This is a genomic window from Streptomyces sp. GD-15H (assembly GCF_045291515.1).
Taxonomy (GTDB): domain Bacteria; phylum Actinomycetota; class Actinomycetes; order Streptomycetales; family Streptomycetaceae; genus Streptomyces.
In genome coordinates, this window is record NZ_CP149447.1 from 7,085,001 (window position 1) to 7,142,310 (window position 57,310).

The 57,310-nt window shown below is 70.6% G+C and carries 47 protein-coding genes, 2 rRNA genes, 9 pseudogenes and 1 riboswitch (2 of these 59 only partly in view); of the genes and pseudogenes, 34 read left to right on the plus strand and 24 right to left on the minus strand.

All coding sequences use genetic code 11. The annotated features are described in order from the left end of the window. From WJ438_RS33480 to WJ438_RS33535, 12 genes and pseudogenes are all read left to right on the plus strand, one after another. A 23S ribosomal RNA gene (locus tag WJ438_RS33480) occupies positions 1-2,212 on the plus strand; it begins 910 nt to the left of the window's first position. A gap of 89 nt (positions 2,213-2,301) precedes the next feature. Continuing rightward, positions 2,302-2,418 (plus strand): 5S ribosomal RNA (rrf, locus tag WJ438_RS33485). Between the two features lie 109 nt (positions 2,419-2,527). Continuing rightward, positions 2,528-3,136: a CDP-alcohol phosphatidyltransferase family protein gene (locus WJ438_RS33490; protein WP_406728525.1), complete on the plus strand. Its 609-nt coding sequence runs from the start codon at positions 2,528-2,530 to the stop codon at positions 3,134-3,136. Between the two features lie 115 nt (positions 3,137-3,251). Then, positions 3,252-5,747, plus strand: a complete 2,496-nt coding sequence (locus WJ438_RS33495; protein ID WP_406728526.1) for a sugar phosphate nucleotidyltransferase — start codon at positions 3,252-3,254, stop codon at positions 5,745-5,747. Between the two features lie 123 nt (positions 5,748-5,870). Next, positions 5,871-6,785: a DUF881 domain-containing protein gene (locus WJ438_RS33500; RefSeq protein WP_406728527.1), complete on the plus strand. Its 915-nt coding sequence runs from the start codon at positions 5,871-5,873 to the stop codon at positions 6,783-6,785. After that, a complete protein-coding gene (locus WJ438_RS33505; RefSeq protein WP_131564207.1) occupies positions 6,782-7,114 on the plus strand; it encodes a small basic family protein in 333 nt (110 codons plus the stop codon). The genes WJ438_RS33500 and WJ438_RS33505 overlap by 4 nt, the downstream gene beginning before the upstream one ends. Positions 7,115-7,119: 5 nt before the next feature. Further along, positions 7,120-8,007: a DUF881 domain-containing protein gene (locus tag WJ438_RS33510; protein WP_406728528.1), complete on the plus strand. Its 888-nt coding sequence runs from the start codon at positions 7,120-7,122 to the stop codon at positions 8,005-8,007. Positions 8,008-8,068: 61 nt separating this feature from the next. Then, on the plus strand, positions 8,069-9,016 hold the full coding sequence (locus WJ438_RS33515) for an FHA domain-containing protein (protein ID WP_406728529.1): 948 nt from the start codon (positions 8,069-8,071) through the stop codon (positions 9,014-9,016). Positions 9,017-9,062: 46 nt separating this feature from the next. Beyond that, positions 9,063-9,805: pseudogene (locus WJ438_RS33520) on the plus strand (MerR family transcriptional regulator). An 85-nt stretch (positions 9,806-9,890) separates the two neighbouring features. After that, entirely contained in the window at positions 9,891-10,364 is a 474-nt protein-coding gene (locus WJ438_RS33525) for a bifunctional nuclease family protein (RefSeq protein ID WP_003988851.1), read from the plus strand. Positions 10,365-10,582: 218 nt separating this feature from the next. Then, on the plus strand, positions 10,583-11,269 hold the full coding sequence (locus tag WJ438_RS33530; protein ID WP_406728530.1) for a MerR family transcriptional regulator: 687 nt from the start codon (positions 10,583-10,585) through the stop codon (positions 11,267-11,269). A gap of 98 nt (positions 11,270-11,367) precedes the next feature. Beyond that, a complete protein-coding gene (locus WJ438_RS33535) occupies positions 11,368-12,804 on the plus strand; it encodes a DNA polymerase IV (RefSeq protein WP_406728531.1) in 1,437 nt (478 codons plus the stop codon). Positions 12,805-12,917: 113 nt separating this feature from the next. Here WJ438_RS33535 and WJ438_RS33540 read toward each other — a convergent pair whose 3' ends face one another. After that, a complete protein-coding gene (locus tag WJ438_RS33540; RefSeq protein WP_406728532.1) occupies positions 12,918-13,295 on the minus strand; it encodes a PRC-barrel domain-containing protein in 378 nt (125 codons plus the stop codon). Between the two features lie 118 nt (positions 13,296-13,413). Then, positions 13,414-13,510: riboswitch (glycine riboswitch) on the plus strand. Between the two features lie 172 nt (positions 13,511-13,682). Here WJ438_RS33540 and gcvP point away from each other — a divergent pair. After that, positions 13,683-16,567 (plus strand): annotated as a pseudogene (gcvP, locus tag WJ438_RS33545) (aminomethyl-transferring glycine dehydrogenase). Between the two features lie 118 nt (positions 16,568-16,685). Here the strand turns inward: gcvP and WJ438_RS33550 are convergent. The 5 genes and pseudogenes from WJ438_RS33550 to WJ438_RS33570 form a co-directional block, all read right to left on the minus strand. Further along, positions 16,686-17,081 (minus strand): molybdopterin-binding protein, encoded by a 396-nt coding sequence (locus tag WJ438_RS33550; protein WP_406728533.1) that lies wholly within the window; start codon positions 17,079-17,081, stop codon positions 16,686-16,688. A 438-nt stretch (positions 17,082-17,519) separates the two neighbouring features. Next, the gene (locus tag WJ438_RS33555) at positions 17,520-18,071 is read right to left on the minus strand and encodes a hypothetical protein (protein ID WP_406728534.1); all 552 of its coding nucleotides are present in this window, start codon (positions 18,069-18,071) and stop codon (positions 17,520-17,522) included. 179 nt (positions 18,072-18,250) lie between these two features. Beyond that, positions 18,251-18,382 (minus strand): annotated as a pseudogene (locus WJ438_RS33560) (LacI family DNA-binding transcriptional regulator); the annotation flags it as partial. Between the two features lie 123 nt (positions 18,383-18,505). Then, complete coding sequence (locus WJ438_RS33565; protein ID WP_109383024.1) at positions 18,506-18,709, minus strand: DUF5999 family protein; 204 nt, start codon at positions 18,707-18,709, stop codon at positions 18,506-18,508. A gap of 382 nt (positions 18,710-19,091) precedes the next feature. Continuing rightward, a complete protein-coding gene (locus tag WJ438_RS33570; protein WP_406728535.1) occupies positions 19,092-19,676 on the minus strand; it encodes a hypothetical protein in 585 nt (194 codons plus the stop codon). Between the two features lie 556 nt (positions 19,677-20,232). Between WJ438_RS33570 and WJ438_RS33575 the strand changes: the two genes are divergently transcribed. Beyond that, entirely contained in the window at positions 20,233-21,750 is a 1,518-nt protein-coding gene (locus WJ438_RS33575; protein WP_406728536.1) for a glutamate-cysteine ligase family protein, read from the plus strand. Between the two features lie 88 nt (positions 21,751-21,838). Then, positions 21,839-22,639, plus strand: coding sequence for a CPBP family intramembrane glutamic endopeptidase (locus WJ438_RS33580; RefSeq protein ID WP_406729886.1), 801 nt, complete (start codon positions 21,839-21,841; stop codon positions 22,637-22,639). A gap of 69 nt (positions 22,640-22,708) precedes the next feature. Here the strand turns inward: WJ438_RS33580 and WJ438_RS33585 are convergent, their stop codons facing one another. After that, entirely contained in the window at positions 22,709-23,524 is an 816-nt protein-coding gene (locus WJ438_RS33585; RefSeq protein WP_406728537.1) for a PhzF family phenazine biosynthesis protein, read from the minus strand. Positions 23,525-23,698: 174 nt separating this feature from the next. On the opposite strand from WJ438_RS33585, the gene WJ438_RS33590 reads away from it, so the two are divergent. The 4 genes from WJ438_RS33590 (at position 23,699) to WJ438_RS33605 (ending at position 27,290) form a co-directional block, all read left to right on the plus strand. Continuing rightward, positions 23,699-24,322: a PadR family transcriptional regulator gene (locus tag WJ438_RS33590; RefSeq protein WP_406728538.1), complete on the plus strand. Its 624-nt coding sequence runs from the start codon at positions 23,699-23,701 to the stop codon at positions 24,320-24,322. A 145-nt stretch (positions 24,323-24,467) separates the two neighbouring features. Further along, a complete protein-coding gene (locus WJ438_RS33595; protein ID WP_406728539.1) occupies positions 24,468-25,007 on the plus strand; it encodes a Clp protease N-terminal domain-containing protein in 540 nt (179 codons plus the stop codon). A gap of 74 nt (positions 25,008-25,081) precedes the next feature. Beyond that, the gene (locus WJ438_RS33600) at positions 25,082-26,095 is read left to right on the plus strand and encodes an EamA family transporter (RefSeq protein ID WP_406728540.1); all 1,014 of its coding nucleotides are present in this window, start codon (positions 25,082-25,084) and stop codon (positions 26,093-26,095) included. Between the two features lie 241 nt (positions 26,096-26,336). Continuing rightward, positions 26,337-27,290, plus strand: a complete 954-nt coding sequence (locus WJ438_RS33605) for a DMT family transporter (protein WP_406728541.1) — start codon at positions 26,337-26,339, stop codon at positions 27,288-27,290. 53 nt (positions 27,291-27,343) lie between these two features. Here the strand turns inward: WJ438_RS33605 and WJ438_RS33610 are convergent, their stop codons facing one another. After that, complete coding sequence (locus tag WJ438_RS33610; RefSeq protein ID WP_406729887.1) at positions 27,344-28,027, minus strand: pyridoxamine 5'-phosphate oxidase family protein; 684 nt, start codon at positions 28,025-28,027, stop codon at positions 27,344-27,346. A gap of 35 nt (positions 28,028-28,062) precedes the next feature. Here WJ438_RS33610 and WJ438_RS33615 point away from each other — a divergent pair. Beyond that, positions 28,063-29,399 (plus strand): annotated as a pseudogene (locus WJ438_RS33615) (aminotransferase class I/II-fold pyridoxal phosphate-dependent enzyme). Between the two features lie 36 nt (positions 29,400-29,435). On the opposite strand, the gene WJ438_RS33620 reads toward WJ438_RS33615, so the two are convergent. The 4 genes from WJ438_RS33620 to WJ438_RS33635 form a co-directional block, all read right to left on the minus strand. Then, the gene (locus tag WJ438_RS33620) at positions 29,436-29,903 is read right to left on the minus strand and encodes a pyridoxamine 5'-phosphate oxidase family protein (RefSeq protein WP_406728542.1); all 468 of its coding nucleotides are present in this window, start codon (positions 29,901-29,903) and stop codon (positions 29,436-29,438) included. A 27-nt stretch (positions 29,904-29,930) separates the two neighbouring features. Continuing rightward, complete coding sequence (locus WJ438_RS33625) at positions 29,931-30,428, minus strand: Rieske (2Fe-2S) protein (protein ID WP_406728543.1); 498 nt, start codon at positions 30,426-30,428, stop codon at positions 29,931-29,933. Between the two features lie 1,328 nt (positions 30,429-31,756). After that, a complete protein-coding gene (locus tag WJ438_RS33630) occupies positions 31,757-32,227 on the minus strand; it encodes an Hsp20/alpha crystallin family protein (protein ID WP_406728544.1) in 471 nt (156 codons plus the stop codon). A gap of 592 nt (positions 32,228-32,819) precedes the next feature. Continuing rightward, on the minus strand, positions 32,820-33,641 hold the full coding sequence (locus WJ438_RS33635) for a universal stress protein (RefSeq protein ID WP_406728545.1): 822 nt from the start codon (positions 33,639-33,641) through the stop codon (positions 32,820-32,822). Between the two features lie 188 nt (positions 33,642-33,829). On the opposite strand from WJ438_RS33635, the pseudogene WJ438_RS33640 reads away from it, so the two are divergent. From WJ438_RS33640 to WJ438_RS33660, 5 genes and pseudogenes are all read left to right on the plus strand, one after another. Continuing rightward, positions 33,830-34,698, plus strand: a pseudogene (locus WJ438_RS33640) (universal stress protein). 103 nt (positions 34,699-34,801) lie between these two features. Next, entirely contained in the window at positions 34,802-36,277 is a 1,476-nt protein-coding gene (locus WJ438_RS33645; RefSeq protein ID WP_406729888.1) for an AAA family ATPase, read from the plus strand. Positions 36,278-36,614: 337 nt separating this feature from the next. Then, complete coding sequence (locus WJ438_RS33650; protein ID WP_406728546.1) at positions 36,615-37,493, plus strand: universal stress protein; 879 nt, start codon at positions 36,615-36,617, stop codon at positions 37,491-37,493. Positions 37,494-37,727: 234 nt separating this feature from the next. Further along, the gene (locus tag WJ438_RS33655; protein WP_406728547.1) at positions 37,728-38,006 is read left to right on the plus strand and encodes an SHOCT domain-containing protein; all 279 of its coding nucleotides are present in this window, start codon (positions 37,728-37,730) and stop codon (positions 38,004-38,006) included. Between the two features lie 158 nt (positions 38,007-38,164). Continuing rightward, a pseudogene (locus WJ438_RS33660) lies at positions 38,165-38,299 on the plus strand (hypothetical protein); the annotation flags it as partial. 171 nt (positions 38,300-38,470) lie between these two features. Here WJ438_RS33660 and WJ438_RS33665 read toward each other — a convergent pair. Further along, positions 38,471-38,725, minus strand: coding sequence for a DUF1049 domain-containing protein (locus WJ438_RS33665; RefSeq protein ID WP_406728548.1), 255 nt, complete (start codon positions 38,723-38,725; stop codon positions 38,471-38,473). A 129-nt stretch (positions 38,726-38,854) separates the two neighbouring features. Here WJ438_RS33665 and WJ438_RS33670 point away from each other — a divergent pair. Continuing rightward, a pseudogene (locus tag WJ438_RS33670) lies at positions 38,855-39,708 on the plus strand (MBL fold metallo-hydrolase); the annotation flags it as partial. A gap of 217 nt (positions 39,709-39,925) precedes the next feature. Here WJ438_RS33670 and WJ438_RS33675 read toward each other — a convergent pair. The 5 genes and pseudogenes from WJ438_RS33675 to WJ438_RS33695 form a co-directional block, all read right to left on the minus strand. After that, positions 39,926-40,801, minus strand: a complete 876-nt coding sequence (locus WJ438_RS33675; RefSeq protein WP_406728549.1) for a universal stress protein — start codon at positions 40,799-40,801, stop codon at positions 39,926-39,928. A 16-nt stretch (positions 40,802-40,817) separates the two neighbouring features. Beyond that, a pseudogene (locus tag WJ438_RS33680) lies at positions 40,818-41,231 on the minus strand (universal stress protein); the annotation flags it as partial. 148 nt (positions 41,232-41,379) lie between these two features. Next, entirely contained in the window at positions 41,380-41,508 is a 129-nt protein-coding gene (locus WJ438_RS33685; protein WP_406728550.1) for a hypothetical protein, read from the minus strand. A gap of 32 nt (positions 41,509-41,540) precedes the next feature. Continuing rightward, the gene (locus tag WJ438_RS33690) at positions 41,541-42,053 is read right to left on the minus strand and encodes a flavodoxin domain-containing protein (RefSeq protein ID WP_406728551.1); all 513 of its coding nucleotides are present in this window, start codon (positions 42,051-42,053) and stop codon (positions 41,541-41,543) included. Between the two features lie 42 nt (positions 42,054-42,095). Next, positions 42,096-42,773: a DUF4389 domain-containing protein gene (locus WJ438_RS33695; protein WP_406728552.1), complete on the minus strand. Its 678-nt coding sequence runs from the start codon at positions 42,771-42,773 to the stop codon at positions 42,096-42,098. Between the two features lie 335 nt (positions 42,774-43,108). On the opposite strand from WJ438_RS33695, the gene WJ438_RS33700 reads away from it, so the two are divergent. Further along, the gene (locus tag WJ438_RS33700) at positions 43,109-43,897 is read left to right on the plus strand and encodes a universal stress protein (RefSeq protein ID WP_406728553.1); all 789 of its coding nucleotides are present in this window, start codon (positions 43,109-43,111) and stop codon (positions 43,895-43,897) included. Positions 43,898-44,385: 488 nt separating this feature from the next. After that, positions 44,386-44,829, plus strand: coding sequence for a universal stress protein (locus tag WJ438_RS33705; protein ID WP_406728554.1), 444 nt, complete (start codon positions 44,386-44,388; stop codon positions 44,827-44,829). A 406-nt stretch (positions 44,830-45,235) separates the two neighbouring features. Here WJ438_RS33705 and WJ438_RS33710 read toward each other — a convergent pair whose 3' ends face one another. The 3 genes and pseudogenes from WJ438_RS33710 to WJ438_RS33720 form a co-directional block, all read right to left on the minus strand. After that, entirely contained in the window at positions 45,236-45,862 is a 627-nt protein-coding gene (locus WJ438_RS33710; protein WP_406728555.1) for a CBS domain-containing protein, read from the minus strand. A 64-nt stretch (positions 45,863-45,926) separates the two neighbouring features. Further along, a complete protein-coding gene (locus tag WJ438_RS33715) occupies positions 45,927-46,385 on the minus strand; it encodes a Crp/Fnr family transcriptional regulator (protein WP_406728556.1) in 459 nt (152 codons plus the stop codon). Positions 46,386-47,385: 1,000 nt separating this feature from the next. After that, positions 47,386-47,718, minus strand: a pseudogene (locus tag WJ438_RS33720) (IS6 family transposase); the annotation flags it as partial. Here WJ438_RS33720 and WJ438_RS33725 point away from each other — a divergent pair. Beyond that, positions 47,696-47,836 carry a hypothetical protein gene (locus WJ438_RS33725; protein WP_406729987.1) on the plus strand — a complete coding sequence of 47 codons (141 nt, stop codon included), beginning with the start codon at positions 47,696-47,698 and terminating at the stop codon, positions 47,834-47,836. The pseudogene WJ438_RS33720 and the gene WJ438_RS33725 overlap by 23 nt on opposite strands. Positions 47,837-48,248: 412 nt before the next feature. On the opposite strand, the gene WJ438_RS33730 is transcribed toward WJ438_RS33725, so the two are convergent. Beyond that, positions 48,249-48,410, minus strand: a complete 162-nt coding sequence (locus tag WJ438_RS33730; RefSeq protein WP_406728557.1) for a heavy-metal-associated domain-containing protein — start codon at positions 48,408-48,410, stop codon at positions 48,249-48,251. A gap of 112 nt (positions 48,411-48,522) precedes the next feature. Here WJ438_RS33730 and WJ438_RS33735 point away from each other — a divergent pair, with 112 nt between their 5' ends. Both WJ438_RS33735 and WJ438_RS33740 read left to right on the plus strand, forming a co-directional pair. Continuing rightward, the gene (locus WJ438_RS33735) at positions 48,523-51,324 is read left to right on the plus strand and encodes a heavy metal translocating P-type ATPase (protein WP_406728558.1); all 2,802 of its coding nucleotides are present in this window, start codon (positions 48,523-48,525) and stop codon (positions 51,322-51,324) included. 114 nt (positions 51,325-51,438) lie between these two features. Beyond that, entirely contained in the window at positions 51,439-51,729 is a 291-nt protein-coding gene (locus WJ438_RS33740; RefSeq protein ID WP_406728559.1) for a metal-sensitive transcriptional regulator, read from the plus strand. A 773-nt stretch (positions 51,730-52,502) separates the two neighbouring features. On the opposite strand, the gene WJ438_RS33745 is transcribed toward WJ438_RS33740, so the two are convergent. Beyond that, positions 52,503-52,904, minus strand: a complete 402-nt coding sequence (locus WJ438_RS33745) for a hypothetical protein (RefSeq protein WP_406728560.1) — start codon at positions 52,902-52,904, stop codon at positions 52,503-52,505. A gap of 202 nt (positions 52,905-53,106) precedes the next feature. Here WJ438_RS33745 and WJ438_RS33750 point away from each other — a divergent pair, with 202 nt between their 5' ends. Beyond that, entirely contained in the window at positions 53,107-54,231 is a 1,125-nt protein-coding gene (locus WJ438_RS33750; RefSeq protein WP_406728561.1) for a PLP-dependent cysteine synthase family protein, read from the plus strand. Next, positions 54,228-55,469 (plus strand): MFS transporter, encoded by a 1,242-nt coding sequence (locus WJ438_RS33755; protein ID WP_406728562.1) that lies wholly within the window; start codon positions 54,228-54,230, stop codon positions 55,467-55,469. Before WJ438_RS33750 ends, WJ438_RS33755 begins: the two co-directional genes overlap by 4 nt. A 185-nt stretch (positions 55,470-55,654) precedes the next feature. On the opposite strand, the gene WJ438_RS33760 is transcribed toward WJ438_RS33755, so the two are convergent. Then, a complete protein-coding gene (locus WJ438_RS33760) occupies positions 55,655-56,989 on the minus strand; it encodes an MFS transporter (protein WP_406728563.1) in 1,335 nt (444 codons plus the stop codon). A 155-nt stretch (positions 56,990-57,144) separates the two neighbouring features. On the opposite strand from WJ438_RS33760, the gene WJ438_RS33765 reads away from it, so the two are divergent. Next, a protein-coding gene (locus WJ438_RS33765) for an ArsR/SmtB family transcription factor (RefSeq protein ID WP_406729889.1) crosses the window boundary here: on the plus strand, positions 57,145-57,310 show its 5' portion. The gene runs 176 nt beyond the window's last position; only the first 166 of its 342 coding nucleotides appear in the window; its start codon is at positions 57,145-57,147; its stop codon lies off the right edge, out of view.

Genomic DNA, 57,310 nt, shown 5'->3' on the forward strand with positions numbered 1-57,310 from the left:
TGGTTCTCCCCGAAATGCATTTAGGTGCAGCGTCGCGTGTTTCTTGCCGGAGGTAGAGCACTGGATAGGCGATGGGCCCTACCGGGTTACTGACCTTAGCCAAACTCCGAATGCCGGCAAGTGAGAGCGCGGCAGTGAGACCGTGGGGGATAAGCTCCATGGTCGAGAGGGAAACAGCCCAGAGCATCGACTAAGGCCCCCAAGCGTACGCTAAGTGGGAAAGGATGTGGAGTCGCCCAGACAACCAGGAGGTTGGCTTAGAAGCAGCCACCCTTGAAAGAGTGCGTAATAGCTCACTGGTCTAGTGATTCCGCGCCGACAATGTAGCGGGGCTCAAGCGTACCGCCGAAGTCGTGTCATTGCAGCACATGGGGCCAACGCCCGCTGTGATGGGTAGGGGAGCGTCGTCTGCCGGGCGAAGCAGCCGCGGAAGCGAGTTGTGGACGGTTGACGAGTGAGAATGCAGGCATGAGTAGCGAGACACACGTGAGAAACGTGTGCGCCGATTGACTAAGGGTTCCTGGGTCAAGCTGATCTGCCCAGGGTAAGTCGGGACCTAAGGCGAGGCCGACAGGCGTAGTCGATGGACAACCGGTTGATATTCCGGTACCCGCCATGAGGCGCCCAGCGCCGAACCGGGCGATGCTGAGCCCGCGACGCCGCCCCTAAGCCTTCGGGCGAGGGGGAGTGGCGGAGCCGGCGGACCAGACCCGCAGTAGGTGAGTGATGGGGTGACACAGGAAGGCAGTCCAGCCCGGGCGGTGGTTGTCCCGGGGTAAGGGTGTAGGACGGCGTGCAGGCAAATCCGCACGCCATGCGTCCGAGACCCGATGCCGAGCCGATTGCGGCGAAGTGGACGATCCTATGCTGTCGAGAAAAGCCTCTAGCGAGTTTCATGGCGGCCCGTACCCCAAACCGACTCAGGTAGTCAGGTAGAGCATACCGAGGCGTTCGGGTGAACTATGGTTAAGGAACTCGGCAAAATGCCCCCGTAACTTCGGGAGAAGGGGGGCCACGCCCGGTGAGCCGATTTACTCGGTGAGCGGGGGGTGGCCGCAGAGACCAGCGAGAAGCGACTGTTTACTAAAAACACAGGTCCGTGCGAAGCCGTAAGGCGAGGTATACGGACTGACGCCTGCCCGGTGCTGGAACGTTAAGGGGACCGGTTAGTCCCGCTACGGCGGGGCGACGCTGAGAACTTAAGCGCCAGTAAACGGCGGTGGTAACTATAACCATCCTAAGGTAGCGAAATTCCTTGTCGGGTAAGTTCCGACCTGCACGAATGGCGTAACGACTTCTCGACTGTCTCAACCATAGGCCCGGTGAAATTGCACTACGAGTAAAGATGCTCGTTTCGCGCAGCAGGACGGAAAGACCCCGGGACCTTTACTACAGTTTGATATTGGTGTTCGGTTCGGCTTGTGTAGGATAGCTGGGAGACCGGGAAGCCGCCACGCCAGTGGTGGTGGAGTCGTCGTTGAAATACCAGTCTGGTCGTGCTGGATGTCTAACCCGGGTCCGTGATCCGGATCGGGGACAGTGTCTGATGGGTAGTTTAACTGGGGCGGTTGCCTCCTAAAGGGTAACGGAGGCGCCCAAAGGTTCCCTCAGCCTGGTTGGCAATCAGGTGTTGAGTGTAAGTGCACAAGGGAGCTTGACTGTGAGACCGACGGGTCGAGCAGGGACGAAAGTCGGGACTAGTGATCCGGCGGTGGCTTGTGGAAGCGCCGTCGCTCAACGGATAAAAGGTACCCCGGGGATAACAGGCTGATCTTCCCCAAGAGTCCATATCGACGGGATGGTTTGGCACCTCGATGTCGGCTCGTCGCATCCTGGGGCTGGAGTCGGTCCCAAGGGTTGGGCTGTTCGCCCATTAAAGCGGTACGCGAGCTGGGTTTAGAACGTCGTGAGACAGTTCGGTCCCTATCCGCTGCGCGCGCAGGAGTCTTGAGAAGGGCTGTCCCTAGTACGAGAGGACCGGGACGGACGAACCTCTGGTGTGCCAGTTGTCCTGCCAAGGGCATGGCTGGTTGGCTACGTTCGGGAGGGATAACCGCTGAAAGCATCTAAGCGGGAAGCCTGCTTCGAGATGAGGGCTCCCACCCACGTGATGGGGTAAGGCTCCCAGGAGATGACTGGGTTGATAGGCCGGATATGGAAGCACGGTAACGTGTGGAGTTGACCGGTACTAATAGGCCGAGGGCTTGTCCCCAGGTTGCTCGCGTCCACTGTGTTGGTTCTGAAACCACGAACGCCGCCATGTGTGGTGCATGGTGTCGGTTGTCGAGTGTTTCGTAGTGTTTCGGTGGTCATAGCGTAGGGGAAACGCCCGGTTACATTCCGAACCCGGAAGCTAAGCCCTACCGCGCCGATGGTACTGCAGGGGGGACCCTGTGGGAGAGTAGGACGCCGCCGAACTCCTTTTAGAGCTCTGGCTCTCGGGCATGAAGCCCGAGAGCCAGAGCTTTTTTGTGTTGAGGTAGGGTCAGTGAGCATCATTGGTACGTTTCCCCCAGGAGGTCCCCGGGTGGAGGTCCAGGAGACTCGCGTCCAGACGGACCGTGTCCTCACCATCCCGAACATCCTCAGTATGGCGCGGCTTCTCGGCGTGCCCCTCTTCCTGTGGTTGATCCTCAGGCCTGAGTTCGGCGGCCCGAAGAGTGACGGCTGGGCGCTTCTGGTGCTCGCTCTGAGCGGTGTCAGTGACTACCTGGACGGCAAACTCGCGCGACGGTGGAATCAGATCAGCAGCCTCGGCCGGCTTCTTGATCCTGCGGCCGACCGGCTCTACATTCTGTCGACTCTGCTCGGACTCACCTGGCGCGAGATTCTTCCGCTCTGGTTGACTGCCGTACTACTGGCACGTGAGCTGGTTCTGCTGGTGATGGTAGGTATCCTCCGGCGTCACGGCTATCCGCCGCCGCAGGTGAACTTCCTCGGGAAGGCGGCCACCTTCAACCTGATGTATGCCTTCCCCTTGCTCCTGCTCAGTGACGGTAGCGGCTGGATCTCGTCACTCGCTGCTATTTTCGGATGGGCGTTCGCTGGATGGGGTACAACGCTGTACTGGTGGGCAGGAGTCCTCTACGTGGTCCAGGTCCGCCGCCTGGTGCGTGCGGACGCCATGGCCGGTTGAACTCGCTGATTGGCACGCGCAGAGTCGCGCGGTGGCCCGCAGTGGAAACGTGCGGGACAATCTTGGCGGGTGAAGTCGGCTAGACCGTCGTCTCTTAGAGGAGGGCGCTTCCGACATGAAGGCCGTCGTGATGGCCGGGGGTGAAGGCACACGCCTTCGCCCCATGACCTCAAGCATGCCCAAGCCGCTTCTGCCAGTGGCCAACCAGCCGATCATGGAGCACGTTCTGCGGCTGCTCAAAAGGCATGGGCTCAACGAAACCGTGGTGACCGTCCAGTTCCTGGCGTCGCTCGTCAGGAACTATTTCGGTGACGGCGAAGAGCTCGGAATGGAGCTCACCTATGCCAATGAGGAGAAGCCACTCGGTACCGCGGGAAGCGTCAAAAATGCCGAGGAGGCATTGAAGGACGATACCTTCCTTGTCATTTCCGGCGACGCTCTGACAGATTTTGACCTCACCGAGCTGATCAATTTCCACAAGGAAAAGGGTGCACTGGTCACGGTCTGTCTGACCCGAGTGCCCAATCCCCTGGAATTCGGTATCACCATTGTGGACGAGCAGGGCAAGGTCGAGCGCTTCCTGGAGAAGCCGACCTGGGGGCAGGTCTTCTCCGACACGGTGAACACCGGGATCTACGTCATGGAGCCCGAGGTTTTCAACTATGTCGAGCCGGATGTATCCGTCGACTGGTCCGGTGACGTCTTCCCGCAGTTGATGAAGGAAGGCAAGCCCGTCTACGGCTTTGTCGCCGAAGGTTACTGGGAAGATGTCGGCACCCACGAAAGCTATGTGAAGGCGCAGGCCGATGTCCTGGAGGGCAAGGTCGACGTCGACATCGACGGCTTCGAAATCTCGCCGGGCGTATGGGTGGCCGAGGGTGCCGAAGTACATCCCGATGCCGTGCTGCGCGGACCGCTCTACATCGGTGACTACGCCAAGATCGAGGCCGGCGCCGAGATCCGAGAGCACACGGTGGTGGGGTCCAACGTCGTCGTGAAGAGCGGGGCCTTCCTGCACAAGGCCGTCGTCCACGACAACGTGTACGTTGGGCCGCACAGCAACCTGCGGGGCTGCGTTCTCGGCAGGAACACCGACGTCATGCGCGCGGCGAGGATCGAGGACGGCGCCGTCATCGGCGACGAATGCCTGATCGGTGAGGAATCGATCGTCCAGGGAAATGTGCGGGTCTACCCGTTCAAGACGATTGAGGCGGGCGCCTTCGTCAACACCTCGGTCATCTGGGAATCCAGAGGACAGGCGCATCTCTTCGGAGCCCGTGGGGTGTCGGGAATCCTGAACGTCGAGATCACTCCGGAACTCGTCGTGCGGCTGGCCGGCGCCTACGCGACGACGTTGAAGAAGGGATCGACGGTGACCACGGCCCGGGACCACTCCCGCGGTGCCCGTGCCCTGAAGCGTGCGGTCATCTCCGCGTTGCAGGCCAGCGCCATCGACGTACGGGACCTGGAGAACGTACCGCTGCCCGTGGCCCGGCAGCAGACCGCGCGGGGCAGCGCGGGCGGCATCATGATCCGCACCACGCTCGGCGTGCCCGACTCGGTCGACATCATGTTCTTCAACGGGCAGGGCGCCGACCTCTCGCAAGGCAGCCAGCGCAAACTGGACCGGGTGTTCGCGCGGCAGGAGTACCGGCGTGCGTTCCCGGGAGAGATCGGCGATCTGCACTTCCCGGCGAGTGTCTTCGACTCGTACACCGGGTCGCTGCTGCGGAACGTCGACATCACGGGAATCGCGGAGTCCGGACTGAAGGTCGTCGTGGACGCGTCGAACGGCAGCGCGGGACTCGTTCTGCCGAGTCTGCTCGGCAAGCTCGGAGTCGACTCACTGACCATCAACCCCGGCCTGAACGAGTCCAGGCCGACCGAGACGGCCGACATGCGACGCTCGGGGCTGGTGAGGCTCGGCGAGATAGTGGCGTCCTCCGGTGCCGCGTTCGGTGTGCGATTCGACCCCGTCGGCGAGCGGCTGTCCCTGGTCGACGAGAAGGGGAGGATCGTCGAGGACGACCGGGCGCTGCTCGTACTGCTCGACCTCATCGCGGCCGAACGGCGCAGCGGCAAGGTCGCGCTTCCCGTGACCACTACCAGGATCGCCGAACAGGTGGCGGCCTATCACGGCACGCAGGTGGAGTGGACGACCACCTCGCCCGACGACCTGACGCGCGTGGGCGGGGAGGAGGGGACGATCTTCGGCGGTGACGGCAAGGGCGGCTTCATCGTCCCGGAGTTCAGCCGGGTCTACGACGGCACCGCGGCCTTCGTCCGGCTCATCGGTCTGGTGGCGAGGACGCAGCTCACGCTCAGCCAGATCGACGCGCGGATCCCGCGCGCGCACGTGATCAAGCGCGATCTGGCAACCCCGTGGGCCGTCAAGGGACTGGTGATGCGGCGGGTCGTCGAGGAGGCCGGTGAACGCTTCGTGGACACCACAGACGGTGTACGCGTGGTGGAGAGCGACGGCCGCTGGGTGATGGTGCTGCCCGACCCGGCCGAGGCGGTCACCCACCTGTGGGCGGAGGGACCCGACGATGCCTCCGCCCAGGCCCTGCTCGACGAATGGGCGGCCGTCGTGGACAGCGCGGGACGATAGAGGGGCGGGACGGCAGAACCAGTGGTACGCGTGCGTGCCGGGCAAGTGTCCCCAACGGGGCCTGTCCGGCACGCCGGTAGGGCCGTTCGGTGGTAGCGGCCGTGGCGTGCGACGATGTGCGGCATGCCGCAGCAACCCCCCGTTCGGAGCACATCCCAGCGGCCTCCGCGCCCGGACGCGTCCATGTCGTTGCTCACCAACGTGATGGACCACAGCCTCGACGAGGGATATGCCGAGGCCGCCGAGCGGAAGCAGGCCGACGGCAGCGGCGGCATGCCGAAAACCCTCAGGGCGAAACTGGGGCTCGCCGGTGGTCTGGTGCTCGCGGCCCTGGTCGTGACCGTCGGAGCCGCGCAGGCCAGGGTGGCGGCTCCAGTCGTCGCCAAGGAGCGCGAGGAACTGATCGACAGGATCGACCGCGAGACCGAGGCGGCGGACAAGCTCAAGGACGGCGTCGACGCGCTCCGTGACGATGTGGGCGCGCGGCAGCGGGAGGCGCTCAAACACAGCGGTGAGGGCGACCGTACCGAGCTGGTGGGCATCCTGGCGGGCGCCGTCGCGGTGCACGGACCCGGGGTGAAGCTCGTGGTGAACGACGCCAAGGACACGAGCGCCGGCGGGGACGGCGACGCGCGGTCGACCTCGGGGTTCTCCGATACCGGGCGAGTCCGCGACCGTGACATGCAACGCGTGGTCAACGGCCTGTGGGAGTCCGGCGCCGAGGCCGTCTCGATCAATGGGCAGCGACTGACCGCCCTGTCTGCGATCAGGGCCGCGGGAGACGCAATACTGGTCGACAACAGGCCGCTGGTACCGCCGTACACGGTGCTCGCGGTGGGGGACGGCCGGCAGCTGAGCAGCCGGTTCCAGGACAGTGCGGACGGGCTGTATCTGCAAGCCCTGGAGAAGAGCTACGACATCCGCACCGAACTTTCGGTGGAGGACGACCTCCGGCTGCCCGCCGCACCGAGTGTGATCGTACGAACCGCACAACCGATAACCGAGACGACAACCGCAACTGAGAAGGGCACATCGTGATCGCCGTACTGGGCCTCGTCGTGGGAGTCGTGGCCGGCCTGTTGGTCCGGCCCGAGGTTCCGGCGGTCGTCGAGCCTTACCTGCCGATCGCCGTCGTGGCGGCGCTCGACGCCGTCTTCGGCGGGCTGCGGGCCATGCTCGACGGCATCTTCGACGACAAGGTCTTCGTGGTGTCGTTCCTGTCGAATGTGGTCGTGGCCGCGCTGATCGTCTTCCTCGGCGACAAGTTGGGCGTGGGAGCCCAGCTGTCCACCGGGGTCGTGGTCGTTCTCGGCATCCGAATCTTCTCCAACGCCGCGGCGATCCGCCGGCACGTGTTCCAGGCGTGAGGCCGATGAGCGATCACGTGCACGACAGGACGACGCCCGGGCCGGCATCCGGACCACGCCCGGCACCCGGGGGCAGCCTCCGCAAGGAGCTGCCCGACGAGGTACCCGCGCCCGAGCCCGCCGCCGCGGGCGAGGAGGGAGAGACACCGCCGGAGTCGCCCGGATCCGGTCTGACCGGACGGCAACGGCTGGTGAAGGGGCTGTGGCCGCCACGGATCACCCGGGCTCAACTCATCGTCGCCGTGCTGCTGTTCGGCCTGGGCTTCGGCCTGGCCGTCCAGGTCGCCTCGAACAGCGAGGGTGACAGTGCCCTGCGCGGCGCTCGCCAGGAAGATCTTGTTCGTATCCTCGATGAACTCGACGACCGCACAGAGCGTCTTGAGGATGAGAAGCAAGGGCTCGAGAAGCAGCGTGACGAGCTGGAGAACAGCTCCGACCAGGCCGAGGAGGCCCGGAGACAGACGGCCGAGAGGGAACGGCAGCTCGGCATCCTGGCGGGCACCGTGGCCGCGCAGGGGCCCGGCATCACGTTGGTCATCGAGGACACGAAGGGGATGGTGAAGGCGAACATGCTGCTCGACGCCGTCCAGGAGCTGCGCGCGGCCGGGGCCGAGGCCATTCAGCTGGACGGCGTGCGGGTCGTGGCAGGCACCTACCTGTCCGATTCCGGCAACGGGGTGAGTGTCGACGGGAACAAGATCACCGCTCCTTATCGTTTCAAGGTCATCGGCAAGCCGCAGGACCTCGAACCTGCGCTCAACATCCCAGGAGGTGTGGTGCAGACTCTCGAGAAGGAACAGGCCACCGCCTCCGTGGAGCGGTCGACCAAGATCGTCGTGGATGCCTTGCGATCGGCGGAGCAGCCTGACTACGCTCGGTCGTCCTCCCAGTGAACCGGGGGGGCATGGGGGGTGACCGGCGAGGGCATGAGGTTGCGGGGGGTCGGCGCACCGAATGGGTGGTGCGTGGTGGAAACTGTCTGGTGGATACGGACGTTGTGAGGATGTCCGGGTCGGCCAATGTGTTCAGTCAGGGTTCGTCCTGCCCCACGGGCGGGTCTGTTTCGGTCAAGGGGAATCGCCCGTGAAGTTGTTTGGGAAGTTGTTCGGCAAGAGCGCACGAGAAGGCCGCGACAGCGCGACTGCCCGGCATCGCGCACAGCCGGAGGCGGAAGGTTCACGTCCGCTGTTCCGGGACCAGGTGGGCGGCCAGAGCGAGGGGGTTGCGGGAGGTCTGGGCGCGCCGTCGGTTGACCCTGCGCAGTCGAGCGGCATAGGTTTCGGGCAACCGTCAACCTCAGGTACGGGTGGAGGGTTCTCCGACCCGTACGCGTCCCAAGCCCCCGGTGGGCAGGAGGCTCCGTCCATGTCGGCCCTGGTATGTACGAGGTGCGGTAACCGTAACCCGGAGAACAGCCGGTTCTGCTCCAACTGTGGAGCTCCGCTCCGGCCCGGAGTCGCCCCGGAGCGTCCCTCCGAGACGACCTCCACCATCTCCATCTCCGGTCTCGAGGCATACGACGCGGAGGCCACCGGTCAGACGCAGATGCCGATGCTGTCGCCCGAGGCGCAGGCGGCCGTCGACGCGCTGCCGGTGGGTTCGGCGCTCCTGGTCGTGCGCCGCGGGCCGAACTCGGGCAGCCGTTTCCTGCTGGACGGTGACCTGACGACGGCCTGCCGGCACCCGCAGAGCGACATCTTCCTGGACGACGTGACGGTCTCGCGACGGCACGTGGAGTTCCGCCGTGGCCAGGACGGTTCCTTCACGGTGGCCGACGTGGGCAGTCTGAACGGCACGTACGTCAACCGTGAGCGGATCGACCAGGTCGGTCTGTCGAACGGTGACGAGGTGCAGATCGGCAAGTACCGGCTGGTGTTCTACGCGAGCCAGCGGGGCTACTGACCCTCCCCGGGCTCCGTCCGGGGCACCCTGACCCCAGGGAAGGTCCATGCTTCACACACCGAGCGGCGGTGCCGGACACGGCACCGCCGCCGCGGAAACTGGACTGATGAGCATCGGCGCGGTGCTGAACGTGCTGCGCGAGGAATTCCCCGAAGTCACCATCTCCAAGATCCGCTTCCTGGAGTCGGAGGGGCTCATCGAGCCGCAGCGGACCCCCTCGGGGTATCGCAAGTTCAGCGCGGCGGACGTCGAGCGGCTCGGCCATGTTTTGAGGATGCAGCGGGACCACTATCTGCCGCTCAAGGTGATCCGCGAGCACTTGGAGGCCATGGAGCGCGGCGAGGCCCTCCCGCTGCCGGTGCTGTCCCGGCAGCGGGACGGGGAAGCCGGCCCGAGCCGTCCGTCGACCCTGGTGCCACGGCGGCCCGGATCGGGCGGGCGCAGCTGCTGGCGGTCGCCGGTATCGACCAGGAACAGCTCGCGGAGTGGGAGTCGTACGGGCTGCTCGCTCCCGTCGAGAACGAGGTGTACGACGCCGAGGCGGTCACCGTCGCCGGGCTCATCACCGAGTTGGGGCGGTTCGGGATCGAGCCGAGGCACCTGAGGGCGATGAAGGCCGCCGCGGAGCGGGAGGCGGGGCTGGTGGACCAGGTCGTCGCTCCGCTCAAACGCCACCGTAACCCGCAGACCAGGGCTCATGCGGAGGCGCGTACGAAGGAGCTCGCCGGTCTTACGGTGAAGCTGCACGCCGCGCTGGTGAGTTCGGCGCTCGGGGTGCGGCTGCCCTGAGGAGCAGGGGGCGGGGAGGACCGGATCGGCCGCCCGATCCCGACCCGACTATCCAAACGTCCCGGGCACGGCCTAGGGTTGCTGTGTGAACGAGCTCGATGTCGTAGGTGTCCGGGTCGAAATGCCCTCGAACCAACCGATCGTGCTGCTGCGCGAAGTGGGAGGCGACCGGTACCTCCCCATCTGGATCGGACCGGGGGAGGCGACGGCCATCGCCTTCGCCCAGCAGGGCATGGCTCCCGCGCGCCCGCTGACCCACGACCTCTTCAAGGACGTGCTGGAAGCCGTCGGCCAAGAGCTCACGGAAGTGCGCATCACGGATTTGCGCGAGGGGGTCTTCTACGCGGAGCTGGTCTTCGCCAGCGGCGTGGAGGTGAGTGCCCGGCCGTCCGACGCCATAGCGCTGGCGCTGCGCACGGGTACGCCGATCTACGGCAGTGACACGGTGCTCGACGACGCGGGGATCGCCATCCCGGACGAGCAGGAGGACGAGGTGGAGAAGTTCCGCGAGTTCCTCGACCAGATCTCGCCGGAGGATTTCGGCTCCAGCAGTCAGTGAGTGGCGGTGACCGCCCCGCCGGATTCCCGCTCGGGGCGGCGATGCGTGAGGGCGTCGCACGGCCCGAGCAGAGGGCATTCAGCCAGCCTTTCCCCGCGATGGGGCACGGGAAACCACTCTTAGGGTGATTATCACTCGGCGTGCCGAGTGTGGCGATCGTTGACGGGCCCTTGGCGACTGCCTACCGTCGAGGAGGCAGGTCGAGGACGGAGGTCGGCGTGAGAAGCACCGGCGACGGTACGGCCGGGGGTGCCCCCGGACACGGTCTCGGGGTGAGCGGTCCGTACCCTCCCCCAGGCCCTCAGCCCCGCGCGAGCGGGGCGTATGCCCATCACGGCAGCGCGGCCGATCACGCTCCGCAGCGGCCGGCGGCCGTGCCGAGCAGCGGAGGGACGACGACGTCCATGGTGTCCGAGGAGATCGGCTATCGCGGCCCCACGGCCTGCGCGGCCGCCGGCATCACCTACCGGCAACTGGACTACTGGGCCCGCACGGGACTGGTCGAACCAAGTGTGCGGCCCGCTCACGGCTCCGGGACACAGCGGCTGTACAGCTTCCGGGACGTCGTCGTCCTGAAGATCGTCAAGCGGTTCCTGGACACCGGTGTGTCGCTGCAGAACATTCGTACCGCCGTCCAGCATCTGCGGGAGCGAGGCTTCCGTGACCTGGAGCGCATGACGCTGATGAGCGACGGCGCCACGGTCTACGAGTGCGGCACGCCGGATGAGGTCCATGCCCTGCTCCAGGGCGGCCAGGGCATTTTCGGGATCGCCGTCGGTGTGGTGTGGCGGGATGTCGAGAGCGCGCTGTCCCAGCTGCACGGGGAGCGTGTCGACACCGGGGAGACGCTGATCGGGCCCAACCCGGCGGACGAGCTGGCACGGCGGCGGAACCGCGCGGTCTGAGCCGTCAAGGCCGGCTGAGCGGTCCGTGTTGCCCGGGACGGTCGATGACCGGTCCGTGCGGCAGGGCATTGTCAGTGGCGTAGGGCAGCATCGGAGATGTGAGATCCGCGCCTACCATCCTGCATCTCGACATCGATGCCTTCTTCGCCTCGGTGGAGCAGGCGTCCAAGCCCAGCCTGCGAGGGAAAGCCGTGGTCGTGGGCGGGCTCGGGCCGCGTGGAGTGGTCGCCACCGCCTCGTACGAGGCCCGGGTCTTCGGCGTGCATTCCGCGCTGCCCATGGCGCAGGCGCGGCGGCTCGCGCCGAACGCGGCGTATCTCGTACCGCGCTTCGCGTTCTACCGGTCGATCAGCGATCAGGTGATGGGGCTGCTGCGGGCGATGTCGCCGCTGGTGGAACCGTTGAGCCTGGACGAGGCGTTCGTGGACCTGGAGGCCGGCGGGGCGGCCTGGGATGCGCGATCGGCACGGCTGGCCGGGGAGAAACTGCGCGCGGACATACGGGCGGTCACCGGGCTCACCGGATCCGTCGGGCTCGCCGCCTCCAAGATGCTGGCGAAGATCGCCTCGGAACAGGCCAAGCCCGACGGGCTGGTGCTGATCGAGCCGGGGAGCGAGCGGGCCCTGCTGGCGCCGCTTCCGGTCCGGACGCTGCCGGGAGTGGGGCCCGCCACCGGTGACCATCTGCGGAGGGCCGGGATCCACACGGTCGACGAACTCGCCGAGGCCGGGGAGGACGAGCTGGTGCGGTTGCTCGGCAAGGCACACGGACACGCGCTGTACGCCATGGCCCTGGCGCGGGACGAACGGCCCGTGGTGGCCGAGCGGGAGACGAAATCGGTGTCGGTCGAGGACACGTACGACGTGGACATCCACGACCGGGTGCGGGTCGCGACGGAGGTCCGGCGGCTCGCCGATCGCTGTGTGCGCAGGCTGCGGGGAGCGGGGCTGTCGGGACGGACCATCGTGCTGAAGGTGCGGCGCTACGACTTCTCGACGCTCACCCGGTCCGAGACACTGCGGGGGCCCACGGACGATCCGACGGTGGTGCGCGAGGCGGCGGCACGGCTGCTGGACTCGGTCGACACGACGGGCGGAGTACGGCTGCTGGGCGTGGGAGTCAGCGGACTCGCGGACTACACACAAGAGGACTTGTTCGCGCAGGCGGCGGGGGGCCAGGGGGAGGAGTCGCCGGGCGAGGAGGACCAGGCGGCCGCACCCACGGAGGAAGGACAGCACACGAGCGCGGAGCGGCGCTGGCCGGCCGGGCACGATGTACGGCACACCGAGTACGGGCACGGGTGGGTCCAGGGCAGCGGCCTGGGGCGGGTCACGGTCCGGTTCGAGACGCCCGGCTCGGCGGCGGGCCGGGTGAAGACCTTCCGCACCGACGACCCGGCCCTGCAACCGGCGGATCCGCTGCCACTGGTGGAGCGAAGACCCGGGGAGGGCGAGAGGCCACGGGGCGGCGCGGAGACGAGCGACGGCACGGGGGCGAGTCCCGGTGTCATGGACCCGGGGCCCTCGCACGTGTGAGCGGACCTCGGACAGTGATGTGCCGGGGAGTCCTCGAAGCACGGCGTCACGGGGCACGGTTCCGGCCGGCCCCTGCCGCCCCGGGCCTCGTGCTCCCGGCTTCCGGGGGTCTGTCAGGCCGGGTGGTCGTCGCGGTCGGAGAGTTCGCCGAAGTCGTGGTCCGGAAGCGGGGGAGGAGCGGAGATGTCCAGACCGTAGTGGTGGTAGAGCTGGAGTTCCTGCTCCGGGGAGAGATGGCGGCCCACGCCGAAGTCGGGGGCATCCTTGATCAGGGCGCGTTCGAAGGGGATGTGGAGGCCGCCGTCGATCAGCTCGCTCGGCTCCAGGGGGACGAAGGCGTCCCTGCTGAACAAGCCGGTGCGTATCGCCGCCCACTCGGGTATGCCGGTGGCGTCGTCGAGATAGACCTCGTCGATGGTGCCGATCCGGGTTCCGTTGCGGTCGAACGCCTTGCGGCCGATCAGGTTGCGCGGATCGATGTCGGTCTGCACGGGCCCTCCACTGGTCGCAATCCGCAATCATTCGTCAGCACTACAGAACGGCACAATTGGGTCGGCGGCCACTCGAAGGTCCGGGTGTTGCCCTCGCTGGTACGCTGGCAGCGGCTGCTGACCCCGTGCGGGAGAGTCCTCCACACACCATCGGAGGGCGCCGAAGGAGCAAATCCTCCCCGGAATCTCTCAGGCCCACGTACCGCATGGACGAGGTCACTCTGGAAAGCAGGGCGGGTGTCGACGGCTCCCGCTCTCACCGACGGTGAAAGCCGGTCGCCCTGCGGCGGCCCGGTGAAGCTCTCAGGTTGAGATGACAGAGGGGGAGGCCGTCCGGGCACCCGTCATGGTGCCCCTCGAAGGTCGTCAGACCAGGAGGCCTCCGCAATGACCGCCCATCGCATTCCCCTCTCCGAGCTCGAACAGGGAACGCCCTTCGAGCAGCGTCACATCGGCCCCGACCACGAGGCCCGCGCCAAGATGCTCGCGCAGGTCGGCTACGGCTCGCTCGACGAGCTGACGGCCGCGGCGGTCCCGGATGTGATCAAGAACGCCGACGCGCTCGACCTGCCGGGCGCCCGGACCGAGCCCGAGGTACTGGCCGAACTCCGGTCGCTGGCCGACCGCAACGAGGTGCTCGGCTCCATGATCGGGCTCGGGTACTACGGGACCTTCACGCCGCCCGTCATCCTGCGCAACGTGATGGAGAACCCCGCCTGGTACACGGCCTACACGCCGTACCAGCCGGAGATCTCGCAGGGGCGGCTCGAGGCACTGCTGAACTTCCAGACCATGGTCGCCGAACTGACCGGCCTGCCGACCTCCGGGGCCTCACTGCTCGACGAGGGCACGGCCGCCGCCGAGGCGATGGCGCTGTCGCGACGCATGGGCAAGAACAAGAACGGTCTGTTCCTGGTCGACGCGGACGCGCTGCCGCAGACGATCGCCGTGATCGAGACCCGTGCCGAGCCGACCGGCGTCGAGGTCGTCGTCGCCGATCTGAGCGAGGGTATTCCCGCCGAGATCGCCGAGCGCGGAATCAACGGCGTGCTGATCCAGTACCCGGGCGCCTCCGGTGCCGTACGCGACATCAAGCCGGTGATCGACCGGGCGCACGAGCTGGGCGCGCTCGTCACCGTCGCCGCCGATCTGCTCGCCCTCACGCTGCTGACGTCGCCCGGCGAACTCGGCGCGGACATCGCGGTCGGCACGACGCAGCGCTTCGGTGTGCCCATGGGCTTCGGCGGGCCGCACGCCGGATACATGGCCGTGCACGAGAAGATGGCGCGCAGCCTGCCCGGACGGCTCGTCGGTGTCTCCGTCGACGCGGACGGTCACCAGGCCTACCGGCTCGCGCTCCAGACCCGTGAGCAGCACATCCGCCGGGAGAAGGCCACCAGCAACATCTGTACCGCCCAGGTGCTGCTCGCCGTGATGGCCGGGATGTACGCCGTCTACCACGGTCCCGAAGGGCTGCGGACCATCGCGTGGCGCACCCACCGTTACGCGACCGTCCTCGCCGAAGGGCTCCGGCCGGCGGCGTGGAGATCGTCCACGCCTCCTACTTCGACACGCTGACCGTACGGGTCCCGGGGCGGGGCGCCGAGGTCGTCGCCGCCGCGCGGGACAACGGCGTCAACCTGCTCCTCGTCGACGCCGACCACGTCTCGATCGCCTGCGACGAGACCACCACACGGGCCCGGCTCGCCGCCGTGTGGAGTGCCTTCGGCGTCGAGGCCGACATCGAGACTCTGGACGCGGCAGCGCCCGACACCCTGCCGGACGCCCTGCTGCGCACCGACGAGTACCTGACGCACCCCGTCTTCCACCAGCACCGCTCCGAGACCGCGATGCTGCGCTACCTGCGCCGGCTCGCCGACCGTGACTACGCGCTGGACCGTGGGATGATCCCGCTGGGCTCCTGCACCATGAAGCTCAACGCGACCACGGAGATGGAGCCGATCACCTGGCCCGAGTTCGGGCAGCTGCACCCCTTCGCGCCGGCCGAGCAGGCCCAGGGCTACCTCACGCTCATCCACGAACTGGAGGATCGTCTCGCCGAGGTCACCGGCTACGACAAGGTGAGCCTCCAGCCCAACGCGGGTTCCCAGGGCGAACTGGCCGGGCTGCTCGCCGTGCGCGGCTACCACCGGGCCAACGGCGACGAGCAGCGCACCGTCTGCCTCATCCCGTCCTCCGCGCACGGCACCAACGCCGCCAGCGCCGTCATGGCCGGGATGAAGGTCGTCGTCGTGAAGACCGCCGAGGACGGCGAGGTCGACATCGACGACCTGCGGGCGAAGATCGAGCGGTACCGCGACGAACTGTCGGTGCTGATGATCACGTACCCGTCGACGCACGGTGTGTTCGAAGAGCACGTCGCCGACATCTGCGCGGCGGTGCACGAGGCCGGCGGCCAGGTGTACGTGGACGGCGCGAACCTCAACGCGCTGGTCGGGCTGGCCAAGCCCGGACACTTCGGCGGCGACGTCTCGCACCTGAACCTGCACAAGACCTTCTGCATCCCGCACGGCGGTGGCGGTCCCGGCGTCGGCCCGGTCGGCGTGCGGTCGCACCTGGCGCCGTACCTGCCGAACCACCCGCTCCAGCCCGAGGCCGGGCCGGAGACGGGGATCGGGCCGGTCTCGGCCGCCCCGTGGGGGTCCGCGGGCATCCTGCCCATCTCGTGGGCGTACGTCCGGCTCATGGGCGGCGAGGGGCTCAAGCGGGCCACCCAGGTGGCGGTGCTCAGCGCCAACTACATCGCCAAGCGCCTCGAGCCGCACTACCCGGTGCTCTACACCGGCCCCGGCGGGCTGGTCGCGCACGAGTGCATCATCGACCTGCGCCCGCTGACCAAGGCGACTGGCGTGAGCGTGGACGACGTGGCCAAGCGGCTGATCGACTACGGCTTCCACGCGCCGACGATGTCGTTCCCGGTGGCAGGAACGCTGATGATCGAGCCGACCGAGTCCGAGGACCTGGCCGAACTCGACCGGTTCTGCGAGACGATGATCGCGATTCGCGCGGAGATCGAGAAGGTCGGCTCCGGCGAGTGGCCCGCGGACGACAACCCGCTGCGCAACGCCCCGCACACCGCCGCCGCGCTCGGCGCGGAGTGGGCGCACCCGTACAGCCGTGAGGAGGCCGTCTTCCCGACCGGTGTGAGTGCCGCCGACAAGTACTGGCCGCCGGTGCGCCGTGTCGACCAGGCCTTCGGCGACCGCAACCTGGTGTGCTCCTGCCCGCCCCTGGACGCGTACGACGACTGACGCGGAGGGCTTGACCACCGGGACCGGTGACCGGAAGCGAGAACACCGGGACCGAGGAGTGGACGGGCTCCGCTCCGGCCGTACGGCCGGAGCGGAGCCCGTCGCCGTACCGCTTCCGTCAGACGCGGTCGATATGGACGTTCGTCGACTTCACGCGGGCGGTGGCCTCCATGCCGACCTCCAGGCCGAGTTCCTCGACGGCCTCGCGGGTCAGCAGCGAGACCAGGCGGTGCGGGCCCGCCTGAATCTCGACCTGGGCTGCCACGTCGCCGAGTTTGATCGCGGTGACGATGCCGGGGAAGGCGTTGCGGGCCGAGGTGTACGGCGTGCCCTCCTCGACGGCGCCGGCCTTCGCGAGGGCGACGGAGAACGCGGCCAGATCCCGCCCGTCGATGAGCCGTCGGCCGCCTTCGTCGCGGTGGGTGGTGACCCGGCCCGCGTCCGCCCAGCGTCGGGCGGTGTCCGGGCTGACGCCGAGCAGCCGCGCTGCCTGGCCGATCGTGTAGGACTGCATGCCGATCACCATAGGGCGGCGAGCGGAGCCGGACGGGGCGGAGGCTCTGAGGCGAGGTAGCCATTCCGCCACCTGATCGCAACGTTCGCAGAGTGATGCGAATATTTTGCCTCTCTGGGGGAGGCGGGGGCGTGTCGCCCCGGCACGGCCGGCGGCCTTCGCCGCGCCGCGATCTGCGAGGTCGAACCGGGCGTCCGGGCAGGCCGCGGTCGAGGGTGTGGGGGTGTCAGGGGGAACGGCCCGAACCGGCCGATCGGCGTACGCGCGACCTCCCGGAGGCGGCGGATACTCTCGATCCGGCCCCTGCGGGCGGCCGGCGCCACGTGCGCGGCGCGCGTCCCGGCAGATTCACCGCGTACAGGGGGTTACACCCTTTGTCGGCTGTCTCCAGGGTGCGGCAACGGCACATATTCCTGAATCTCTTCCGAAACTTCTGAATCAGTGGGCGTGGACCAGTGGGCGTGGAATTGTCCGCCCCTGACTCCGAGGAAGCGCATGACATGGGCACCCGGCACTGTCCCGCTGCGGCTTCCTGGCGGCCTCCGCCGCGGCCGGCCTGGGCATCACGGCGTTGAGCGGTGGTGGCGACTCGGGACGGAAGTCCCCGGGGACGACCGGGGACTCGTCCACTGCGACACCGGTGCCCTCCAGGGCCGCCCGGTAACCGTCGAGCCGGGCCCGGGAACACAGCAGGCGCGGCGGCCCGGTGACCAGACCGATCCTGCGGTGTCCCAGGGCCTGGCAGATGCTGCGTGGCGGCCATGCCGCCCGACCGGTTGGCGGCGCCGATGGTGGGCACGTCCAGGGCGGGGAGCCCACCGGATCCACCACCACGAGCGGCACGCCGAGAATGCGCAACTCCTCGTGGAGCACCGGCTCGAGCGCCGACGTGACGAGGACGATCCCGTCGGATGCGCGCGCCCGCAGACTCCGCGTCCACTCGCGGGCGGAACCGGAACGCCCGTGGATCGCCGACACCACCGTCCCCACGCCGGCCCCTGGGCGACCTCCTCGACACCGCGGATGATCTCCACCGCCCATGGGCCGACGAGGTCGTCGAAGACCAGGTCGAGCAGTGCGGCGCGGGCCAGGGAGGCGCTGGGGCGCTTGCGGTAGCCGTGATGGCGCACCAGGTCCTCGACCCGGACCCAGGTCCGCGGGGGACACGTCGGAGCGGCCGTGACGACACGGGACACGGTCGGCACGGAGACACCGGCCTGCCGGGCGATCTCCGTGATCGTCACCCTGCCCTCGGTGCCGGCCTCACATGGTGCCACCAGCCCCACCTCCGTGCCCTCCATGACGGGAGCCCGCGAAACTTCCAGGAGTCTTCCGGAAGGCGGGCACCGGTGGGAGGCCGTCGCCGGACGAACCCTGGGCGAGGTTTCCGCTCCGAGGGCGGGCACCGATCCGCCCGGTGGAGCTCAGGCGGTGGTCATCACCGCGGTGCCCCCGGGACGCTGCGGTGCGATGCTCCTGCCGTCGGGCAGGAGTTCACCGGTGTCCTCGAAGAGCACGACACCGTTGCACAGCAGGCTCCAGCCCTGCTCCGGGTGGTGCGCCACGAGACGGGCGGACTCCCGATCGGCGGATTCGGCTGAGGGGCACGGTGACGGATGCTGGCACATGGGTGGGATCTTTCGCTCGTGCTGACCTGTGGGTGGGCTGTTGTCTCTGTTGCGCGACGTGAAACCTCGTTCATGGCCGCCCCCGTTGTCATAGGTCGGTCGGAAACAAGTGTTGCCCCCTAGACGGCGATCCGCAGGGATTTCGCGGCACCGCCCCTCACAGGTTGATGACGCGTCACCCACGCGGATGGTTCGTCCCAACTGCACTGTCACTTCGGGTGGTTCCGCATGGTCGGATGAGGCTAGTCCGCGGTTTCGGAGCGTTCGGAGGGCTGGTCGGGCCGGGGAGGCTCGGGGCACGCGCGTACCCCGCCGCGGGGATCGGGCGACGGGGTACGGGAGGCGGAGGTGTGGGAGTGGCGGTGGGTACGCGCGCGTTGGGTCAGGCGGGTGAGCCGAGCAGGCGGTTGGGCGCCACCCGGTGGGTCAGCACCGGGAGGAGTTCCGCGACCAGGTGCGGGCGGTGGGCCGCGATGCCGGGCGGCGCGGGGGCGAGCGGGACGAGCAGGTCGGTGGCGGCGGGATGGCCTGTGGCGCCGTCCGCGGTGCGGTCGCCGTGCAGCCAGAGGGTCAGCATGTAGAGACCGGGCACCGACAACAGCCGGGGCTGGTAGGGCTGTGGCAGGGACTCGGCCTGGCGCAGGGCCAGTTCGGTGGAGGCGATGTACGGGCCCTCGAAGAAGCGGGAGAAGGCCCAGCCGTCGGGCGTGAGCACGGTGTCCGCCGCGGCCACCGCCCGGTCGCCGCAGCGGATCAGGAAGCGCCAGCCGGCCAGTCGCGTCGCGGACACGCCCTCGGCGGTGATCCGGTCCAGGACATGCACGGGCAGCGGCAGTTCGGGCGAGGCCGGTCCCTGGGCAGCGAGGAGGGAGGGGGTTCGGGCCTCGCTGACCGCGGTGGGGGAGGAGAGTGCGGTCAGGACGGAACGCAGTGCGGGCGCGGGGGCCGGGGGGACATGCAGGGGCATGGTGGGTCGCCTCTCATTCGAAGGCACAGTGGCGCGAGGGCGGGGCGGACGACGCTGTCAGCTCGCGAAGGTCGGAAGGCAGGGGCCGGGGGTCTGAGCGCGAGAGGCGGGTGGGGTGAGGACTGCCGCACGCCACCTCGAGGGCTGGATCACTCGACCGCGGGCGCCAACCTTCTGCCCTGTCCACGGAGTTTATATGACGCGTGTTCGGGCTGTGTTTCCGCTAGCCGTTTCCGACCCGTGAAACAAGGGTACTTTTGGTCGATGAAACGGGGGAATCATCCCGATTCCTAACCGGGTGCACAGCGATGACCTCGATAAACGGCCGCAGAGTGGTAGGCCTATTGTCGTCGGCGTTTTTCACGAGTTCGCCGTCGCGTTGTTACGTACCCTGTCGGCCATGCCGCGTGAATGTGCCAGTGGTCACATTCGACCAGCGTAGCGGTCGACAGACCAGTTCGGGGCGTTATCGATCGCATCCACTGGGCATCCTCCCCTGTGGACCGGGACCCCGGCGGCCGATCAGCGGACCGCCCAGCTGAGGAAGGACGCTTCGATGGGGGAGAAGGTGGTGGCAGGCGGGTTCGACCTGTCCGATCGCCAGCGCTACCGCGACAAGCTCCGCAAGTGCCTGACGGGCTTGGAGCGACTCCTGGTGGAGAAGCGGTTCGACCGCCCCAAGAACCTCATGGGGCTGGAGATCGAATTGAATCTCACGGGCGCTGACGGCATGCCCAAAATGTTGAACGGACAAGTCCTCGAACGGATCGCGAGCCGGGATTTCCAAACAGAACTCGCCATGTTCAATCTGGAAGTCAACATCGCTCCACATCGTTTGGACGGGCGGGTATTCGACCGGCTCGCCGAGGAACTGCGCACCTCACTCGCGTACGCCGACCGGAAGGCCGCCGAGGTGGACTCCGGGATCGTGATGATCGGTATTCTGCCGACGCTGCACCGCGACGACCTCGTCTCCTCGAATCTCTCCGAAGCCGACCGCTACACCCTGCTCAACGAGCAGATCGTGGCCGCCCGCGGGGAGGACTTCAGTCTCGACATCGACGGGGTGGAACGCCTCAGCTGCACCTCCAAGTCCATCGCGCCCGAGGCCGCCTGCACCTCGGTGCAGCTGCACCTCCAGGTCACTCCGGCCCGCTTCGCCGACGTGTGGAACGCGGCCCAGGCGGTCGCCGCCGCCCAGATCGCCGTCGGCGCCAACTCACCCTTCCTGTTCGGCCGCGAGCTGTGGCGCGAGTCCCGGCCGCCGCTGTTCCAGCAGTCCACCGACACCCGGCCGCCCGAGCTGCAGGCACAGGGCGTACGGCCGCGCACCTGGTTCGGGGAGCGCTGGGTCACCTCGGCGTTCGACCTCTTCGAGGAGAATCTGCGCTACTACCCGGCCCTCCTGCCCATCTGCGACGACGAGGACCCGCTCGACGTGCTGGACAAGAACGGCACCCCCACGCTCGCCGAACTCGTCCTGCACAACGGCACGGTCTACCGCTGGAACCGCCCGGTCTACGGCGTCGCCGACGGCGTCCCCCACCTGCGGGTGGAGAACCGGGTCCTGCCCGCCGGGCCCACCGTCGTCGACGTCGTCGCCAACGCGGCGTTCTACTACGGCCTGGTCCGGGCCCTCGCGGAGGACAGTCGCCCGGTGTGGACCCGGCTGCCCTTCGAGGCCGCCGCCGCCAACTTCGACGCCGCCTGCAGGCACGGCATCGAAGCCCGCCTCACCTGGCCCCGGCGCGGGCGCTACGGCGGTACGGCCGAGGTGGACGCGGTCACCCTCGTACGCGACGAGCTGCTGCCGCTGGCCGAGGCGGGACTGGACGCGTGGGGCATCGAGCCCGCGGACCGGGACCTGTACCTCGGCGTGATCGAGGAGCGCTGCCGACGCCGGCAGAACGGCGCGAGCTGGCAGGCCGCGACCTTCCACCGGGCCCTGGACGGCGGCCTGACCCGGCAGGCGGCGCTGGCCGCCACCACCCGGCGCTACCGCGAGCTGATGCTGGAGGGCGAGCCGGTCCACGCCTGGCCCGTCGGCCTCCCGGACCCGGTACCTGCGACCTGACACCGGACGGGCCCACCGCGGACCGCCCGTCGGGCCGCCGGCCGCTGCCCTCATACTGATCGGACGGATCGGTGACGTGGAGGCAGGTGTGCAGGCGGAGGCGGGCCCGAGGGCCGGTGAGTATCCTCAGCGGCGGCTCACGCGGACGATGCTCCGCAACGAGACGCTGCTCGTGCTCGCGGTGTCGCTCGGCGCGAGCGGAGTGGCCGCGCTGATCAGTTTCATCGGCTCGGTCACCCGGCCGGGCGGTCTGAAGGACCAGGCCGCCACCCTCAACGCCTCTGCGGCACCGGGCCGTCCCTGGCTCGACCTGGCTTGGCAGCTCTTCGGAATCACCACCGCGCTCGTTCCCGTCGCGCTCGTCGCCCACTTCCTGCTGCGCGAGGGCGCGGGACTGCGCGTCCTCGGGTTCGACCGCACCCGGCCCTGGTCCGACCTCGGCCGCGGGGCGGCGGTCGCGGCGGTCATCGGCAGCAGCGGCATCGCCTTCTACCTGGCCGCGCGCGGGCTCGGCTTCAACCTCACCGTGGTGCCCGAGGCGCTGCCCGAGGTGTGGTGGAAATTCCCCGTGCTGATCCTCTCGGCGCTGCAGAACTCGATCCTCGAGGAGGTCATCGTCCTCGCGTACCTGCTGCGCCGGCTCGAGCAGTTGGGCTGGACGCCGGGCGCCGCGACGGCGGCGAGTTCGATGCTGCGCGGTTCGTACCACCTCTACCAGGGCATCGGCGGTTTCATCGGCAACATGGTCATGGGCGTGGTGTTCGTGTTCCTCTACCGACGCTGGGGCAGGGTGGGGCCCCTGGTGGTCGCGCACACGCTGCTCGACATCGGTGCGTTCGTGGGGTACGCGCTGCTCGCGGGCAAGGTGGACTGGCTGCCCACGGCGTGAACGACCCGGAGACCGGGAAGGGGCGCAACGGCCGGGCCGTTGCGCCCCTTCGCCCTTCTGGCGCCCGGATCAGGCCAGGAGCTCACCCTCGATGACCGTCACCGCCCGTCCGCCCAGCAGGGTGCGCTCGCCGCACAGCTCCGTACGGACGCGGCCGGAGCGGGGTGAGGCCTGGAGGCCGGTGAGGCCGGGGCGCCCGAGACGCTCGGACCAGTAGGGGGCCAGCGCGGTGTGGGCGCTGCCGGTGACGGGGTCCTCGTCGATGCCGACGTTCGGGAAGAAGCAGCGGGAGACGAAGTCGTAGCCCCGGGAGGGGTCCTCCGCGCGGGCGGTGGCGATGACGCCGCGCTCGGAGTGGGCGCCGAGGGCGTTCAGATCGGGCCGCAGGGCGCGGACGGTCCGCTCGTCGGCGACCTCGACCAGCAGGTCTCCGACGTTCGGGCCGGTGTCGAAGGCCGTGAGCGGCTCGGTGCCCAGTGCGTCGGCGACCCCCTCGGGGAGGTCGAGCCGGGTGAGCGGCGCCGTGGGGAAGTCGAGGGTCACGGAGCCGTCCTCGGCCGGCGCCGCGACGAGGACACCACTGCGGGTGGCGAACCGGACGGGTCCCTCGTGGGTGCCGGTGGTGTGCAGGACGTGCGCGGTGGCCAGGGTCGCGTGGCCGCACATCGCAACCTCGGTGGCCGGGGTGAACCAGCGCAGCGCCCAGTCGGCCGTGCCGCCTCCGGGCAGCGGGTGCGCGAAGGCGGTCTCGGCGTGGTTGACCTCCAGGGCGACGTTCTGGAGCCAGGTGTCGTCCGGGAACGCGTCCGTGTCCAGGAGGAGAACCCCGGCCGGATTGCCGGAGAAGGGCCGGTCGGTGAAGGCGTCGACGATTCGAATGTGCATGCCCTGACGGTACGGGCTGAGCAAAGCCACAGGCCAAGGCCAATTCGGAGGCGTTGGACCGACCGTACGGGGCCGCCTGTCCGGTGACGGGGTTGCCAAGGGGTTGCCCAACGAAATCACCCGATATATCGTTGAGATATCGCGACAGATCAATGATGATACGGAGTGGTTGCGATGCGTACCCATGGTTTCGGGCATGGTCATGGTCAGGGCGGTCCGCGGGGCGGCCGGGGCGACTTCGACCGGCTGCGGGCCGCGTTCGGACCCTTCGGTCCCTCAGGACCCGGTGGTCACGGCTTCGGTCCGGGTTTCGGGCACGGCCCCTGGGGTGGTGGCCGAGGGCGTGGCGGGCCGAGGGGAAGGGCACGGCGCGGTGACGTGCGGGCCTCGATCCTCGCCCTGCTGAAGGATCGGCCGATGCACGGCTACGAGATGATCCAGGAGATCGCCGAGCGCAGCGGCGGAGCGTGGAAGCCCAGCCCCGGCTCGGTGTACCCCACCCTTCAGCTGCTGGAGGACGAGGGGCTGATCATCAGTGAGTCCGAGGGCGGCAAGAAGCTGTTCGCGCTCACCGACACCGGTCGCACGGCGGCCGAGGAAGGTCCCGAGGCGCCTTGGGAAGAGGCCTCGCGCGGAGTCGACTGGGAGGCGCTGAGCGAGATCCGGCAGGCCGGGTTCGGTTTGATGGAGGCCTTCGGGCAGGTCTGGAAGACCGGTAGCAAGGAGCAGCGGGAGAAGGCGCTCACCGTCATCAACGAAGCCCGCAAGAAGCTGTACCTGATCCTCGCCGACGACTGAGGACGGACGCGCGCCCCTGAGGGGAGTGGCCTGATTCTCCTTCCCAAGGAGGAGATTCCGGCTCGGCGTATCCACTTCCCGTGGGACAAGAAGATGCTCCCCGCCGGGGATGCCCCGGACCTGCGGGGCTGATGGGATGGAGGGTGTGCAACCCCGTATCCCCCGGCAGTCCGCCCACGAGGCCCAGGAGCAGGGCATTCGCCATGCGGACCACGGCGCCGGACTCAGCGCGGAGCTGACGGCGGTGGTCACCGGTGCCCGCCGCAGGGCGCTCAGGGACGCGGACCGTCAGATCGACACCGCCCATCTGCTGCACTCGCTGCTGGAGTCCGATGCCGAGGTGCGCGCGGTCTTCGACGAGGGCCCGCAGGCCGCCCGGCTGCTCGGCTATCTGGTCCAGCGCAGCATCGGCTACGGCCTGCGCTGGCGGAGCGCCGTCGAGGACTCCGGTGCGGTCCCGGTGGTGACGGAGGCCGCCGGTTTCTCGCCGCTCGCCGCGGCCGGCATGGCGTACGCCCGCGAACGCGCAGCACGCCGCGGCGGGACGCCGTGTGGCGTGGACCTGCTCGCGGCGATCATCGTGGACCCGCAGGCCCGTGCCGTGGAGGTGCTCGAGCGCGCCGGAATCGACTCCCGCGACCTGCTCGCCCGGCTCGAGACGTGGACCGGCGACCCGGCTCACTGAGACGAAGGAAGCCTCCGTCCAGCAGGTGAGACAGGAGCCATGGAGATGACGCTCCTGTCGACGCCTGACATCATGTGCCGGTGCCTACCTCTGCCAGTACTCGGAACACCCGGGGCACCCGTGGGAAAGGCGTCGGGCTCGGCCTCGCGCTGTTGTCCGCGGTGGCCTTCGGGGGGTCCGGTGTCGCCGCCAAACCGTTGATCGAGGCGGGCCTGGACCCGCTGCACGTCGTCTGGCTGCGAGTGACGGGCGCGGCCCTGATCATGCTGCCGCTGGCGGTGCGCCACCGGGGGCTGCTGCGCAGCCATCCGGCGCTGCTCGCCGGGTTCGGACTGTTCGCCGTCGCCGGCGTCCAGGCCTGCTACTTCGCCGCCCTCTCCCGTATCCCCGTAGGCGTCGCACTGCTTGTCGAGTATCTGGCGCCCGCGCTCGTCCTCGGTTGGGTGCGGTTCGTCCAGCGGCGGCCGGTGACCCGGGCGGCGGCGGTCGGTGTGGTTCTGGCGGTGGGCGGACTGGCCTGCGTCGTGGAGGTGTGGTCGGGCCTCGGCTTCGACGTCCTCGGGTTGACGCTCGCGCTCGGCGCCGCCTGCTGTCAGGTCGGGTACTTCGTCCTGTCCGATCAGGGCAGCGACCATGGCGACCGGGCGCCGGACCCGCTCGGGGTGATCGCCTACGGTCTGCTCGTCGGCGCCGCCGTACTCACCGTCGTCGCCCGTCCGTGGTCCATGGACTGGTCGGTGCTCGGCGGCAGCGCGAGCATGGACGGTACCCCGGTCGCGGCCTTCGTGTTGCTGGCCTGGATCGTCCTCGTCGCCACGGTCGTCGCGTACGGCACCGGAGTGCTCTCGGTGCGGCGGCTCTCGCCGCAGGTCGCGGGGGTCGTGGCCTGCCTTGAAGCGGTCATCGCCACCGTGCTGGCCTGGGTGCTCCTCGGCGAACACCTGTCGGCGCCGCAGCTCGTGGGCGGCGTGGTGGTGCTGGCGGGCGCGTTCATCGCCCAGTCCTCCGCGCCGGCCAGGAACCCCGACCGGCCGGTGGCGAGCGGTGGGCCCGAAAGGGAGTTGGCCACGCCCGGAACTGCCGCCTAAGGTGCTGGTTATGCATGCGCGCGCCCTCGTCCTTCCGCCTCCCGCCGCCTGAGGAGGGTCCACGGCTCCCTTCGCCCGGCGTGCCGCCGGGCGTCGTGGTGCTGCCCGCAGACGCAGTCCACGGACCCCGTCGACCTGGCTCCACCCGGGCCTGATCCGGGGCTTCCTTCCTTTCGCGCAGTGCGCGCACCGCGCGAGTGGTGCGTACCCGCGCATCTGTGTGTACCTGCGGAGAGAACACGTGTCGAACGCCGTATCCGGCCTGCCCGTCGGGCGAGGCCTGCTCTATCTGATCGTCGCCGGTGTCGCCTGGGGCACCGCCGGTGCTGCCGCGTCGCTGGTCTACCGGACCAGTGACATGGGCCCGGTCGCCCTCTCCTTCTGGCGCTGCGCGGCCGGACTTGTACTGCTGCTCGGGGCCCGGGCGCTGCTCCCGCGTCCCCGGACCGTGCCCGAGCCCCTGGGCCGCAGGGTGTGGCGGGCCGTGGCCACCGGGGTCGCGCTCGGCGTGTTCCAGACGGCCTACTTCGCCGCCGTCGCCGCCACCGGGCTCGCCGTGGCCACTGTCGTCACCCTCGGCGCGGGACCCGTTCTGATGGCGCTCGGCGCACGGCTGCTCCTGGGGGAGCGGCTCGGCCGGGGCGGGACCGCCGCCGTCGCCGGGGCGCTCGCCGGACTCGTCGTCCTCGTCCTCGGCGGCGGGGAGGCGGTCGTGGACCCGGGGGGCGTGCTGCTCGCGCTCCTGGCCGCGGCGGGCTACTCGGCGATGACGCTGCTCACCCGGTGGTGGGGGCGGGACGGCGGATTGGACGCCTCCGGCACGACGGTCGGGGCGTTCGCCGTCACGAGTGTGCTGCTGCTGCCGTTCGCCGCGGTCGAAGGACTGGTCCCGCACACGGACGCCCCCGGTCTGCTGCTGTGCCTCGTGGCGTACGTCGCAGCGGTCCCGACCGCTCTCGCCTACGGCCTGTACTTCGCGGGCGCGGCCGTCGTGCGGTCGGCCACCGTGTCCGTGATCATGCTGCTGGAGCCGGTGAGCGCGGCGGTACTCGCCGTCGCCCTGCTCGGTGAGCGGCTCACCTCGGCCACGCTGGTCGGCACCCTGCTGATGCTGGGCTCGGTCGCGGGGCTCGCGGTGGGCGAGGCACGGGGCGCGCGGGCCCGCAGGACGGAGGGCGACGCGGTACCGGCATGACGGCGGGGGCCGCCCCTGGGCCACATGCGGCGTGGTCGCGGGGTGGAGCCGGGTCACAGGGTCGCCAGGTACTCCGGCAGCTCCATGCCGGGGGCCAGGCCGGGGTCGGCGAGCGGGGTGCCGTAGCCGCGGCTCAGGGGGAGGATGCCCGCCCAGTGGGGGAGAGTGAGGTCCTCCGGCTCGTCGTTGACGCCGCCGGTGCGGAGCTTGGCGGAGACCTCGGTCAGGTCGAGGCGGATCACCGCGGTGGCGGCCAGCTCCTTCTTGCTGGCCGGGCGGGAGTCGGCGGCGCGGCCCGGGACGATGTGATCGACAAGGGCGTCCAGCGACTGTCGCTTCTCCTCGGGGTCGGTCACGTCGTGCGCGAGGCCGTGCACCACCACGGAGCGGTAGTTGATCGAGTGGTGGAAGGCGGAGCGGGCCAGCACCAGCCCGTCCACGTGGGTGACGGTCAGGCAGACCGGGAGGCCGGGCTCGGCCCCGTCCGCCGCGCGCAGCGGGCGCGAGCCCGTCGAGCCGTGCACGTAGAGACGCTCGCCGACCCGGGCATACAGCGTGGGCAGTACCACCGGCGCGCCGTCGCGGACGAAACCGAGGTGGCAGACGTACCCCTCGTCGAGTATCGCGTGCACCAGCTCCTTGTCGTACGCGGCGCGGTGGGGGGAGCGGGTGGGGACGGTGCGGTCGGTGGGCGGGTAGCTGGTGTCGGACTGCTGTGACAGCCGGGTCCCCTGCATGGCGTTCTCCATTGCACTAGTGCATAATTGGCTTTGTGCTGGGAGAATATCGGATCAGTGGACGGCGCGCAGCGGAGATTTCGGCGAGCGTTGAGCGCGCGGTGGGGGGAGGGGCCCTCCGGCCGGGCGAACTCCTGCCTCCTATAAGGGATTTGGCGGAGCGGCTCGGTGTGAACCCCAATACCGTCGCGTCCGCGTACCGGACCCTGCGCGAGCGCGGGGTGATCGAGACCGCGGGCCGGCGGGGAGCCGGGTGCGGCCCAGACCAGCCACGACGGCGCGCGACTTCATCCGGGTGGAGGTCCCACGAGGCGTACGGGACGTATCCGACGGCAACCCGGATCCCGCGCTGCTGCCCCCGCTGGCCGAGGCGTTCGCCGCCGCGGCAGGGCAGGGGGACCGGGAGCCGGTGCTCTACGGGCACGCTCCCGTGGAGCCCGGACTGGCGCGGCACGCACGCGCCGGGCTGGACGCCGACGGCGTCCCCGACGGTCCCGTCGCCGTCGCCTCCGGTGCCCTGGACGCCGTGGAGCGGGTGCTCGCGGCCCACCTCAAGCAGGGGGACGCGGTCGCCGTGGAGGACCCGGGATGGGGAAGCGTGCTGGACCTCGTCCCGGCGCTCGGGCTGCGGACCGTCCCGGTCGGTGTCGACGACGAGGGGCCGCTCCCCGACGACGTACGGCGTGCGCTGACGGGCGGGGCGCGTGCGCTGATCGTGACGGACCGGGCGCAGAACCCGACCGGGGCCGCACTGAGCGCGGCACGCGCACGTGCTCTGCGGGCGGTGCTCGCGGACCACCCGGAGACGCTGCTGATCGAGGACGACCACGGGCACCACATCGTCGACCTGCCCCTGCACCCCCTCGCCGGCCCCACCCGTAGCTGGGCCTTCGTGCGTTCGACGGCCAAGGCGTACGGCCCCGACCTACGGCTCGCCGTGCTCACCGGGGACGCGGTCACCCTCGACCGGGTGCGCGGGCGGCAGCGGCTCGGGCCGGGCTGGGTCAGCCGTACGGTCCAGCGCGCGGTCCTCCGGCTGTGGACCGGCGGCGCGGTGGACCCGGGCGCGGTGGCGGCGGAGTACGGGCGGCGCCGGAACGCCCTGATCGGGGAGTTGGCCCGGCAGGGGGTCACGGCGCACGGGCGCAGCGGTATGAACGTGTGGGTGCCGGTGCCGGACGAGACCGGCGCCGTCGCACGGCTGCTGCACGCGGGCTGGGCGGTGGCACCCGGGGCCCGCTTCCGGACGAGCGCACCGCCGGGTATCCGTATCACCGTGTCGACGCTCACGGGCGACGAGATCGGCCCCCTGAGCAAGGCGATCACCACGGCGATCGGACCGGACGCACCGGAGTCCAGGACGTACGTATAGGATCCCTCCCACGGAGAGCGCTTCAGGCCGGCACACCTAGCGAGCGCCCAGTTTGCGGAAGTCCCAGGACACGGTCTTCTCCGGGGTCAGCCGCATCCAGGCGTGCTGGCCGTCGTGCGGCATCTCGTCCAGATCGAAGTTCTTGCGCGCGAACAGGGTCTCGGGGACATCGAGTTCGGCGCGGAGTTCGCCGGTGCGCGGTATCTCGCCCACGAACTCCACCCGCCCGGACAGCTCCGCACCGCGCAGTTCGCCGTACTCCTCGCCGGTGTCCACCACGATCGCCACCCGCGGGTCCCGGCGCAGGTCGGCCCAGCGCTTGGAACGCACCACGGAGTACAGCCACAGCGAGGTGCCGTCCCAGGCGAACCAGAGCGTGCTCACATGCGGTGCGCCGTCGGCCGACACCGTGGCGACCCGGCAGGTGCGCTGGCCGGTGAGGAAGTCGTCCAGTTCGCCCGGCATCATCATGATCTTCCGGCCCCGGCGCTGCGTGGCGGTCATGCGGCCCCTCTTCTCTCAACTGACGGCTCACACGAGCCTGATCGAGTCCCCGCTGACGGTGATCTCCACGGACGGCAGCGGCTTGGTCGCCGGGCCGCCCTGCACACTGCCGTCGGTGATCGAGAAATTGCTGTTGTGACAGGGGCAGTTGATGACTCCGTCGGCGACGCTCTTCACCGCGCACCCCTGGTGGGTGCAGGTCGCCGAGAACGCCTTGAACTCGCCCGCCGTCGGCTGGGTCACCACCACCTTGCTGTCGGCGAAGACCTTCCCGCCGCCCTCGGGGATGTCGGCGACCGCGGCGAGCGCGGCCCCGGCCGCGTTGTCGCCGCCGCCCGAACCTCCACCGCTCGCGTCGTTGTTGTCCTGCGAGCCGCTGGACGCGCCGGAGTCCGCGGACGAGTCGGAGGCGCCGTCGGAGCCTCCGCAGGCGGTCAGCGCGACGGCGAGGCCCGCCGCTCCGGCCGCCGCCACGACGGTACGACGGGCCGGTCCTGATGCGAGCTGATGCGATGCGCTGGTCATGCGGGTGTGTTCCTTCCGGGGAGGTTGCGTGATCTGGGAAGAGGTACGGTCGGCGGGCTCATGTCGTTCAGGCCCTGCGGATAGCTTGGCCCGCGGCACGGTCGGAGGGGCGTAAGCCACAGCTGTCGTTTCGCTGTCGGCGTGAAGGGACGTACGGAGACGAGCGCCGCCGCGTCGGCTGTCACGCTCGGTTACTGTGCTCATTTCCTACCGGAGGTCATGAGCGAGGGGCGCGCCGCCATTGACGGGATGCTCGGAAGGCAGCGGGACCGGCACGCCGGTCGGAGCGCCCCGGTTCCACCTGGTCAGGTGGGGAAAACGCTGACCGGGGTCACCGCGACCCGCTCCCTCGCCCCGCTGCGCGAGAGCAGCTCGCTGCCGGGACCGATCGAGGCCGATGACCTCCGCACCTACGTCCTCACGTTGTCCGGAGGGCGGCGTGGGCCTGCGGTGATGCGACTACACCCATGACTGACCTGGGCGGATGAGTCTTTCAGCGTCTTTCACAGGCGTGCCGTCTTATGCGGCCGATCCTCCCCACGCGCTCCCCAGCGGCGCGGATACTCCCCAGGACCTCCCAGGAAAGGACGTCGTCACCAACGGCTCGAGCTGTGAATATCTCTGCTGCAGACACGTTGAGTGACTACCGCGGACGAGACGCTGCGTCAGGCGACTCCACCGTGGCCAGTTGTCCCGGAAGGGACCGGTGGGCGCCGTGACCTGCCGTCAGGGGCGTCGGGTGACTGGCGGTCGGTTTATGCCCTGCGTGACCGTGGACTTCTGAACGTCAGACGCGGTGGCGGGGAGGCGCGTGTGGGGGTCACCGAGGCCGGCCGCTTCTCCCTTCGGCATGGTCGTCATCCCGGCGATCCTGTGTGTGCGGCCCGTGGCGCTCAGGCTGTGCCGCCGGGACTGCGCCTTCGGCGCCGGCGTCGGGAGGCGCGAGAACACGGGCCGAAGCCGCACTCCGATGTCTTACGGCGAACGGCCCGTCTGTCTTACGGCGAACGGCCCGTCTGTCTTACGGCGAACGGCCCGTCGCTCGCGCGCGACGAGCGAAGGCGATGGAGTGGGTGGAGCGGTTGGTTGCCGAGGGGCGTGTCTGTCTCGCCGAGTCCGATGACGACGAGGTCGCGAAATGGCGGCGCATCGTCGGCTACGCGAAGCGGCGCGGCCTGGAAGCGCGGGGCGAGCGCATCGATAAGGCCCGCTTCGGTGCACGGGGCCTGGAGATGTCCCTTGTGTGGAGGGCCCGCATCCCAACTCACGGAGCCAGCAGCCGAAAGGCGGCGGCGCGGGGTGTCGGGGCCCGGGGGGCCGTATCCCACTCAGTCCGTGATCTCGATGCGGTGCGGCTTGCTCTTCCGGGCCTTCGGGACGCGCACCGTGAGGATGCCGTTGGCCAACTCCGCGGTGATGTGCTCGGGGTCGACGTTCGGCGGCAGGCTGGTGCGGTAGTCGAACTGCCCGACGTGCCGGGTCTGCCGGCGGAGCACCCCGGTGCGTTCCTTCTCCTTGGCCTCGCCGCGGACGTCGAGCTCGCCGCCGCTGACCTCCACGCTGATCTGGTCCTTGTCCACGCCGGGGAGTTCCAGCTCCAGCAGGTAGGCGTCCTCGGTGTCCTCGACGGCGGCCGGCGGCGCCCACGCCGCGGCCGTGCCGGCCTCGGCGAGACCGCGGCCGGGGAAGGGGAAGGTGGCGTCCACGAGCTGTTCCATCCGGGTGCGCAGTTCCTCGAGCTCCCGAAGGGGTGTCCAGCCGGAGAGCGGGCCCCTGCCGCGGTGTGCGGGAAGCGTCATCGGTCATCCTCCTTGGCTTCTGATCCACAGCGCGTCCGGCCGCGGCCTGATCCGCTGCTTGCGAGGCCGGGTACCCGGGCGGGCGCCGGGCCCACGAGGGTGTCCCCGGCCCGGGGACACCCTCGGGTGTCTCCGGCTTCATGGGGGTGGTTGCCGTCCGGGCGGTTGCCGTCCGTACCGCGCCGCTGCTGTCGGTCCAGCGGGTCTGCGCCTGCTGCCTCGCCGCTCGGACGACTGGGTCCGCACCGTGCGCATCGACGACTCGTACGCCGTCATGTCCGCGACGAATCCTGCCGTCGGCAACCCGACGACGAGGACGGTCATCAGCACGCGACGCAACCAGGACTCGACCCGGTCCGACGTACGGATCAGGGGGTTCCGCCCCTTGGGTGTCTCATCTCCGCGCGGTGGCAGTGGACCGGACGTGCGGTGAACTTCGGGTACTCATCGCCGGGCCTCCAGCGGATCGCCGGTCGCTTCGCCTCCCACCATCGAACGGCGGCAGGCCCCGAGCACAGGGCCGAAGGTCCCTGATGAGCGGTCCTTCAGGCAGCCGGGGCCGGCCCCGGCGCGGTCCCCCGGTGGTACACGGTCATCTCTGCGGCACCACCACGACCGGACACGGTGCGTGATGCAGCAACGCGTGGTTGATCAGGCCGAGTTGCAGTCCGGGACGGGCATGCCGCCTGCCGGCACCGACGACGAGCAGATCCGCTCCCGCCGCGGCCTCCCACAGCGCCCGCCGTGCCGCCCCCTCGACCACCCGGCGCGTCACGGTGGTGTCCGGGTACTGCTTCGCGGGGCCGCGCAGAGCGTCGTCGAGCACCTGGGCCGGCGGGCGACGGTGCGTCTCGAGGGCGTACCACGGCCCGGGCAGAGGTTCGGCGAGTGCGCCGAGCGGCGCACTCCAGGCGTGTACCGCCACCAGTTCGCAGCGCCGTACGTGTGCCTCGCGACATGCGAACTCCACGGCCGCGTCGCTTCCCTGGCCGTCCTCGACCCCCACGACGACCCTCCCGAACCGGCCGGCCCGGTGCTCCGGCGAGCCACGCACCACGATGACCGGGCAGTGCGCCCGCGCCGCCACGGCAAGGCCGACCGACCCCAGGAGCAGTCCGGGGAGTTCTCCGCGCCCCCTGGGCCCGAGCACCAACGCGAAGGCCTTGTGTCCCTCGCCGACCAGGGCGGAGGCCGCGTCGTCGCGCAGCACCTCGCTCGACAGCCGCACGCCGGCGGCGCCCTTTCCGGCGCGTTCCGAAGCGGCGGTGATCAGGCCGGACGCGTCCTGGCCCGGCGCCGCCGCGTGTATCAGGTGGAGCGGCACCGTGTGCCGGGCCGCCTCGTCGACGGCCCAGTCCACCGCCTCCAGGCTCGACTCCGACCCGTCGACCCCGACCACCAGGGGAATCACCACAGCCACACCTCATCCCTTGACGGACTCACCCTTCGAGCCCCGACCCGCATCGAGTCCGCGTGCGCCGCGGAAGGGTTTGCGGTAACTCTCGAATGAGCGGCAGGCACTGCGCGGTCTGCCGACGCTTCCGGAGGGGGCGACCCCGGTCATCGTCGTGTCCAGTTTCTTACGAGACGGAGGCAGGCGCCATGGAGCCTGTGATCACCGTTGGTCTCGACGGCTCACCCGAGAGCCTTGCCGCTGCCCGTTGGGCCGCGGACGAGGCCGAGCACCGCAAGCTCACGCTGCGCCTGCTGCACGCGTGGCCCATGCTCGCGCCGGAACCCACCAAGGGGCCCTACGAAATCGACCAGAACTACTGGGCGAACCGGCTGGTGCACAACGCACAGGCGGAACTCCGGAGGCGCCACCCCGGTCTCGCCATTGTCGGAAACCTGGTCGCCGACGAGGCCCGGGACGCGCTGTTGCACGTGGCGTCGGAGTCCGAGATGACCGTGCTCGGGTCGCGGGGGCTGGAGCTCGTCGAGAGCTACTGCCTCGGGGACATCAGCATGCCCGTCGTGGCACGGGCCGAGCAGCCGGTGGTCCTGGTCCGTGCCGAATCCCGTGCGGAAACACCACCGGCCGCGCCCGGGGGACAGACGATGTCGTGGTCGCGCTGAAGCTGCACGGCCCCTGCGACGACCTGCTCGGGTTCGCCTTCGCAACCGCCGCCGCGCGCGGCGTGCCCTTGCGGGCCGTGCACGGCCAGGCCCTGCCCGTCCACGCCTACGTCCCCTGGGGGGTGGACCACGACGTCGCCGAAGGCATCGCGCAGCACGCGAGGAAGCAGCTGGACCAGGTCCTTCGTCCCTGGCGCGAGAAGTTCCCGCGGGTGCAGGCGGCCGACAGCATCGGGCTGGAAAGCCCCGCCAGGGCGGTCCTGCGGGCAGCCGGGAGCGCCGGGCTGCTGGTCGTCGGCCGGCACCGCCACACTCCGGCACCTCGTCCAGGCCCCGTCGCCCAGGCCGCCATCCCTCACGCACGCTGCCCTGTCGCCGTCGTCCCCCATGACTGAGCCCGACACCCCGAGGGAAGCGATGACAGCCGCACACCAGGCCGACGCGTCCGTACTCCGGTCGGGCCCCGAACCCGACGGCACGACGTTCCCACGCGCGGAACTGCACGAGACGCACACCGCGATCGTGCTCCTCTTCGGCGAGCACGCCTACAAGATCAAGAAACCGGTCGATCTCAAGTTCCTGGACTACACCACGGTGGCGGCCCGCCGGGCCGCCTGCGAACAGGAGATCGACCTCAACCGCCGCTTCGCCGCGGACGTCTACCTGGGCCTGGGAGAGATCCGCACCCCGCACACGGAAGCACCCGAACCGCTCGTCGTGATGCGCCGCATGCCGGCGGACCGCCGCCTGTCCCGTCTGGTACGAGAGGGAGCCGTCGTCGACGACGTCCTGCGGGCCGTGGCCCGGCAACTCGCCGGGCGCCACGCGGACGCGCGCCGCAGCCCGGAAGTGGACGCGCAGGGAACCCGCGACGCTCTGGCATCGAGGTGGGAAGCGAGTTTCGCACAGGTCCACGCCCTGGCCGAAGACGTCTCCTTGCCCGACGGCATCGACGAGGTCGAGCGGCTGGTGCACCGCTACCTCGTCGGCCGCGAACACCTGTTCGCCACGCGGATCCGGCAAGGACGGATCGTCGATGGCCACGGCGATCTGCTGGCCGAGGACATCTTCTGCCTCGACGACGGCCCCCGCATCCTGGACTGCCTGGAGTTCGACGACCGCCTCCGCTTCGTCGACGGCCTCGACGACGTCGCCTTCCTCGCCATGGACCTGGAACAGCTCGGTGCTCCGGAAGCCGCCGCCTGCCTCCTCGCCCGGTACAGCGAGTACTCCGGCGATCCCGCGCCCCCGTCCCTGTGGCACCACTACGTGGCCTACCGCGCGTTCGTCCGTGCCAAGGTCTCCCTGATCCAGTCACGCCAGGGCGCGCCCGGTGCCGAGGCGGTGTCCCGGCGGCTTGTCACGGCGACGCTGCGACACCTTCGTACCTCTGCCGTCGGTCTGACGCTGGTGGGTGGGCTTCCGGGCAGCGGGAAGTCCACGCTCGCCGGGGCCCTGGCCGACCGCCTGGGGGTGACCCTGCTGAGCAGCGACCGCCTCCGCAAGGAGCTGGCGGGCCTCCCGGCGGAGCAGCCCGCGGCGGCCGGCTACGGCGAAGGCCTGTACACGCCGGAGTGGACCGCCAGGACCTACGCCGCCCTGCTCGACCGTGCATCCGCCCTGCTGTCCTCCGGGGAATCCGTCGTCCTGGACGCCACGTGGTCCGACGCGGGACACCGCGAAGCCGCCCTGCGCATGGCCGAACGCACCAGCGCCGACCTGGTGGCCCTGCACTGCCGGGTCCCCGGCGACGTGTCGGAGGCCCGCCTCAACGCCCGCGCCCACCGAGCATCGGCATCCGACGCCGACACCGCCGTGGCCGCTGCCATGGCGGGCAAGGAGCCACCGTGGCCCGAGGCCGTCGCGGTCGACACCAGCGGTCCCCTGGAGGCGGTGGTCGTCCAGGCGCTGGCGGCCCTGCGCCCGCGGGGCACCGGCCAGGCCCCGGTCTTCCGCCGCCCGCCGCCGCACTGACGGACTCCGGGGCGGTGCGGGCCCCGCCGTGTTGCCGGAAGCCGGCCCAGGGCGACGGCCGAGCACATCACCGCCTCCGCCGCCGAACGCGCCCGCCGGCGCAACCCGCAGATCAAGGTCTCCACCGCGCTCTTCCCCGAGGAAGCGGCGCACGCCCTGCTGCACCACGCGCGGTGCCCGGTGGCGGGCGTACCGCACGACCCAGGTGGCCTTCCCTGGGCGAGCGGGGACATGGGCCTGATGGCCCCCGGTGAGGACCCGGTGGCCCCTGCCCCGGGCGCCGCTTCCCGCGTGACGCTGGCGGTGGGGAGAAGGCCTTGTTCTGGAGGTGCATGTCATGTGGTCGCCTGTGGTAGCCGGTGTCGACGGTTCCGCCGAGAGCCTGGCAGCCGCCGAGTGGGCGGCCCACGAGGCCGTACGTCGCGGACGAGTCCTGCGACTGCTGCACGCACGCAGCTGGCACCCGCGCCAGGACGAAGCGGAGTTCGCGCACGCGGGCGAGCGACACCTGGCGCGGCGCCTCCTGCGGGAGGCGGAGGAACGCGTCCTCGCCGCCTGCCCCGACGTGCCGCTGTACGACGAGCAGGTCGAGGGACCGGTGACCGCCGCCCTGGTGAAGGCGGCAGACGACGCCGACCCGCTGGTGCTGGGCTCGCGCGGGCTGGGTCGCATCACCGGACTGCTCGTGGGTTCGGTCGCGCTCGGTGTCGTGGCGAAGGCCACGCGGCCGGTCGTCCTCGTACGGGCCGACACGGCCGGGCAGGAAGAGGAAGCGGCCGGCACCGGCCGGCGGGACGTGGTCCTCGGTGTAGACGTCACGGAACCGTGCGACGAGGTGCTCGCGTTCGCCTACGAGGCGGCCCGCCTGCGTCACGCGCGGCTGAGGGTTCTCCACGCCTGGCGCGCGCCCGACCCGCTCACCCTGGGACCCGGCGAGATCGGTCTGGTGGGCGAGCCGCAGCGGGCCGAGGAATGGCTGGGCTTCCTCTCCGCCGTGCTCCAGGTGTGGCGCGACAAGTACCCCGAGGTCGAGGTCCTTCAGACGGTGGTGGAGGGCAAGCCGTCCGGTGCCCTTCTGAAGGCGGCGTCCGGGGCGGAACTGCTGGTCGTCGGACACCGGCTCACCGACCGGCCGAGGATGCCGCGCACCGGCCCGGTCACCCACGCCATGATCCAGCAGGCCGGCTGCCCCGTGGCCGTCGTACCGCACTACTGAACAACCGGAGGTGATCCCCATGCCGAGACCGGTCGTGGTCGGCCTGGACGGCTCGCGCGAGAGCATAACCGCAGCCCACGCGGGGCGGGTCTGCCGGTGGTGGGCCGTCGCGGGAGGCGTGCCGCGATCGGCTCGCACACCGGCCCGGTCGCCCATGACCCGATTCATCACGTCAGCCGCCCGGTGGTGATCGTGCCGCGCGACTGACGGGACGCTGGGAGGAAGTGGTCCGTGATGACGTACTGGAACGGACACGGCATGACCGGCTGGGGCTGGTTCGCCATGTCACTCGGCGCGATCCTGGTCTGGGCGCTGCTGATCATCGCCGGGGTACTCGTCGTCCGGGCCCTCGGCCGGGCTCCCGGCCCTCCGCGCCCGCCCGTCGGCCGCCCCGCCGCGGAACAGGTCCTCGCTGAGAGGTTCGCCCGCGGGGAGATCGACGAGGACGAGTACCGGCGCCGGCTGGCCGTCCTCCGAGGGGACCTCCCGCCCTCGGGCGGGCACTCGCCCTGATTCCTCCGGACCGGCCGACCCCCGGAGAAAGGACGGCACCTGTCCCTGTCCGGCGTCAGGGCACGTCCCGGCCATGCCTCCGCTGTGGTGGGTCGGCCTCATCATGGACGGACCGCCCGCCACAACACTGGGCGTGGGCCCCCGCCCGCGACGACGTCATGCGCCACCCGCCGCGCGGTCCCGGCGAACGCATCCTCGACGCGAGGCGGCTCTTCGCCATCGGACGGGTCGGTGCGGTCACGGTCCTCGGCACCGTGACCCTCCCGGCTGCGGCCCGCTCCCACATCGATCCGCGGACCGCCGCGACCATGACGTTCACCACGTTCGTGCTCTTCCAGTTCTTCGCGTCCATCTTCCGTGGGCGCGGAGTGTCTTCGGGACCGTGCCGCCGGACGCGGCGCAGTGGACGGTGTGCATGGGCACGGCATCCACCGTGCTGCTCGCCGAGCACCTCTGGCGGGTTGCTATCGGCGGGAGCGTCGGCGGGCGATGAGCAGGCCGAGAGCCATGCCCACGAGGACCGTGACCGTGAGGACGCTCCACAGCGGGAGCGTGACGGTCGGGATCCAAAGCCTGATGATGACCGATCCCGTGTGGGCGGCGATGAACCAGATGGCCGGGCCTGCGAGCAGCACGAAGCCGATGGTGCGCAGCCTGATGTCCCGCCCCTTGACCGTCATGGTCGAGGGACCGTACGCGTGTGCGGCGTTCCGGGTCATGTAGCCCATCATCGAGCGGTTCGTTCGCACCGGCGACTCGCGGACCCTTCTCCGAAAATACGCATGGGGGTATTCGTGTCGCTGTGATGAATACCCCCTGGGGTATTCATCGCGGGAAGGGAGTACCGCGTGTTCTACGGAGGCACGATCGAGGTGCAGGGGCTCGGCAACCGCACTCATCCGGCGGGAGGCGAGCGGACCGCGGTGGCGGTCGCCTCGCCGCGCGACCTCGACCAGGTGAGCGCGGCGGCCGTACGGCGCGGGGTGCGGATCTCGCACGTCGTCGAGACGCACCTCCACAACGACTACGTCACCGGTGGTCCAGAGCCGGCCCGGTCACGGGCGCCGCCCACCTCGTGCCCGCCGAGGCCCGGGTCTCCTTCGCGCGCGTACCGGTTCGCGGCGGCGACCGCGCGGACCTCGACGGCACTGCCGGTCTGCCCCTACGCGCCCTGGCCGCGCTAGGCCACACCCCGCACCACGCCTCCTGCGTGCGGGAGGAGAACGGCACGGCGCTCGCGGTCTTCACCGGCGGCTCACTGCTGTTCGGCACCGTCGGGCGCCCGGACCTCGTGGAACCGCGCCTGACCAAGCACCTCACTCGGGCCCAGCACGCCTCCGCGCACCGGCTGGCCGCCGAGCCGCCCGACGAGGCGGCCGTGCTGCCCACGCACTGCTTCGGCTGTTTCTGCTCGTCCACCCAGCACGAGGGCGACAGCACGACGATCGGCGAGCAGGAGGTGTCCAACGCGGCCCTCACCCGGGACGTGGACACCTTTGTCACCGACCTGCTGGCCGGTCTGGACGGCATCCTCGTCTCCTGCGCGCACCTGGGACCGGCCAACTCCATTGGACCGGCGCCCGTCGACCTGACCCCACCCGCCGTCGCCGACGCCGAGGAGATCGCCGCCCGGTCGGCGGCGGGGGAGCGGGTGGCGGGCCCGCGCAACCGTGTCGCCTTCGCCGACGGACACGTCTCCGGCGAACAGCTGACGATCCCCACTGGTCCAGCCGGATTCCACGGCGGGCCGGCGGGCGGCACATGCAGGGACGGCCATCCGAAGGCGTGGACCAACCGCAGGCCCACGCCACGGAGTCAGGCCTCGGGGCCGCGGTCTCCACCGCGTCCGGACTCGACGGCGAACCGTCCACCCCCGCCGCCACCGGCTGTCCCATGGCAACGTTCCCTGCCGGACGCCGCTACCGCTTGTGGGGGACCATGAGGATCGGGCAGTGCGCATGGTGCAGGACGCCCTGGCTCACGGAGCCCAGCAGCATGTCGCTGAAGCCGCCACGCCCGCGCGTGCCCACCACCAGGCCGAGCGCGTGAGCGGACGCCTTCGTCAGCTCCTGCACCGGATGCCCCTTCACGACCTCGTGGTGCAGCTCCACCGCGGGATGGGCCGCGGTGCGCCCGGCCACCGTCTCGGACAGCAGTCGACGGCACTCCCCCAGTGCCGCGTCCTCGTCCAGGACCCCGAGCAACGGGGTGTGCCAGACGTAGAGCGCGCGTAGCGCCGCGCCCCGCAGGGAGGCCTCCTCGAACGCGAAGTCGACGGCGGCGGCCGAGCGCGGGCTGCCGTCGACGCCGACGACGAAGTACGGCGGCTGCTGGGTGGTGTGCTCCGCCTCGCGCAGGACGACCACCGGACACGCCGCGTGGGCGGCCAGCGGGAGCGCGACCGCGGCCGAGCCGAACAGCTCCCGTACGGCGCCGAGATGCCAGGAGCCGACCACGACCTGAGTGGCGTGGTGAGAGTGCTCGGCCAGGACCCACGCCGGGTGCCCCTCGGCCAGCACCGTCGAGGTGTCCACGCCGGGACAGCGCGACTCGACGAACGCGGCCGCGCGCTCGAGCACGTCGTTGCCCGCCGTGTGCAGTTCCTCCCGCCATTTCTCCCACGAAGGAGGGCTGCCCTCCCGCCGGAACCCGGGAACCGGCTCGCCCTGCGCGTACACGAGCGTCAGGGGAAGGCGGCGCCGGTCCGCCTCGTCGGCGGCCCAGGCGAGAGCCGTCCGCTTGTCCGGATCGGGATCGACACCGATCACGATCGGCTTGCGTCCGTCGGCGCGCATCGTCGACACCTCCAGCGGTCTGCCGTCCCCGCACCACTGCGACGGGGCTGTACGCGTGATGGAGAACGGCCTGACTGACCGAACCCAGTAGCAGCCCGGTGAACCCGCCGTGGCCCCGGTGTCCCACGACGACCAGATCCGCCGCCCGGGACTGCTCCTCCAGCACGGTCAGTGGTTCTCCCGCCACTACCGGTCCGGACACGTCGACGTTCCGTGCGACCGTCCGCGCCCGACGCACGGCGCCGTCCTTCCGCCCGTCGGCCGACGGGCGGAAGTGATCCCTGACGTGCTTCGGCGGCACGGCGTCCGACGGCAGGTGTACGGGCCGGGCCAGGGCGGGTACGACCTCGAGGGCAGCCGTATCGGGCTTCAACCTCCTGGGCGCACAGGCGACGGCGTCGAAGCTCGGCGCGGAGCCGTCCGCGCCCACGAGGACCAAGCCGCTCAGCGCTCCTCCCTCCGCCAGCCGGCCCTGTGCGACCAGAGTGATCCGTGAACGGGATTTCAAACGAGGGCCGAACGGTCCACGCCCACGTGACGGTGGCCCGGTCAGCCGGTCACACCTGCCCTCCCCTCTCTCACGCGCGGCTGTGCCGGCGGGCGAGGGCGACGCATGCCCCGTGGAAGGCGACCGCTCCGACGGCAACCACGGCGAGCGTCCGGGCGGCGCCCACAGCGGCGGCGGTTCGTCGGAGGGTGGTGTACACGCGGTCACCCTCCCCGGGCGAACGGACCCACCTCACCGATCTGCGCGGAGTTCCCCGGCTATACCCGTCGTCCAGCCGTCGACCGCCTCCCCGTCACGGAAGTCGCCGAACCGTCCGCCCATCAGGCGGAACATGAGGCGTCCGGCACGGGGGAGCCGGTCCGGTTCGACGACACCGGAGAACAGGTGGTGGCCGCGGTAGCGCAGATCCGACGGTAGGTCCTCCTCGATGGCCGACACCTCCTTGGGGGCCAGGCGGCGCCACGGCCCGCGCAGTGCTGCCGGCATCCCGACGCTGAAGATCCACATGGGGCGGGCCCCGAGTACGTCCAGATTGTCCCGGACGAACTCCCTGGCCGGGGGCAGCCAGCTCTGCCCGTGCACGGCGCTGCCGAGGACGAACGCACGGTAGGCGTCGGCGTCCTCGACCTCCGGCAGGGGTCTGGCCTCGGCCGTCAGTCCCGCACGGCTCAGCACGGCAGCCATCCGCTCGGCGATCGCCCGGGTGGAGCCGTGGACGGTCGCGTATCCGACGAGGACGTCCATGGAAGGCACCTCCTGGTGGCGTGTTCGCAGCCGCGGGACGGCTCAATATGGTTCCTGACCGCCCTGGTCGAGCCGGAAGGGCGGGTACACATCGGTGAGCAGAGCCGCGTACGCGGCCACGCGCAGCACCCAGCGGTTCAGCCCGAGCAGCAGATCGAACAGACCGCGCGGGTAGCGCCCGGTGGCGGCCAGGGCGATTCCGGCGAACAGGGTGAGCAGCCCGATGAGGCCGCCCGAGAACCAGGCCAGGCGGGTGCCTCCGAGGAAGAACCCCAGGACCAGGTAGTGCGGGACGGCCAGGAGCCACCACTTCACCAGGACGAGCCCACGGGAGAGCTCCTCGGGGTACGCCAACTCCCAGTGAGCCGGATAACCGGGGACATCGGCGAGGGTGAACGGCGGATAACGATCGGTGCCCAGAGCACCGTAGGCGTAGTACGCCACGCGCCAGTTCCACCGCAGCACGCCGGTGTTGAAGTCGAACAGAGGCCGTGGATAGCGGCCGGTGAGGAGAATCGCGAAGAACGCCGCCACGCTCACCCCCACGAACGCCACCCACAGGAAGAACAGGACGACGTAGTGGGGGAGGGCGAGCAGCCATTTGATCAGCCACAGCCAGCGGGACAGCGGTGCCTCGAGGACCGCGGTCAGCCCCGCGGGATGGCGCGAGGGCGTCACCGCGGTGGGCGGCACGGCCGGGGGCCTGCCGTTCGTGCTCATGGTGACCTCTCCCTTCGGAATCCGGTGACGATCACGAGGGGTGATGCGTTGCACTGGTATCAGCAGCAGCGGCCACGCGGGCGGCAGCAGGGCTCTCGGGTGAGCCGTCGAGGCACACGGTGACGGCTGGCGGCATGGCGGCGACCTCCGCTCCGTACGAAGCTGGAAGTGACCGTGAAGGGCGGGAACGAGTCCGGTGGAGGCGAGAGTCCGCACACGGTCGGCACGGAGCCCAGGGCGCCCTCTCATCCGAGGAGTACCCCGATCCCCTCCACCGCACGTGTGGACGTGCGGGCAGGGGCGCGCGGAACCCGGCACGAGAGGAGACACGGGCTGTGACCATTCCCCTGGTGGTCGGGATCGACGGGTCCGAGGCCAGCCTGGAGGCGGTGGACTGGGCCGCGGAAGAGGCGATCCGGCACGAGGTACCGCTCCGTCTCCTGCACGCAGCGGTACGGGACGACGAGGCGGCCGACGGCATCGGCGCTGCCGCGGGGCGTGCCAGGAAAACGGCTCCCACGGTGCCGTTGTCGAGCGAGGTGTTGCATGAGGACGCCGCCTTCGCCTTGGTCGGCGAGGGGCGCAACGCCTTCGCCCTGGTGCTGGGATCGAGAGGGCTCGGAGGTCTGTCCGGGATGCTCCTGGGCTCGGTCGGTCTGGCTGTGGCGGCACGAGCGGACTGTCCGGTGGTCGTGGTTCGCGGCGCGGCGGAGCACCGGGACAGGAGGTTCGGGAACATCGTCGTCGGGTTCGCGGTGGGAGCAGCCGGGGACGACGCCGCCCGCCCGGCCCACGGACCGGCCGCGTGGGTACTCCCCCTGCCTCGCGTCCAGGATCCGACGGTCCATCGGGCGAATCCAGGGCCGCATGGCCCCCCATGCTCCTCGGCCGGCCCCGGCCCGCCACGCCCAGGCTCCGTCACGGTGCTCCCCGTCGGGAAGCCAGAGGTGCAGCGCGCAGCCGGCCGGATCGGACGATGGCGCATATGCGCGGATGCGGTGAGCGACCCGGGTGAGGAGAGCACTTTTCCCACCCGGCGCCTGTACCTGCCTGGTCAGGGCCTGAGCGGCGGCAGGCCGGCCGCTGCGGGCGCCGCAGGTGCTGCCCGCCGTCGTGCACCGTGAACGCCGTGGGGCAGCGCTCTGCTCGGTCTCCACCCTCGAGCCGGAGACTTCCTGAAGGGCGTGCCCTCGACCAGCACCACGAGCACACCCCCCAGCCGCAACCAGACCCCGACAGAGAATCGGTGAGCGGTCGGCCTGCGGGGAGACGCTGGTCGTCCTGCACGCCGGCCCTCCCACCAGGCCCTGGACACGACCGCACCCGGCTGCAGTCCTCAGCATCCGCTGAAGGAGGCCCGTGACGAACGCAGTGCCCGGTCGCGGTCGTGCCCGAACGGCAGTGAGCAGGGCGCGACATGCCCAGACCTGACGGCTGAACGCGTGAGGGCCTGGGATCCGGCTGAGTGGCCCGCTTTGCGTACGGACGGCGCACCGCCGTCCGTCATGCCGCCGGATGCGCATCTCTGGCGATGTGGCGATGGTTCCCTCAGCGTGGAGAACGGGGGCGGACCGGCCCGGTGGGCACGTATGCCGAAGGAGAGGTGGGACGCATGGACAAGGATGCCTCCGAACGCCGGGTGGTGGTCGGTGTCGACGGGTCGCAGTCCTCGTACGAGGCTCTGCACTGGGCCGTGCGCTACGCCGGTCTCGTCGGCGGCACCGTGGACGCGGTCGCGGTGTGGGAGCTGCCGGGCCTGTACGGCTGGTCGGCGCCCGCCGTGGACATGGACGTCGACGAGGACGAGACCCGGCAGAAGATGAGCCGGGAGCTGACCGATGTGCTCGGCGCGGACACGGCCGGCTCGGTCCGGACCCATGTGGTGCACGGCAATCCCGCCGACGTCCTGCTGCGAGCCGCGGAAGGAGCCGAGGTCCTGGTCGTCGGCAGCCGGGGCAGGGGCGGATTCGCGCGCGCCCTGCTCGGCTCCGTCAGCCAGCACGTGTCCCAGCATGCGAGCTGCCCGGTGGTGATCGTGCGCTCCGAGAAGAAGTGACCCCGAAGCAGTGACCTGCGGCCCGGGACGGTGCGGGGCCCCAGGTCACTGGAACACCGCGTGGGTCTCCTGCTCGGTCGCCTCGTGGGACGGGCAGGGTGATCTCGCCCAGCGTGCGCCCCGGGGCCCGGGACCGCTCGGTGAACGCGGTCTCGATGACCTCGACGCCCGCCTCGCCCAGCCGCAGCGGCTCCACCGTGTCCGTCGCGCCGCCGGCCTCCTCGACGAGGGAGATCAGCGGGGTGGCGGCAGGCACGTCCACGCCCCACCGCTGGTCGAAGAGCCGGTCGTTCTCCGCCTCATTGACGCGCGGCCACCCGCCCCGCCCTGAACCGCCGCTCGGCGAGCAGGCTGATGACGAGGTTGTCCTCGTCGAGGCCGGTGTGCTGCAGCTCGGCGAGGTACTTCACGCCGGTTCGCTCGACGGTCCGCCCGTCAGCTGGAACTTGACGTCGACGACCCCCTCGACGGCACGCACCGCGCGGGCGGCGACGGGCACCAGCGAGGTGTCCCGTATGCGGCCGGTGAGGGTGACGACGCCGTCGGAGACCTCCACCCCCACGGCCTCGCGGACCTCCCGGGCGAGCTCCTCGTCCGTCCGCAGAAAGACCTTCAGCAGGTCGACCCGGCTGATGACGCCCTCGAGCAGCCCTTCGGCGTTGACGACGGGCAGCCGCTTCACCCTGCGCTGAGCCATGATGCGGGCGGCCTCGGCCAGGGGGGCGTCGGCGTGGACGGTGACGGCCGGGGTGCTCATCAGCTCGCCGGCGGTCAGTGCCCCCGCCTTGGCCAGGTCGGGCAGGCGGCGCCGCTGCACGAACCGGTCGGGGTCGCTGTCGCGGAACTCCTCCTTGGGCAGCAGGTCGGCCTCGGAGACGACGCCGACCACCCGGCCCTCGCCCTCCAGCACGGGCAGGGCGCTGACCTTCCACTGCGCGATGAGTCGGACGATGTCCTTGAACGGGGCGTCGCGGCCGATGGCCACGACGGTGTGTGTCATCACGTCGCTCACGGTGTGCGGGCTGCCGTTCATGGGGTTCCCCTCGGGTGGTCAGGTGCGAGATGAGTCCAGCCGGTGCGCGATATGGGAACCCCGGTCATTCGGTGCCCCCGCTGCCGTACGGGGCGTACAGGTCGAGCAGCCGGATGCGGGCGGAGTACAACCGGTGGGCGACCACCCGGCCGACCCACACGGCGACAGCGCGGCCGAACTCGGGGTCCTCGGCGCACAGCGCCCCCACGGCCTCCGCGTCGAACTCCCAGGCCCGCACCGGGCTCGTGGTCTCGGCGCCCAACTGCCACACGTAGGGCGGGAAGTGCCAGGACCAGCCGACCAGCTCCCCGTGGCCCAGCGATTCGATGACGGCGGCACGGCGACCGGGGACGTGCAGGTCGAGGGCGACGGTCCCGGTCCGGATGATCCAGAACCGATCGGCGCGCCGGCCCTCCTCGAACAGACGGGTTTCCACGCCGAAGGAGACCTCGCGGGCGTGCTGCAGCAGCCGCTCGCGGTATTCGGCGGGGAGTGCCGTGGCCAGGGTGGTCATGGATGTCATCGCTCCGTCTCCTTCCGCTCCTCCTGCCGCGTCCGGGCGGCGAGCGGGTGGTGCAGCGCCGGTTTCCTCGGTGACGTCGACGCGGGGTCCGCGGCACAGGCAGCCGGAGCCGCCGGGCCGCTTGTGTGGGGTGGAGGGCTTGCGGGTGAGCCCTTGCCGGCAGCGGCTCGGACGAGGAAGCGGTGGAAGACACCATCCAGTCCGTTCCTGTCCGGAAGGGCGGTGATACGACTGTCTGTCATCGCGGCCCTTCGGGGATCTCGCGGGCCCCGATTTCAGCCTGTGCCCGACCGACGCCGGATGCCACAGGCCGCTCGGGTCCTACCGGAGGGCCCTTCGGCCCAACCGGCGGGCAACCGCTCACCAGCGTCTGCACAGGCACGAGGAGCTCGCCGTCACCAGTGCTGTCGCCGGAGAACGACAGCCGTGGAGATTCTCGCGGCTGAGCCGGTGAAACCGCAGCTCATCGAGGTGGTGCTGCGGGACGGCACCTCTATGAGCCCAATTCGTTGGCGCATGGGGGTTCGATGCCTCGCGGCGGCACCGCGCCTGCGGACCGGGTGCGGGCACCGCGGCCACCGGGACGGACGGGTGCCGCAGGCACTCACGGCCGACCGGACCGACGGCCGGGCTGTCGCCCTGCCCGTGCACCGTCGGCCCGGGGCGAGCATCAGGGCGCTCCGCGCTCGGTTCAGGAGCACACGTACAGCCTGACCGTTCCTGCGGGATCTCCAGGAGAGGTACCGTCGACATGCCCTCATCGGGGTCGAGGAGCTGAAGCGCCATGCCGAGATGTTCCCGCCGGTGGAGGTGGAGCTTCTATGGGGGAGGCCGGGGGCCGGACAGACCGACAAGGAAATCCTCCCCCGTGCTCACCACGCGCTTCAGCAACGCCATCGCCGCGAACACGGGGAACACCTACACCTGGAAGGGCCTTGGCGCGTGGGCTGAGGGATGATCGTCCGACGTTGTGTCGGGGTGCGGGGGCGCCGGTGCCGGGTCAGACGTCGGCGGGCTGTGCGGCGGTGCCGGTGGCCTGGTCCCGGACGGCGAAGCGGGTGAGCGTCTCGGTGCGGTAGTGGGCGGCGGTCATCCGGTGCCGGCGGGCCGGAAGCGGGGTGAGACGCCGCGGAACGCGGACAGGAACCGCTGGGCTCCGCCGACGCGGCAAAGGCCCTTCCTGGCGCGTTCGCGCTGCCGGGTGGGCTGATGGGTGTTTCCGGCCCGGTGGGTCAGGCCCTGGCGGGAGCGGTGCCCGGCCCGGGGGCATCACCTCGCGGTGGGCCGCGCGGTAGGAGCGGAGCCTGTCCGTGACGATCACCCACGGCACGGCCACGCACAGCGAGAGCATGTCCATCGCCGGCATGGGCGGGTGGGCGGACCGGGAGTCGTGCACGTTTGTCACCTGGTCGGCGTGCATCGACGCCGCGGTGTCGGCGGGGTGGTCCTGAACTGCGGGGGTTTTGTGCATCGGGGCCGAGGTGTGGGCCGGGCTGTTCATGCCGGTGCCCGACGAGTTGTGGGGGTGCCCCAGGGCGTGCATGACGAAGATGCCGAGGGCGAGCATGACGGCGAGCAGCAGGGGCCCGAGGACGCCTCCTGTCCGTATGTGTCAGCTCGCGTTCACTGTGGATCTCCGTCGTGGATCGTCAGAGTCTCGGCCACCGACCCTGTCGAAGGCGGAGGCCCCGGCCTGGCGTGGGTCTTCAGGCGAGGGGGCGACCGTGGGGCCGCTCTCTTGCAGCTCGCGTGACAGGCTCCGGACCGTGCCCGGCGAAGTCGCCCGTCCCGGCACCGATGGCGACAGCGTGCGCCGGCCGGGCCTGCCCACCGGTGAACTGTCAGGCGTGGCCGACGAGCTCGTCAGCCGGCCTCGTCGACAGCGGCCCGGACGGCCTCCTCGTCGAGCGGAGCGTCGGAGACGACGGTCACTTCACCGGTATCGGCGACGGCCGTGACCGAGGTGACGCCGGTCAGCGCGGACATCTCCTCGGAGACCGCGCGCTCGCAGTGGCCGCAGGTCATGCCGGAGACCTTGTAGACGGTGGTGACGTCGACCAGTGGGCCGTTCAGCCCCTACGAGGCAGGGGTACCTGGGCACAGGCTGGAGAGCGAACCGAGAGGGGAGGCGCGGCCCATGGGTGCCCTGGAAGTCGTCGTCGTGGCGGCCTCTGCCGTGCTGATCGGCGCGCTGGGCTGGTACTTCTTCGGACCGCGCCGTGCCGGTGCCGCCCGGCTGGAAGGCGGGGTGCAGCGGGTGGAGGTGACGGTGCGGGGTGGCTACAGCCCTAATGTGATCCAAGTCCGGCAGGGTATGCCGGTGGAGCTGGTGTTCGACCGGCAGGAGGCCGGCGAGTGCACCTCCCGTGTGGTCTTCCCCGATCTGAAGGTCGGTGCGGGCCTGCCCGCGCACACGCGCACCACTGTGCGGCTGAACCCGGACCGGCCGGGCTCGTTCGGGTTCGCCTGCGGTATGAACATGATCCACGGCACGCTGTTGGTCGAACCCGCGGAGGGCCCCGCACCGCCCACCCCGGACGGCCACGCCGCCACGGCCGCACCTGCTCCTCCTGCTGTCGCCGGCGAGGCGCCGGTGGGTGAGGAGCGGACGGCCGCCGAGGCGGAGGCCGCGGACGTCGCCGAGCGGCAGGCGGAGATCAAGGATCTCATCCGCAGGGTGGCCGTGGGCGGGGTGCTCACCGCCCCGGTGCTGTTCGCGGTGATGGCGCACGACCTGTTCGGCGCCGACTGGGTGCCCGGTTGGATGCTGAACCACTGGCTGCAGCTGGCGCTGATCACGCCGGTGATGTCCTACACCGGCTGGCCGATCCACGTGACGGGCTGGCTGACGCTGCGCCACCGGGCCGCGGACATGAACTCCCTGATCACCCTGGGTACGTCTGCGGCCTACGGCTACAGCCTGCTGGTCACCCTCGCCCCCGGTCTGCTGCCCGAGGACGTGCGAGAGGTGTACTTCGAGGCCGTCGGCGTCATCCTGACCCTGATCCTGCTCGGGCGGCTGCTGGAGGCCCGGGCGAAGGCCGGTACCGGCGAGGCCATCCGGGCCCTGCTGGGCTTGCAGGCCCGCACCGCCCGCGTCGTCCGAAACGGTTCCGAGACCGAGATCCCGGTCGAAGACGTGGTGGTCGGCGACGAACTCGTCATCCGGCCGGGAGAGAAGATTCCCGTCGACGCCGAGGTTCTCTCCGGATCCTCCGCTGTCGATGAGTCGATGGTCACCGGCGAGCCGATGCCGGTCACCAAGCACGCCGGGGCCACGGTCATCGGGGCCACCGTCAACGGCACCGGGTCCCTGCGGGTACGGGCGGACAAGGTCGGCGCGGACACGATGCTGGCCCAGATCATCCGCCTGGTGCAGCAGGCCCAGGCGTCGAAGGCCCCCATCCAGCGGCTCGCCGACGCCGTGTCGGCGTACTTCGTGCCGGCGGTCATCGCCATCGCGATCGGAACCTTCGCCCTCTGGTTCACCCTCGGCCCGTCCCCTGTGCTGACCCTGGCGCTGGTGTCCGCGGTCGCGGTGCTGATCATCGCCTGCCCGTGCGCACTGGGTCTGGCCACTCCGCTGTCGGTGATGGTCGGCACGGGCAAGGGTGCTCAGGCCGGCATTCTGATCCGCTCCGCCGAAGCCCTGGAGACCGCGCACAAGCTGGACACCGTCGTGCTGGACAAGACCGGCACCGTCACCGAGGGAAAGCCCGTGCTGACCGACGTCCAACCCCTCGGCGGATTCGATGAGACCGCGCTGCTGCAGCTGGTGGCGGGGGCCGAGGCCGACAGTGAACACCCGCTCGCGCAGGCCATCGTCACCGGCGTCCGTGACCGTGGCCCTCGCCCGCTCGCGGCGACGGGCTTCGACTCGGTCACCGGCAAGGGTGTTCAGGCCACCGTCGCCGGGCATGCCGTCCTGGTGGGCACCGCCCGGCTGCTGGGTGACGTCGGCATCGACACCACCGCACTGACCCCCGCCGCGGCCGCCCTGGCCGCCGAGGGCAAGACCCCCGTCCTCGCCGCAGTGGACGGACGGCCCGCCGGCGTGCTCGCGGTCGCCGACACCGTCAAGGACGACTCCGCCGCCGCCATCGCCGCCCTGCAGCGCATGGGTGTCGACATCGTGATGCTCACCGGCGACAACGCACGCACGGCCGCCGCCATCGCCGCCCAGGTGGGCGTCACCCGGGTGCTGGCCGAGGTGCTGCCCGCGCACAAGGCCGACGAGATCCGGCGTCTGCAGGGCGAGGGCCGCACCGTCGGCATGGTCGGCGACGGCATCAATGACGCGCCCGCCCTGGCCGCGGCCGATGTCGGCCTTGCCATCGGCACCGGCACCGACGTGGCCATCGAGGCCGCCGACATCACCCTGATCTCCGGCTCGCTCGGCGGTGTCGTCACCGCGATCCGGCTGTCGCGGGCCACGATGAGCAACGTCCGGCAGAACCTGTTCTTCGCCCTGGTCTACAACGCCGTCGGCGTCCCCCTCGCCGCCGGGGCCCTGTATCCGCTGTGGGGCATCCGGCTCAGCCCGGTCATCGCCGCCGTGGCCATGGCGCTCAGCTCGCTGTCGGTCGTCACCAACGCCTCCCGGCTGCGCCGCTGGCACACCCAGCCGCTGCCCGAGGCCCGGCCCGCCCCCGTTCAGCCCCGTGTCGAGTCCGCTGCCGACCGGGGCCCGGACGGCAGCACGACCGCCACGGTGGGCGAGGGACACCCCCATCCTGCCTCTCAGGGCGGCGGCACCGTGGTCACGGACCCGGTCTGCGGCATGCAGGTGGAGAAGGCTACCGCCGCCGAGCACCGGCACACCGAGCACGGCACCTACTCCTTCTGCTCCGCCCACTGCGCCGTCACGTTCGACGCCGCCCCAGACCGCTACACCGCTCCCACGATCGGCGGCACGAGCGCGGGAGGCGACATGCGATGACCACCGCCACCCCACGAGCACAGGCACACTCCGGTACCGGGATACGCCGAGCACAAGGCCGACCACCTGGCCCGTCTGAACAAGATCGAAGGTCAGAAACGCGGCATCTCCCACATGGTCACCGACGACCGCTACTGCATCGACGTCCTCACCCAGATCAGCGCAGCCGGCCGGGCCCTGCAGGAAGTCGCCCTCGGCCTCCTTGACGACCACGTACGCGGCTGCGTCACCAATGTCACCCGCATCGGCCCCACCAGGCCGAGGAGAAGTACGCCGAACTCACCGACACCCTGCGCCGCGCACTGCGTCTGTAGCCGCCGCCGCGGTGGTCTTTCGCACTGGCCGCTCCTGCCCCCTACCCTGCGGCGGTCAGCCGTTTCCCCCGAGCACGGGCGGAACCCATGACGACAGCCGGCCACCGGCCAGGCGGCGCTCGCGGCGCCTGGCCGGTGGAGATGACGGACGGCTTGATGTCCCGACGGATCAGGCCCGCCCTGTGCGCGGCGCCCAGGGCGTCGGCGACGCAGGCCACCGTGTTCAGGGCCTTCGGCACAGGGGCGCGCTGGCCGGTGCGCCTCGACCGCGACGCCTGCCGCCTCAAGGTGCGGTTCTCCGTGGGCGGGATGTCATCGGCTGTGCCGGCATCGTGGCCGGGAGGTTTGCCCTGATCGGCTGGGGACAGATCAGTCACGGGGCGGTGCTGTCGGCGCTCTTGGCTGCTGTCCTGCCGGCGCTGGCCACGCGCGGACGCCGCCCCGTAGTTATCGCCGCCGACGCGCTGGCCGCCGGGGCCGGGCCCGTGGCTTGGAACGCGATTCTGCGAGCCGTTCATGGGGATCAGTTCTTCACCGACGCTCCGCTGGCGGCTTTCCCGTCAGCTGGCAGGACACCGGCCCCGGGATTCTCGCCCTCGCCGCTCTCGCCCTGGGATGAGGGCCTTCAGTCGCCGAACCTACTCGGCGCACGGTGCTGCACGCGTTCCTCGCAGGCCTGGCCGCCCTCCTGGTCGACACCTACCTGTACTGAGGCGCGCTCGGCGAATGGATCACGTCGCTGGGCTGAACGAGCGAATGCCGAACGGTACGAAGGCGGCGAAGCGCCGCCGGCCCGCAGCGCGCCCCGGCGTCTCAGCGGTCGCGCGGTCTCCGTGACGCGCCACCGGCAGGCGAGGCATCGCGTCATGCCGTGATCGTACGTAATGAATCCATTACGGTGTGTGCGTGATGCGTACGATGGCCGGCAGCCGCACCCAGCGTCGGCCCGCGCCATCCGTGCTGTTCATCGGACTGATCCTCCTGGTGGCGTCCCACTTGCTGGGCGCCCTGCACGGGCCGGGCTTCGTCGGCCTTTACCAACCGCTCACCGTCGTGGGAGTGGAACAGTCGGTCGCCGTGGCAGAAGCGGCGGCCTTGGGGTCCGACCACGGACACGGACACGGTCACGAACACGAACACGAGGACACCGTCGCGCACGCGGTGGACCGCGTCCGGGATCAAGCCGACCAGCCGGTCGACGCCTTGCAGATCGTCGAGCTCGTTGCGAGCCTGCCCGTGGTACGTGCGTCTTCTGGCCGTGACCACTCAAGGGATGGTGTTCCCGGACCACCGGGCGGCCGATCCGCCTGTGCACGGCACTGCGTCTGGCGGCAGTAGGCCCGACCCGCACGCCCTCACCGGGGCCCCGCCGCGACGGCGGCGGCCCACGGTCCGGCGTGCCCGCGCGCCCCTGCACCGCCCAGTACCGCGCCCGCCCGACATGCGGGCGTGAAGGAGCCGTACGTTCATGCACCCCTTGCTGCTCGAATCCCTCATGCCCGTCGGGGCCGACAACCCCGTTCCCCCGATCGCCCGCCGCCCGGCCCACCTGGTGGGCAACACCCCGCTCCTGTGGATCGACGAGCCGTTCGCCCCGCCGGGCCGCGGCTTCCACGCCAAGCTGGAAGGCGCCAACCCGGGCGGTATCAAGGACCGTCCCGGCCTGCACATGATCCGCGAGGCGCGGCGCCGCGGCGACCTCGCGCCCGGTGCGCCCATCGTCGAGTCCTCCAGCGGCACCCTCGGCCTGGGACTCGCCCTGGCCGGGCTGACGTACGGCCATCCGGTCACCGTCGTCACCGACCCGGGCCTGGAGCCGTCGATGGCTCGGCTGCTCACCGCACGTGGCGCACGCGTCGACCAGGTCGCCGCACCGCATCCCGACGGCGGCTGGCAGCGGGCCCGCCGCGAGCGCGTCGCCGAGCTGCTGGCCGACACACCGGGTGCGTACTGTCCGGACCAGTACCACAACCCCGACAACACCGCCGCCTACCGGCCGCTGGCCGCCGAGCTCCTCGCCCAACTCGGCCGCGTCGACCTGCTGGTGGCGGCGGTGGGCACGGGTGGACACTCGGCCGGCATCACCGCGGGGCTGCGTGAGCGGTGTCCCGAGCTGAGGTTGATCGGGGTGGACGCGGTCGGCTCGACGATCTTCGGGCAGCCTGCCGGGCCGCGGCTGATGCGCGGTCTGGGGTCGAGCATCCACCCGTCGAACGTCGACTACCACGCCTTCACCGAGGTCCACTGGGTGGCCCCGGCCGAGGCGGTATGGGCCTGCCGCCGGCTCGCCCGCCGCCACTACGCGTCCGGAGGCTGGAGCGTCGGGGCGGTGGCGCTGGTGGCCGGGTGGGCGGCACGCACGTACCCCGCCGGCACGCGGATCGCCGCCGTGTTCCCGGACGGCCCGCACCGCTACCTGGAAACCGTCTACAACGACGCCTGGTGCCGCGAACACGGCCTCCTCGGCCAGAAACCTCCGCCGGCGCCCGGCGAGATCGCCGAGCCGGACGAGTGTGTGGTGACCTCCTGGACCCGGTGCGGCCGGGTGCGGGATCCGCTGGGGCGCGCGGCGGCGAAGGCGGGTGTGCGATGAGGCGGCTGCGGGCCCAGATGGCCTCCTTCGACCGTCCGGCCCGGCTGTTGATGGTGAACCAGTTCGCCATCAACCTCGGCTTCTACATGCTCATGCCCTACCTCGCCGATCACCTGTCCCACGGCCTCGGGCTCGCGGCCTGGGCGGTCGGCCTGGTGCTGGGCGTGCGCAACCTCTCCCAGCAGGGCATGTTCCTGGTCGGCGGCACGCTCGCCGACCGGTACGGCTGCAAGCCGCTGATCCTGGCCGGGTGCGCCCTGCGGACGGTCGCCTTCGTACTGCTCGCGGTGGCCGCCAGCCTGCCGGTGCTGATCGTCGCTTCGGCGCTGACGGGCCTGGCCGGCGCGCTGTTCAATCCCGCCGTACGCGCGTATCTCGCGGCGGAGGCCGGCGAGGAGCGGCGCGTCGAGGCGTTCGCCGCCTTCAACGTCTTCTACCAGGCGGGCATCCTCGTCGGCCCGCTCGCCGGACTCGCCCTGCTGACCTGGGACTTCGGCGTGGTGTGCGCGGTCGCCGCGCTCATCTTCGGCGCGCTGGCCGCCCTGCAGGCCCGCGCCCTGCCCGCCCGTCCACCGGCCGGCCGCAGTGCGGAGCCCGCCTGGCGGGCGGTGGCCGCCGACTGGCGCACCATCGCGGCCGACCGGCCGTTCCTTCTCTTCGCCGCCGCCATGGCGGGCTCGTACGTTCTGGCCTTCCAGGTCTACCTCGCCCTGCCGCTCCGCGCCCGCGAACTCTTCGGCGAGCGGGCCGGGGTGGCGACCGGCGCGGTCTTCGCCGTCTCGGCGCTGGCCGCGCTGTCGGGCCAGCTGAAGCTGACCGCGTGGGCGAAGCGGCACCTGTCCGGGCCGCGGGCGATCGTGTACGGGCTGGTGGTGATGGGGGCGGCCTTCCTGCCGCTGTTGCCCGCGTCGTACGACCCCGTCGTGGGGGCAGGGGCCCTGATGCTGTGCGCGGCGCTGCTGGCCTGGGGCGGGGCGCTGCTCTACCCGTTCGAGATGGACACCGTCGTACGGCTTTCCGGCGACCGGCTGGTCGCGACGTACTACGGCGCCTACCACACCGCCTCGGGCATCGCGATCTCGCTCGGGAACCTTGCCGTGGGGGCGTTGTTCGACACGGGCGTTCGGTGGCTGCCGTGGGCGGTGCTGGCCGCGACCGGGTTGGTGTGTGCGGGGTTCGTGGCGCGGTTGCACCGCGCCGGGTACCTGGTGCCGAAGCCGGTTGCGGTGCCGGGGTGATTGCCGCGTCCAACGGCTCGTTCGGCTGCCGACGCTCACCGGCGTCGGCAGCCGGCGATGTCAGTGCCGGGCCGACCTGTGGGGGCACCCGGTCAGCGACGAACGCTATGTGCTGATCGCCCGGGTCTGATCACGCGACCACTGAGGGGCCGCCGAGGGGCCGAAACGCCGCTCGACGGCCCTCCTCACCGGTGCGCGTGCAGCCCGTCGGGCAGGCGGTGATGACTGTGCCGCCAGCCGCTCCCTACGCGTACGGCATCCGCAAGATGCGGGTGGTCGGCGTGGAGGCCGCTGTGCTCGTGCTCGACGGGGGCCGGCTTCCGCGACGGCCACAGCCACACCGCCCCGAGCCCGGCCTTGAGGGCGATCACGCCCAGTGCCACCACCGCCGACTGCAGACCGGTGACCGCGCCCAGCCAGCCGGCCAGCGGATAGGTCAGCAGCCAGCAGCCGTGCGAGAGGGAGAACTGCGCCGCGAAGGCGGCGGGCCGTTCCTCGGGCGGGGCCGAGCGGCGGATCGGCCAGGCCGGCGTGAGCACCATCGAGCAGGCGGCACCGAAGGCCGCCCAGGTGAGAAGCAGTGCGGGCCAGCGCCAGGCCCCGCTGCCGGCTGCCGTGGTTCCGCCGAGTGCGGCAAAGACCAGCGGGAGCGACAGCGCGCCGCCCAGCATCACCGTGCGGTCGCAGACCCGGTCGAGCAGGCGGGGCAGCAGCAGGGCGACGACCATCGACCCCCCGCCGTAGGCACCGAGCGCCAGCGACAGGTCGGCCGCGCCGTGGGCCAGCTCGCCGCGGACGTACACGACGCTGTTGACGGTGACCATCGCACCCGCCGCCGCGACCGCGAGGTCGAGGGCGAGCAGGGCGCGCAGCTGCGGGACGGCGAGGAAGAGGCGGGCGCCCGCGGTGGCCTTGGCATACGCGCTGCCGCCGCGCGGTTCGGCGGCGACCCGCTTCGGCAGGATCGCCGAGACCACCAAGGCCGCCGAGGCCAGGAAGCCCGCCACCGTGCCCATGAACAGCCAGTTGTAGGTCATCAGCGACAGCAGCGCGGCGGCGAGGGCCGGGCTGAACAGGCTCTCCAGGTCGTAGGCGAGGCGGGACAGCGACAGCGCCCGCGTGTAGTCGCGCTCGGCAGGCAGCACATCGGGAATGACCGCTTGGAAGGTCGGTGTGAACGCGGCCGACGCCGACTGGAGCAGGAAGATCAGGACGTACACCTGCCACACCTGGTCCACGAACGGCAGCATCAGCGCCACCGCGGCCCGGACCAGGTCGGAGCCCACCATCAGTGCCCGGCGCGGCAGCCGGGCGGCGACCGCGCCGATGGCCGGGGCGATCGCCACGTACGCCACCATCTTGATCGCCAGTGCGGTGCCGAGGACCGAGCCGGCGTCGGCACCGGCGATGTCGTACGCCAGCAGGCCGAGCGCGACCGTGGCCAGGCCGGTGCCGACCAGGGCGATGGCCTGGGCGGTGAAGAGGTGCCGGTAGGTGCGGTTGCGCAGGACGGAGAGCATGCGGCAATCCCTCGGCAGGTCGGAGTCGGGGGCGACCGCCCCTCACCGTATCAATATGTGCACATCTGTGCACATATTGATACGGGATGAAGCCGCGGGCGGCGACTCTGGCTCGTTCCGGCCTCTACGCTGAGTGCATGCCTACTCGCGAGTCCATGCCAACTGCACCCGGTGCGCATCTGCGTCCCCCGGACCGCGCGCGCCTCGCGGAGGCGACCGAGGTGTTCGCGATGCTGTCCGACGTGACTCGGCTGCACCTGCTCTGGCTGCTCGCGCACGGGGAGTCGGACGTCGGCTCACTGGCCGAGCGATGTGATGCGT

Coding starts and splice junctions, on each gene's coding strand:
- WJ438_RS33495 (WP_406728526.1), top strand. CDS start 3,252: ATGAAGGCCGTCGTGATGGCCGGGGGTGAAGGCACACGCCTTCGCCCC.
- WJ438_RS33500 (WP_406728527.1), top strand. CDS start 5,871: ATGCCGCAGCAACCCCCCGTTCGGAGCACATCCCAGCGGCCTCCGCGC.
- WJ438_RS33510 (WP_406728528.1), top strand. CDS start 7,120: ATGAGCGATCACGTGCACGACAGGACGACGCCCGGGCCGGCATCCGGA.
- WJ438_RS33515 (WP_406728529.1), top strand. CDS start 8,069: ATGGGTGGTGCGTGGTGGAAACTGTCTGGTGGATACGGACGTTGTGAG.
- WJ438_RS33550 (WP_406728533.1), bottom strand. CDS start 17,081: ATGCAGTCCTACACGATCGGCCAGGCAGCGCGGCTGCTCGGCGTCAGC.
- WJ438_RS33565 (WP_109383024.1), bottom strand. CDS start 18,709: ATGTGCCAGCATCCGTCACCGTGCCCCTCAGCCGAATCCGCCGATCGG.
- WJ438_RS33570 (WP_406728535.1), bottom strand. CDS start 19,676: ATGCCCCTGCATGTCCCCCCGGCCCCCGCGCCCGCACTGCGTTCCGTC.
- WJ438_RS33575 (WP_406728536.1), top strand. CDS start 20,233: ATGGGGGAGAAGGTGGTGGCAGGCGGGTTCGACCTGTCCGATCGCCAG.
- WJ438_RS33585 (WP_406728537.1), bottom strand. CDS start 23,524: ATGCACATTCGAATCGTCGACGCCTTCACCGACCGGCCCTTCTCCGGC.
- WJ438_RS33590 (WP_406728538.1), top strand. CDS start 23,699: ATGCGTACCCATGGTTTCGGGCATGGTCATGGTCAGGGCGGTCCGCGG.
- WJ438_RS33610 (WP_406729887.1), bottom strand. CDS start 28,027: ATGCAGGGGACCCGGCTGTCACAGCAGTCCGACACCAGCTACCCGCCC.
- WJ438_RS33620 (WP_406728542.1), bottom strand. CDS start 29,903: ATGACCGCCACGCAGCGCCGGGGCCGGAAGATCATGATGATGCCGGGC.
- WJ438_RS33625 (WP_406728543.1), bottom strand. CDS start 30,428: ATGACCAGCGCATCGCATCAGCTCGCATCAGGACCGGCCCGTCGTACC.
- WJ438_RS33630 (WP_406728544.1), bottom strand. CDS start 32,227: ATGACGCTTCCCGCACACCGCGGCAGGGGCCCGCTCTCCGGCTGGACA.
- WJ438_RS33650 (WP_406728546.1), top strand. CDS start 36,615: ATGTGGTCGCCTGTGGTAGCCGGTGTCGACGGTTCCGCCGAGAGCCTG.
- WJ438_RS33655 (WP_406728547.1), top strand. CDS start 37,728: ATGACGTACTGGAACGGACACGGCATGACCGGCTGGGGCTGGTTCGCC.
- WJ438_RS33665 (WP_406728548.1), bottom strand. CDS start 38,725: ATGACCCGGAACGCCGCACACGCGTACGGTCCCTCGACCATGACGGTC.
- WJ438_RS33675 (WP_406728549.1), bottom strand. CDS start 40,801: ATGCGCGCCGACGGACGCAAGCCGATCGTGATCGGTGTCGATCCCGAT.
- WJ438_RS33690 (WP_406728551.1), bottom strand. CDS start 42,053: ATGGACGTCCTCGTCGGATACGCGACCGTCCACGGCTCCACCCGGGCG.
- WJ438_RS33695 (WP_406728552.1), bottom strand. CDS start 42,773: ATGAGCACGAACGGCAGGCCCCCGGCCGTGCCGCCCACCGCGGTGACG.
- WJ438_RS33705 (WP_406728554.1), top strand. CDS start 44,386: ATGGACAAGGATGCCTCCGAACGCCGGGTGGTGGTCGGTGTCGACGGG.
- WJ438_RS33710 (WP_406728555.1), bottom strand. CDS start 45,862: ATGAACGGCAGCCCGCACACCGTGAGCGACGTGATGACACACACCGTC.
- WJ438_RS33715 (WP_406728556.1), bottom strand. CDS start 46,385: ATGACATCCATGACCACCCTGGCCACGGCACTCCCCGCCGAATACCGC.
- WJ438_RS33730 (WP_406728557.1), bottom strand. CDS start 48,410: ATGACCTGCGGCCACTGCGAGCGCGCGGTCTCCGAGGAGATGTCCGCG.
- WJ438_RS33735 (WP_406728558.1), top strand. CDS start 48,523: ATGGGTGCCCTGGAAGTCGTCGTCGTGGCGGCCTCTGCCGTGCTGATC.
- WJ438_RS33740 (WP_406728559.1), top strand. CDS start 51,439: ATGGTCACCGACGACCGCTACTGCATCGACGTCCTCACCCAGATCAGC.
- WJ438_RS33750 (WP_406728561.1), top strand. CDS start 53,107: ATGCACCCCTTGCTGCTCGAATCCCTCATGCCCGTCGGGGCCGACAAC.
- WJ438_RS33755 (WP_406728562.1), top strand. CDS start 54,228: ATGAGGCGGCTGCGGGCCCAGATGGCCTCCTTCGACCGTCCGGCCCGG.
- WJ438_RS33760 (WP_406728563.1), bottom strand. CDS start 56,989: ATGCTCTCCGTCCTGCGCAACCGCACCTACCGGCACCTCTTCACCGCC.